Raw genomic sequence first — 57,671 nt, forward strand, 5'->3', positions numbered from 1 at the left:
CACGACTCTATGCAGGGAAAGGCAAGATTGAGATTCAAGCTCAAGGAGATGGTGCTGATCTGATTGCAAGAAAGGGTGTGCAGATTATTTCGACGGAGGCAAATGTCGACATCACGAGTGCGAAAGAAATCGTACTGACCGCAGGCGGTTCACAGCTAAAAATAAATGCTTCAGGGGTATTTCCTACGACTGCAAGTAAGTTTGAGGTTAAGGCAGGGCAGCATCAGTTTGTGAATGGAAAGAATGTATCAGCAAAATTTCCAGCTTTACCTACCTTTAAATTATTACCTAATAAAGTGGAATTAAAATACATTTATGATGACTTAAAACCTGTTGCACAAGCTCCATTTAAACTGATTTTTGCTGATGGTTCTGCCCAAGAAGGTGTATTAGATGCCGAAGGTTATGCCAAAATCACTATTCCTAGTGATAAAACTCAACCTAAAGTCTACTATGGCTTTAGTAGTGTTGAGGCGAAACCAGATAGAGAAAAAATTGATAATCCTTTTAAAGATCAAAAAGTGATGAGTGTTAGTGAAGCTGAACAACTTATTGAGCAATACAACCAACAAGAATTAGATGCATTATTAGATGAATATTTCCCTGATGAAATTGAAGACATGCTCATGTCGAATAATATCGAATACGATGATCATGTAAGCGATTATGAAGAACAATTAATACCACAACAAAATAATGTAGATGATGCAATAGCAGATGATTTAGAAGAAATTTTACTTACAGATGATTCTACTTCTAGATTAGACCTAGGAGATAAACAATGAATACTGCCGTAGCCAAGGGTTCAACGCAAGCTGTAAGAGTAACAGCTAAAGGGGAAGAATTGGCGGCTCAATGGATTAAAGGTGTACTTGATGGTAGTGGCTCCAGTCCCGCTCAAATTATTGTTGCAGTTGTGATAGGTTGTATACCCTTTGTTGGTCAAGGCGTTGATGTCGGGAATGTGATTGTCTCAGTCGTTAAAATATCAGAAAAGCCAGATAATAAAGAGAATTGGTTTGATTTGGTATTTAATCTTGTTGCATTTGTTCCAATTGCTGGTGATGGATTAAAAATTGTTTTTAAACAATTGCGTTCAGGTAAAGCTATGGGAGCTATTTTGGATGCAATACCAAGCAAAACATTACGTGGTGATGTAGATAAATGGTTTAGAACCTTAAATTGGAATACATACACAAGAGAGCTGCAAACAACTAGTAATAAAATTATTGATAGTTTAATTGGCGTTTTTGATAGTTGGATGACACGAGCTGTTCTCGGCAATGCTAAGTTAAAAACATTAGTAACTCAGCTTCAGCAAATGAAGAAAGTTGCCAATCAAAAAATTGATATGGTTATGAAAGAAATGCAAGCAGCCCATAAAAAGGCACTAGCAACTCCTTATCCTAACACTACAGCTAGAGCTCCAATTACGACTCGAACACCGACAACAACCAGTAGACCAAATCAAAATCCAGCCCCACGAACTCAGCAAAATGGCAATGTTCCAAGAAATACTGGTGGTAATAATGCAAGTCCAGGGCGTCAAAATACGTCAACTAAACGACAACAATTAAAACGTAAGCGAAGATCGAATCAAGAACTTGGTGCAGGTGGTGAGCACATTACGGATTATTACTATGTAAAACGCATGAAAAGTCGCTCTAAAATTAATAATAATGGCGTGCTGTACGAATATCACGATACGGGTCATAACGGACTTGATCATGTTTGGCATAGTACTCGACTAGCGCATAAGTATCGTATTACAGACAGTAAAGCGACCAATGCTCTGAGTCATCGAACACTCATGACGCCTAAAGCAGCCATGATGGCATTGAAAATGGGTCTCGATGTTTATATGGCATCAGACCAAGATGATAAGGTTAAGCGTTCAGTGGGGACGACTGTGAGTGATGGTGTGCAGATGTCGCATTTATGGATTGCTAATAAGATAAAAAGCTCAAAAATTATTGAGTTACATGAAGAAAAATTGATTTTACAAATAGAAGCATGGCGACGTGTTAACTTTAAACCAAGTACAGAAAGAAAAATTGGAAAAACCGTTGCAATACGTTGTCCTTATGATAGAAGCCTAGTTACGATTACAGGCGATAAATTTGACCATCATGAAAAATGTAAAGGTTTAAATAAACCCAAGTGCACACGGACAGTGACTGCGCATGGGATTAAATTAGAATTTGTTTTACCCAATGAGATGTTGGAGAGATAAAAGAATGTCGATACAAGTAAATGATAAAGATATAGATTGGCACAGTTGGTTAAATTTAGAAGTAAAAGATTCAAAAAAATATAGAGATAACTTTCTTGAATCAAAAATGTATCATAAACGATTTGACATTTTAGTGAATGGTATATATTCCGTCACAGACGGTTTCAATAAGTATAAAAATGATTCTAAATTTGGCGGATATATCGCAGCTGGTCATCAACGCTTACAAGATGCTTTAAACTTAATATCTTTACAATATTCCGCGGGTGGAGATTTAAATTTTTTAACGGAACTTTACCCATATATTCTTCATTGGACAGAAGAGTATGCTGAAACGAGTCATCTTTATAATTTAAGCCCAGATGCAGGTGGACGTTATGTCTGGCATATTTCTTTAGGAACTGAAGATTATTGGTATATTGCTTTACGACTGATATGCTTTGGTTTACTGACAGGGTATGCAGATCAAATGAGTCGAATTATGACGATTATCGACTACACAGAAGCAACACCTGAAGGACAAGAAAAAGATGGCTTAATCGAGCGATTGATTGCTCCATTTGTAACAGATCGAGGCATACCACCGAACGATGCACGTCGTCATTTGCCTTATCGTAAGCTCATTAAAGTTTTTGATGCTGATGCAGAAAAGCGTCCAGCAATGATGTTGCAATACTTAGAAGATTGGTATGAAGCCAGTCGTCGTGAACCTTATCATGATCAACATCCACAACCTGATATTAGATCAGGCATCAGTTATTTTGGTTATTGGTCATGGGAAGCGGCAGCTGTTACATGGTTGTTAGATATTGATGACACCATTTATCGAGAGCATCAATTTTATCCAAAAGATTTAGTCGATTTTGCTAAAGCACAATCAGAAAAAGTACAAACACAAGATTCAGTAGAAAAAATTAAAATCAAAGGTGGGGATAAATGTCCAAAAACAGGTTATTGGACGACTCCAGCCCAACCAAATGAACGTCAATATTTTGATAGAGGTGACATTTTACCAATGCTTTCAGAACAAGACTGGGGTGAAGTATATTGGTATTTTGATGGTGAAAAATAAACTTAGAATATCGCAAGATTTAGCCATCCTTATAGGGTGGCTTATTTTTTTATGATAAAGCCTAGTCATAATTACAGGCGATAAATTTGATCATCATGAAAAATGTAAAAGGTTTAAATAAACCCAAATGCACACGAACAGTGACTGCACATGGAATAAAATTAGAATTTGTTTTACCGAATGATATTTTACCAGAGTAAGAAGATTGAATAGTCAAGTAAATGATATAGATATTAATTGGGAAGAGTGGTTTAAGCAAAAAATACTGATTAATAAAAATTACAGAGATAATTTATTACAACATGAAATGTATAGCCGAAGGTTTGATACGTTTCTTAATGGTATTTATTCAGTAACTGATGGTTTTCAAAAATATAAAACAGGTAGTAAAGCTAGTAAAAAAATGGCGGCAGGTCATCAAAGGTTACTAGATGTTTTAAATTTAATATCTTTACAATATTCTGCAGGTGGTGGTATACGCTTTATTCAAGAACTATATCCATACATTTTAAACTGGATGGAAGAATATGCAGATATTCATGCTCAGTACCATCAAAGTACAGAAGCAGAAGGACGTTATGTCTGGCATATTTCTTTAGGAACAGAAGATTATTGGGATATTGCTTTACGATTGATATGCTTTGGTTTACTGACAGGCTATGCAGATCAAATGAATCGGATTATGCAGATTATCGACTACACAGAAGCAACGCCTGAAGGACAAGAAAAAGATGGTTTAATCGAGCGATTGATTGCTCCATTTGTAACAGATCGAGGCACACCACCGAATGATGCACGTCGTCATTTGCCCTATCGTAAGCTCATTAAAGTTTTTGATGCTGATGCAGCAAAGCGTCCAGCCATGATGTTGCAATACTTAGAAGATTGGTATGAAGCCAGTCGTCGTGAACCATACCATGACCAGCACCCTCGGGCTGATATTGATGACGGTTTCCTTTATTATGGTTATTGGTCATGGGAAGCCGCAGCTGTGACATGGCTATTAGATATTGATGACACCATTTATCGAGAGCATCAATTTTATCCGAAAGATTTAGTCGATTTTGCTAAAGCACAATCAGAAAAAGTACAAGCACAAGATTCAGTAGAAAAAATTAAAATCAAAGGCGGTGAAAAATGTTCTAAAACTGGTTTTTGGACGACACCTGCTCAGCCAAATCAACGTCTGCACTTTAATAAAGGTGACATTTTACCAATGCTTTCAGAACAAGACTGGGGTCAAGTATATTGGTATTTTGATGGTGAAGAATAAAACTATATCGCTCAAGGGGAAACTTTCGTATTTATCGAAGTTTAATAAAAAACCCGCTTACGCGGGTTTTTTGATCTCAAACGAGATTACATATTCGGATAGTTCGGACCACCCGCACCCTCAGGTACAACCCAAGTAATGTTTTGTGACGGATCTTTAATATCACAAGTCTTACAGTGAACACAGTTCGCAGCATTAATTTGGAAACGCTTAGAACCATCATCATTTTCCATGATTTCGTATACGCCAGCAGGACAGTAGCGCTGAGCAGGCTCATCCCATTGAGGAAGGTTAACGTTTACTGGAATTGATGGATCAGTTAATTTTAAATGCGCTGGCTGGTTTTCTTCGTGTACTGTATTTGAAACAAACACTGAAGATAAACGGTCAAATGTAAGCTTACCATCTGGTTTTGGATAGTTTGGTTTGAAGTTCACTGCATCAACAGTTTTTAAAGCACTGTAGTCAGGTGTCAAATCACGTAAAGTGAACGGAACTTTAAATACATTTTGATCGATAAAGTTGAATGCACCACCGAAGAATGTACCAAACTTATGCATTGCAGGGCCAAAGTTACGAGCATTATATAACTCTTCTTTTAACCAACTGTTGTTAAATTTCTCTGTATATGACGTTAACTCTTTAGCAAAGAAATCTTCGCCTTCTGTCACACGAGCAATTGCAAGGTCGCCGCCTTTTTCTACACCAGCTTTAATTGCTTCAAATACAGCTTCACCACATAACATGCCTGATTTCATAGCAGTGTGTGAACCTTTAATTTTTGCAAAGTTCAAGAAGCCAGCATCATCACCAATTAAGCTTCCACCTGGGAAGGTGAATTTAGGAAGAGAGTTAAAACCACCTTTAACCACTGCACGTGCACCGTAAGAAATACGTTTACCGCCTTCCAATACATCTTTAATTAATGGATGTGTTTTCCAACGTTGCATTTCCATGAATGGATACATATGAGGGTTTTGGTAAGATAAGTCGACAATCATACCCAATGATACTTGGTTATTTTCAGCGTGATATAACCACCAACCACCAGATGAACCAGTTTCAGTTAAAGGCCAACCCGCACCGTGCATGACTTTACCTGGTTTGTGCTTCGCTGGATCGATTTCCCAAAGTTCTTTAATACCGATACCGTAATGTTGAGGATCAGCGTCTTTATCTAAGCCGAATTGAGCGATTAGGCGTTTACCTAAATGACCACGGCAGCCTTCAGCGAATAACGTGTATTTCGCATGGAGCTCATAGCCTGGGGTAAAGTTATGTGTTGGCTCACCATCTTTACCAATACCCATATCACCTGTTTGGATACCTTTTACAGTACCATCAGCATGATATAGAATTTCCGCTGCTGCGAAGCCCGGGAAAATGGATACTTCAAGCTCTTCAGCTTTTTGTCCTAACCAGCGTACGACATTACCAAGAGAGATGACATAGTTACCGTCGTTGTGCATTGTTTTAGGCACAAAAGCATGAGGCATTTTTTGAGATTTTTGATCTGAAAGAAGGAAGTACGTTTCATCTTCTGTAACAGGTACGTTTAAAGGCGCACCTTCTTCTTTCCAATTTGGGAACAATTCATTAATAGCGCGTGGTTCAAGCACAGCACCAGAAAGAATATGCGCACCTACTTCAGAGCCTTTTTCAACGACACATACAGATAAATCGTTGAGGTTGTTTTCAATTGCAAGTTGACGGATTTTGATCGCAGCTGAAAGACCCGCAGGGCCCGCTCCAACGATTACAACGTCAAACTCCATCGATTCACGTTCGATGTGTTCCATAAAGGACTCCTCATAAAGTAAAGGGTGGCAACCGATAATTCCGACGGTGCTGCCATGAGTGTTCTTAGTTGCAGGTACAATTTTGCTCTCGTACCTTTTATATATTTTGCGCTAGTATAGGTTCAAACCTTGATCAAGCCAATTGGCTGAGTCGCTTTATTTTCCGTCAGCAGGGCATAAACCATGGTAAAACAAAATGATTCTATAACAGCACAGCCTGATTCACTTGTACCTGATGATAAAAACTTAATCAATATCGTACAATATCTAAAAGATGCACAGTCAAGTCACAAAAGGTCAATCCCACCTCTTGAACAATGGAACCCAAAGCATTGTGGCTCAATGGATTTGAAAGTAAAAGCGAATGGTGAATGGTGGCACGAAGGTCAATTGATTAAAAGACAAAGCCTCATTGACCTATTCTCGACAGTACTGTGGAAAGAAGACAACAAATTTTACTTAAAAACACCCGTTGAGCAAATCGAAATTGAAGTCGAAGATGAACCTTTATTGGTCAATCAGGTAGATCAAGTCGAGATTCAAGGGCTTTCTTATCTACAGCTAACAACGACCACTCAAGATCTCATTATTGTGGATCAAGATCATCCAATCTTTATGCGTGATTTTCAAGGAGAGATGCGTCCTTACGTGCATGTGCGTTTCGGCATCAACGCATTGATACAACGATCAACTTTTTTTCATTTAGTTGAAATGGGGGAGTTGAGCGAAAATGAGCAAGGTGAATCAGTTTTGAATTTAAAAAGTGGTAATCTGCTATTGCAATTAGGGACTTGAGGTTTAAGCTTAGCCCATTCATTTAAGCATTATAAAAGTAGTCGTTGAGATGTCTGCAATTTTACCCCAACCGAGCTCTAATGAGCCTATGCCTCATGCACTTGAACATGCCCCTATTGGGATTTTCGACTCGGGGATTGGTGGTTTATCAGTTGCATTGGAAATAGCAAAATATTTACCCAATGAGCATATCCTTTACTATGCAGATACAGCTCATGTCCCTTATGGTCCGCGCGAAGATCAAGATATTCGTCAGCTCACAGCACATGCAATTGAGTGGTTGTATCGTCAAGGATGTAAAGTTGCGGTTGTTGCGTGTAATACGGCATCAGCTTTTAGTCTGGATTACTTAAGGACACATTATGGTGAGCGATTTCCGATCATTGGGTTGGTTCCTGCGTTAAAACCTGCAGTGTTACAGACACAGTCTAAAGTTGTGGCTGTATTGGCGACTCCAGCGACTTTTAGAGGCCAGTTAATCAAGGATGTAATGCAGAATTTTGCAGATCCTTTAGGTGTTAAAGTTCATCAAGTCACCAGTTTGGATTTGGTTCCTTTCGTGGAAGCAGGGCAACAAAATTCGCAAGCCTGTATTGCAACATTACAACGGATACTTGATCCCGTCATGCAAGATCAAGCCGATTATTTGGTGTTGGGTTGTACGCATTATCCATTTTTAAAATCAGCAATTGAGCATCTTTATACAGAGCGACTGACTTTGGTTGATTCAGGATTTGCTGTTGCACGCCAAACAGCAAGAGTCCTTATCAAAAATAAATTCAATGCTACTCAACCATATGACAAATCAGTGCAGTTGCGTTGTGTCGTCAGTGGCGGAAATGCGCTTGAACTTCAGCCTGTACTTCAAAATATGATCGGGCATGAAATACTATGGTCAATTGAAAATTTAACTGATACATTCGAAGAAGAATGATCAATATCAAGCTATATATTTTAAGCCTTATGAGTAAGGCATTTTTACCTAGATGCAGGATTGGATTAAGGCATGCTAGATAAGCGTTACCAAGTGTTTATTACAACTTCTGGTAAAGAGATGCAGCCAGAACGTATGGTTGTGTCTCAAACGCTGATCGGTATGGGTTTTTTTTCATGGGGTTTAGAACAAAGAACACCTGTAACAACCGCTTTTGCACGCCGTCAAATTGATGATTGTGATTATGTACTTCTGCTTTTAGGAAGCCAGTATGGTGAGCAATCTGTCTCTGGCATTAGTTACATGCACTTGGAATATATCTATGCAGTGACTAAGCAAAAGCCCATCATTGTATTTATGCATGAACAGCCAGAATCGCGTGCGGAGCATTTACGAGAGCATGAAGCGGATCTTCAACAGCGCTTTCAAAATTTCCGTCAACAGATCGTGAAAGAAGTTGATCAGGTCGTATGTTTTAAAAGTGCTCGTGAATTAGAGCTTGCACTCAGGTCTCATATGCCTCAAATGCTTGAGCGTTACCCTGTTTTGGGTTGGGTAAGACCACAAAGCATTCAAGCAAAACAAGATGAGATTGATCGATTAAGAGCTCAGCTGGCACAAGCAAAAATGGAACAAGCCAAATCTGAAGTCGATCCTTTTCTATCTTTGCCTAGAATAGAGTGGGATGATCAATTCAGTTTTGATTATCGTATGCATGCCTATGTTGATAGTCATTTTAAAGAAATTATTTGTATACGTTCCATGCGATGGCATGAAATTTATACTGTTCTTGAGTCTCAATTTTCCCAAGCAACACCAGAAGATTTTTATTCTAAAGTGTTGAATCAGTATTTGACTGATACGGGGCTGGTCGATGCTCAATTGCAACTTCCTAAGGCACATATGGTATCTAGAGCACAGATTAATGTACGTGCATTGCATACCATCAAGCAACAAATGCGTAATAATGAATGGATCGTTCCTGTAGGACGAGATGATCGTCAGCGGATGTTATGGAAATGCATGAATAAATAGATCAAGTTCATATGATAGTTTTTCTCTTTCATTCACATTTTAAAAAGCAATCATAAAATCACGCCGAATTTACTTAGACTCTGATAAAGTATTTCTTAATTAAACAGTGAATTGATGTGGATCAGATGTCTGAGTTAAAGCCGAAAATCACCGTAATTATTGCCAACTTGGGAACACCAGATGCCCCTACAGTGCCTGCGGTACGAACTTTTCTAAAACAGTTTTTATCTGATCAGCGTGTGATTGAGATTCCATCGTTTTTGTGGAAAATTATCTTACATTGTTTTGTTTTACCATTTCGACCAAAGCATGTTTCTGAAGCATATGCGCAGGTGTGGAATGGAGATTCACCTATGCGTGAAATTCTGTTGAAGCAAACAGATTTAATCCGTCAAAAAGTTATACAAGATTATCCAGATTTTGATGTTCAGGTCGTTCCTGCAATGACTTATGGTCATCCTAGTATTCATGAGGTTCTAAAGAAACTTTCTCAGACACCGCAAGATCACGTCATTTTATTTCCACTTTTTCCTCAATATTCAGCGACCTCTACAGCACCTTTGTATGATGCATTGGCGAAATGGGTTTTAACGCAGAGAAATTTACCTGGCTTAAGTTTAATACGCGATTATTATCAACATCCAAAATTTATTCAGGCTTTGGCAAAGAGTGTTGAGGTTTTTCAGGCTCAACACGGTAAAGCGGAAAAATTATTAATGTCTTTCCATGGGATTCCTCAGCCTTATGCAGATAAAGGTGATCCATATGCCGACCGTTGTAGAGTTACAGCGAAAAAAGTCGCAGAGGCTCTGGGATTACGTGACGATGAATGGGCTATCAGTTTCCAATCACGATTCGGTAAACAAGAGTGGGTCAAGCCATATACAGATGCGTTGCTGACTGAGTGGGGACAACAAGGAGTTCAATCTGTCCATGTTCTCAGCCCTGCTTTTTCAGCAGATTGCTTAGAGACTTTAGAAGAGTTGGCTGTGGAAAATGCCGAAACCTTTAAAACAGCGGGCGGGAAAGACTATGCTTATATTCCAGCGTTAAACACTGATGCAGCACATATTGATTTGTTGGTCGATTTAGTAGAAGCTCAACTGGATGCACTCAAGATTACCCTCCAACATTCTGCGTAAATTTAAAGGTTCCTATGCTTCAAGTTAAAATTATTCCTGTGACAGCATTTCAGCAAAATTGTTCATTGGTTTGGGATCAAGAGACCAAAGAAGCTGTGTTAATTGATGCAGGTGGTGAGCCTGAAAAAATTATGCAAGTTGTGCAAGAGTTAGACTTAACAGTGAAGGAGCTATGGTTAACTCATGGTCATCTTGATCATGCTGGTGCGGTCGGAGCATTGGCGAGAGAGTGGGGTATTCCAGTAATTGGTCCTCATAAAGAAGATGCATTTTGGTTAGATATGATTCAGGAAGTTTCAGCACGATATGGGTTTCCGATACCTGAACCTGTTGTGGTTGATCAGTGGCTTGAAGGTGGTGAAACTTTAAAATTAGGGGATGAATCCTTTGAGGTTCGATTCGCTCCCGGTCATACGCCTGGCCACGTCATGTTCTATAATGCTAACTATGGCTTGTTATGGACTGGCGATGTTCTTTTCAAGGGTTCAATTGGTCGAACAGATTTTCCCAAGGGAAATCATCAACAGTTGCTAGATTCCATTGAGAGAGAATGTTTTAGTTTGCCAGATGAAACACAGTTTATTTCAGGGCATGGTCCAATCAGTACCATTGGCTATGAGAAAAAGTTTAACCCGTTTGTGGCAGGTAAAGCTGGTTAATTAAAAACGAAAAAAGTGATCTCGATTGATGTCATTCAATTCCCAAAAGAGAAGGGCAGCGGCTAACACAAATAGTGCAGAGATTAAAATCAAGACGAAATCATGTTGATAAATGCCTAGACCTGCAAAAAGGAGGCCTAGGCAAGTTAAAATTATACTGAGTGTGAATGTGAATTTATAAAGTCTCATGTATTTATGAAAGTAGAATTGTTGTTTTAATGTGATTGTTATCACAATATCACAACACAAACTTAAATAAAATCACATTTATTGAGTTTTCTTAAAAAAGCTAATTTTTTGTTTGTGTAAATATAATTGAATTATTCTTTTAATATTGAGCAAAGTTGGCATTATTCATGATATTCCCCTTGATCAGCTTGAGGAGAATCCTGTGTCGGAAGGCGATATTCATCATTTGCCCAAGCCCCTAAATCGATAAGTTTGCATCGTTCAGAACAAAATGGACGAAATTCATTGCCAGTCCATTGACTAGGCTGTCCACAGCGTGGGCACGGAAATGTTTTTGGCATAAATCAATCCTAGTAAAATAAAACAGCTAAAATAGGCAAAAGCATCTAGAGTTGCTAGACTTGTCGCGTTTTCATAAGTTTGATCTGATTATGCCGATTCGTCAATTTCAAGCACAGCGTATGCATGCGCCACGCGACTTTCAACCGATTCTAGCTGAACCACTATGTGTTGAGATTGGGGCGGGTAAAGGTAAACATGCTTTATTGTTTGCGCAACAAAATCCGCAAAGACAACTAATCGCGATTGAACGAACTAGAGAAAAATTTCTAGCGATGCAAAAACAGCATCAACTAGAGGGACAAACCAATTTGCGACCTGTACATGCAGATGCAATCCCTTGGATCGTACATGCGCTATTTCCACAGCAAGTTGAAGATTTTTTTATTTTATATCCGAATCCTGAACCTCATAATCCAGCGCAACGTTGGTTGAATATGCCTTTTTTTGAATTTTTACTGTCTCGATTGCAACCGAATGGTACGATCACTTTAGCCAGCAATATTCCTGAATATATTGACGAGGCAGAGCAACAACTGCTTAATGTTTGGAACCTTTCTTATGTTAAAGAACGAATCTCTTCAACTTCGGCAAGAACGCATTTTGAAGTAAAGTATCTAGAGCGTGGTGAATTATGCCAGCAGTTGATTATTCAAAAACCTGAAGCGTACCAAACTCGCTTCGATCACTTTATGCCTCTGCAAGGGCAAATGCCGATCTCTTCTGAAAATCAACAAACGAATAATCTATGAATTTGGAATATTCAAAGCGAATCGCAATCGTAGGCGCAGGTCCAGCAGGTTTAATGGCTGCTGAAGTTTTATCTGCCCATCCTGCATTTGAAGTTCATATTTTTGAACAAAAGCCTTCAGCTGCACGTAAATTTTTGATGGCAGGTAAAACAGGTTTAAATATTTCTCATGCCGAACCTATCGATCAATTTATTGGTCGTTATGATCATGCCGAATGGCTTGCACCTTGGGTAAAAAAATGGGATGCGCGTTGGATTCGAAATTGGATGAAAAACCTAGGGATTGAATCCTATGTTGGAAGCTCTGGTCGTATATTTCCCAATGAAATGAAAGCAGCTCCATTACTGCGTGCTTGGTTAAAAAGTTTAGTAGATACCAAGGTCAATTTTCATTATCGGCATCAAATTACCGCGCTTAATCAAAATGAACTGACAGTTTTTGATACTCAATCCAATTCAATACGAACTGAGCAATTTGATGCGATTGTATTGGCGTGTGGCGCTGTGTCATGGGCGCAGTTGGGTAGTGATGGGGCTTGGCAGTCATGGTTGGCTAAAGAAGAGTTAAAAGCCTTTTCCCCGAGTAATGCTGGTGTAGTCAGAGCTTGGTCTTCGTATATGGAACCTATATTTGGCTCGCCACTCAAACGAGTTGAAGCTTGGGTGGATCATCAGCCCAAAGCTAAGGGGGATATCGTGATCACCCATTATGGTTTGGAGAGTGGGTTGGTCTATAAGCATGGTCGGGCACTTCGAACACAATTGCAATATCAAGATTCCATGGTTTTAAATTTAGATTTACTGCCAGAATTATCTGAGCATGAAATCATCTCTAAACTTAAGAATGCTAAGAAGCAAAGTATTAATAATATTTGGCGAAAATTGGGATTAGACACTGCAAAGTCAAATTTATTACGTGAATTGACCCCAAAGCATGATTGGGCGATTGCAGAGAAAATGGCTCAGCATATTAAACATTTATCTATCAAACTAGATGGTTTTAGACCCATTGAAGAAGCCATTAGCTGCGCAGGTGGTGTACGGGAAATTGCCTTGACTAAACAGTTACAGTTGAAAAGTAATCCAATTGTTTTCTGCTGTGGAGAGATGTTGGATTGGGATGCCCCGACAGGTGGTTATTTACTTACAGCATGTTTTGCAACAGGTCGAGCAGCAGGATTAGGTGTAATTGAATACCTAAATAAAACTGTTGAAAAAGACTAGCCAAGCGCTAGTCTTTATTTATGATTATTTCGCAGTGAGTGCATTTCCTTCAAATTTAATGCCATCCCATCCATGAATCATGAATTGACGGATATTTTGATGATCTGATGCTTCAGGTGTCGCCAGAACAGAAGCGTAGTGTTCTGCAAAAAGCTGTAATGTTTGTTCTTGAGAAAGACCATTTAATTTGGCAAAGGAAAAAACTTTAGCACTCCCTTGATTTTCATTACTGGCATTATATTGTTGACCATTACTAAATGCGGTTGGCGTATGTGTATAACCTGCTTCAATAAATGAAATTACGTCGGCAAATTTTGCTTCGCCATTTTTTAATTGTTCCAATAATGCTTGAGCCATAATTGAGTCCTTACACGTTTAAATTTGCTACATCTTAACGAAAAAACGCGTGAATCCAAGACAATAATTCGTTACTTTTTAAGGTAAAAATATGATCAATACACGAGAACGGACATAATATGAGTTGGTTATGGGTAGCATGTGGTGGAGCGATTGGTGCAACACTTCGATATATGACCAGTATGTGGTTCATGCAAAATGCAGATCAATTTCCATGGGCAACTTGGATTGTGAATATCTTGGGCTGTGTTCTAGCAGGGGGATTTTTTGCATTCAGTTTACAATATCCTGTATTACAACATGAGGCTCGCCTATTTTTTATGGTTGGCATATTAGGTGGTTTTACCACATTCTCAAGTTTTGGCTTGGAAACTTTTCAATTGATAAAATCTGGGCAATACAATTTGGCACTGATGTATGTTGTGAGTAGTATCATGATTGGACTCTTGGGATTGGTTTTGAGTTTTTTCTTTACTCAATTTTATTTAACCAATAAATAACGATAAGAATAAAAAAAAGCCTAAATTGGAGGAGTAAATTTAGGCTTTAAAATAGTGAGAGTCGAAAATTTTTTTATTTACGTTTAAAGCGACCGAAACGCTTATTGAAACTTGCCACACGACCTTCATTATTGGCCTGACGGACCTCACCAGTATAGAAAGGGTGCGAAGCACTTGAAATATCTAGCGTGACATAGGGGTAAGTTTTCCCTTGATATTCTTTGGTTTGCTTTGACTGAATCGTACTACCGATGATGAAATACTGATCTGCGTTGGTATCATGAAACAGTACTTCATGGTATTCAGGATGAATATTGGGACGCATGAAAACACTCCGAATTATTTATATAATGTTATAATATAACATAACAATAATGAGGATTGTAAGGTCTTGTTAGTTTTTTCAAATCGGAACGAGCGTTTCAAACAAATCATTGAGATTGTCATCGACCTTTAAGTTAATCAGATTCCAATAGTGTCCAGAAATCGTACGATTGACCATTAATGTGTCTGGAGAGGGCTTAAATGTATCCCAATACTTAAGTGATTTTTTCACTAAAATGACGCCATCATGATGAGATGAGTTTTCAGCAAAATTGTATTGAGTGGTAAGGGGTCTGAGCAACACTTCTAACCATTGTTTGTAAAGTTCCTCAGGGAATTTTCCTGTTTCAGCAAGAGCATCCAACGCGAATAGATGTTGTTCAATCTCTTGGATATTTTCAGCACGACCAGCGCGAACTAATTTTTTAAATCGATCCACCAGTTCAGCAGATAAGGTTTTAACACCACCAAAATCATAGATGATGACACTACCATCTGAGCGGAAAGCAAAATTGCCAGGATGCGGATCACAATGAAAGCGTTTTAGATAGAAAATCTGATAGCCAAGAGCCTGAATTAGTCGACGACCAATTTCGTTACGTGTTTCAAGCGGCCAAGTGCTTGCGGTTTCAATATTGTCACCTGCTTCTAAGCTCAATGTAAGAACTCGTCTGCTGGAATAATCTTTGAACACTTGTGGGATAATAATTTTAGAATCCAATGCTTGATGGAAGGTTCTAAATACCTCTAAATTTTGCGCTTCAATTTCATAGTTGAGCTCTTCGTGTAAGCTGTCTTGAATTTCTGCAAATAATCGATCTTGTAATTTTTTATCGACTTTTAATACACCCATCAAACGTAAAGCCAAGCGGACTTGTTTTAAATCGCTTTCGCATGCTTCATCTACGCCTGGGTACTGTACTTTTACAACGACTTCTTGGCCATTTTTTAAGGTTGCTTTATGAACTTGCCCAATCGAAGCTGCTGCAAAAGGTTGTTCATCAAATGTTTTAAAAACATCTAACAGTGGCTGACCAAGTTCTTTTTCAACTTGTTGCTTGATTTGCTGGAAGGGCATCGCAGGGGCTTGACGTTGTAATTTAGCAATAGCCTTTGCGACTTCAGGCGGGAAAATATCTTTGTATTGTGATGCAATTTGACCAACTTTCATTACAGCACCTTTCATTTCCCCAAGGGTGTCTGCAATTTGAACACCAATGTCTTGAAAGAGCTTACTGCGTGCTTCGTTTTTTTTATCATCATCTGCATTAAAGGTGCGGATAGAGTTGGACACGGTTTTAGTAGCAATACTTGCAGTCATACCTGCGAGTTTCATGAAACGACGGCCGGGAGAGCTCGCTTTGTTTGCCATGAGTTGAGAACCTCGATTCATTATTTTCATCTTCTGATTTGATCATAGGCGACAAATCAAAAGATGCATATTTGAAATTGTTAATGAGTTGTAAGTAAATGATTGGCATAAAAAAATAAATCCCGAGCATTCGGGATTTATTGTTCATGATGATTGACTACGCTCAAGTCGCTGATTATTCATATATAAACGTCCGAGTAAGAGTACACAGGCAATACTTAACCCCACGATCAATCCAATCCATACACCCGCAGGACCAATGTTGGTAAATCTAGAGAGATATACGCCTACAGGGAATGCAATCACCCAATAGGCAAGCATAGTAATCCACATAGGACCCTTCGTATCTTGCATGCCTCTTAGACATCCTGCAGCACTGATTTGCCAAGCGTCCATCAGTTGGTAAGCAACAGCGAATAGAACCAAGTAAACCGCAATTTGAGTCACCAATACATCAGAGGTATATAACGCGACAATTTGATGGCGGAAGACCCACAATAAAACCATGGTCATTACTGCCAGTACAGTACTTGTTGCTAAACCCAACCATTGGACTTTACGCATAGATTGGTAATCCTTTTCACCATAATACGTTCCCACTCGGATGGTAAGTGCGATCGCGAGAGACATCGGGATCATAAATAATTGTGACGTAATGGAGATGGCGATCTGATGCGCTGCTACCGTAATTTCACCCAATGGACTCAATACAATTGCTGCAGTACTGAAAATACTGACTTCAAAGAAGATAGCCAATCCAATTGGGAAACCTAAAGCAAGGATGCGTTTTAACCAGTAGCGATCAATTTTTTCAAAATGACTAAAGGGTTGGGTTTTTTGATATGCCTGATTATTCAAGATATACAATGCCAACGTGATCAGCATCAGCCACTGTAGAATTGCCGTTGCAAATCCACATCCAGCACTTCCCAATGCAGGAATTGGACCTAGACCATACATAAACACAAAATTAAGCGGAATAAGTACGACTAAGGCCATTAAACTGATCACAGTCACTGGGCGTGGATTACCAATCGCCTCAGAGTATCCTCGTAGTGCAGCAAACATGGTGACCGCTGGCATACCGAATCCAATCGCATGTAAAAATAGGCCAGCTTTATGGTGAAGTGACTCTGGAACGCCAAGAAGAGGAAGCGTATAGGGGAGAATCTGTAAGACTAGACCAGCAATAATCCCGAGAACTAAAGCAACCCATAACGCTTGTCGTGTAATAGTGGCAATTTTCTCTGGAGTCCTCGCACCGTTTGCTTCAGCAACCAACGGCGTTGTTGCAATCATAATACCGCTAAATAGCAACATGACAGGAATCCAAAGACCTACCCCGACAGCAATTGCCGCTAAGTCTAATGCAGATAAATGTCCTGCCATAATAGTATCAATCAGTCCTAATCCTGCTTGCGAAAATTGCGTAATCAAGATTGGGATCATGAGATGAAATAGTTTTTTTAATTCATAACTGATGTTGGAAGTTGCAGTCACATTAGACACAAAAATTACTCATCGTTTTTATGTGCTTAGAATGAAGGTTTAGCGTTGTAAAGTGAGAAGCACACCTATAAAAATCACCACGCCACCCAAAATGCGCTGCCAATTAATGGCAATTTTTTCTGTACCTAAAATTCCAAAATGGTCGACTATCATGGACATAACAATCTGTCCAAAAATAATTAATGCCGATAAGGTTAAGAAACCTAATTTAGGTGCGGAATAAATACTAATACTGATGGCATAAACCCCTAAAAAACCGCCAAGCCAAAGATGCCAAGGAATTTGTAAAATTTCGCTCAGTTGTGGTTTTTCAGTCTGTTGAAAAAAAACCAGTATTGCGAGAACTATTGTACCAATCAAAAATGATAAAAGTGCAGCTTGTAATGGAGAATATAAATATTCACGTAATTGTGTGTTAATCGCAGTTTGGAAGGTCATTGCGATTCCGATCCCCAGCGCTAAAGGGAGAAAGAATAAAAATTGGCTCGAGACTTTAAACATAAATGCACCCACGTCCTTGTTTTATATTGAGTGTAAAGTAAAAACTGAATCAGTTCTGAGCGTTATGGTGTAGTCATGTTAAAATAAGTTTTTTAAGTTTTTGAGCTGTACGTTTGGCTACTTTGAATCCACAAGATATTCCATTGTCACTTTATATTCATATGCCGTGGTGTGTGCGTAAATGTCCATATTGCGACTTTAATTCGCATGCAGTACCCAATGGGGCATTGTCCATGGCGTTGGAGAAAGAATATTTACAAGCATTGGTTGAGGATTTCAAAACACAGATAAATTTTGCTCAGGGTCGTCAAATTCATAGCGTGTTCATAGGTGGAGGTACTCCTTCTCTCATTTCTGCTCAAGGGTATCAATGGCTATTTGCTCAGCTAAGCGCTTTGATTCCGTTTGAGGATGATTGTGAAATTACCTTAGAAGCCAACCCGGGAACGGTAGAACATGATCCATTTGCAGATTATTTAAAGGCGGGGATTAATCGGTTGTCTTTAGGTGTCCAAAGCTTTAACTCTAATCATCTTCAAAAACTGGGGCGTATTCATTCCAACCAAGATGCAATTTCAGCAATTGGTTTGGCGAAAGATGCAGGCTTTAAGCGAATTAATGTCGATTTAATGCACGGCTTACCTGAACAAACGCTTGAACAAGCATTACTTGACTTAAAACTTGCCGTGGAGCACGGTGCTACACATATCTCGTGGTATCAGTTAACCATTGAGCCCAATACCGTATTTTTTCGAACTCAACCTATATTGCCTGTCGATGATGTATTGGAAGAAATTCAGGTACAGGGTGAGGCCTATTTAATCGAAAATGATTTTACTAACTACGAAGTGTCGGCTTGGCGTAAAGAAAAACCCTCAGCACATAATTTAAATTATTGGCAATTTGGCGATTACTTAGCGATTGGTGCTGGTGCGCATGCTAAAGTGACGCTAAGTGATGGTGTATATCGTTACCAAAAAACACGATTACCGAAAGATTATCTAGCGAAAGTCCCTGCAGAGCATTTGCAGTTTAAGAAAATTGAAGCTGATGAAATGCCATTCGAATTTATGATGAATGCACTTCGACTTAATCAAGGTGTACCAACTTCACATTATGAAGCTCGTACAGGTTTATCTTTGCAATCAATCCAAGATCAAGTTCAATCATTGATTGACAGAAAATTAATGTTAGATGATCCAAACCGTTTGTCATGCACTGCTCAAGGACATTTATATTTGAACTCATTGCTTGAGGAGTTTCTGTAAGTTCTATAGTTAAACTCCAATGTAATTTTTAACAGCGAAACTGTTAAATCCACATTTATTTCGCTTTTTTACTGTGAAAATAATGATGAGTTTTTTAATGGTTTTCATCAAGATAGGTAATAAAAATGAAATTAGTTCTAGTGGCTTCAATCTTGGGATTGGCATTCGTTGGTTGTGCTGATAAAAAACAAAAATAGTGAGCAAATGTCAGAACAAGAGAGACCAGCGCATTTAAATGCTGAAGCTTCAGCGCCTGTTGATCAAGTTGCTCGTGCTGAAGGTGAACAGGTGATCCATTTTACTGGACCAATGGATTTAACATTAGAGCTAAAAACAAAAGACAATTTTCAGACGGCAGAACTCAGGGATAACTCGGATGCGGTTTATCACTTGAAGAGCGCGGTTGCTGCAAGTGGTGTAAAACTTGCAAATAGAGATGGTGTTTCAATTCATTTTAAAAATTTCAATGGTTTGAATGAGGGAACAGTTGAACTCGTGAAAGATAAGCCAATAGAGATTAAAGAGTACCGTGAGCATTAAAATATATGCATTAATTTACAACACCTGATTGGTTGTTCAATCAGGTGTTTTTTAATCCCTTAATTTGAGCGTTGATCTTCAACATATTTTTTTAAATGATTGGCCATTTCCCACTGAGAACCAATAAAACGATACAGGGCTTCAACTTCTTGTTTTGTCGCGTCTTGAATAAATTTATCGTCTAAAGTTACTTCAATAGTTCGTTCAAATTCTGTGCTATTGGCGTTGATACGATCAAATTCATAGGTAATTTTTGAATGGATTGGGACTTGAGCAAATTGTTCTATGGTTGCGATAACAAACTTCTTATCTTTCTCAAACTCAATCACATGCCATTCATTACTCCAATCTTTTATGCCTGGAATAGGGCTGCTAATAAATTCTTTGAAAGTCGTACCTTTTTGAACACGAATATTCTTAGGCTCAATGGCTTGAGTTGCACCCACATTAATTTTTGGCCAAAGATTCACATTGGTTAAAATATTGAAGACTTCACTCACAGGGCGATGAATAATGACCTCAGCAGATCCACTCGTCGAGTAATTCAAATTCTTTGTTGAATACGTCGTGGTTTTTTGGTGATTTTTAATATCCGATTCAGCGAAGCTATTTGTAGCGAGAAAGACTGCACTGAGTAAAGAGAAGGAGATCAATGTCTTATGCATATTATTTTCCTTTTTGTATATTGATAAAAGCTCATTTGGAATATTTATATCGCTTGATCAAGATACCACTGTTGTATTCTTGCTCTAAATGTAATTTCGTATTCTTAAAGTACAATGGTTTATTGAATTAATAAAAAAAGACCGCCTTGGCGGTCTTTTTTCTATGAAATCTTAGTAATCAAAACTGAAGTGTTCAGCTTCTAAAGACATTAAAGTTTTCGAAGGGTTAACCATAGATTCAGCATGACCTTGGGCACGTGGAAGTAAACGCTCAAAGTAGAAATCTGCAACTTTGATTTTCGCTTTATAAAACTCAGGAGTTTCTTGACCATCACCTGATGCTAACTTCGCTGATGCCACTGCTGCTTGTTGAGCCCAGTAATATGCCATCATTGCATAACCAGAGAACATTAAGTAATCCACAGAAGCACTTGAAACGATGTCGCGATCTTTGCGTGCAGCAAGCATAATACGTACAGTTAATGCATTCCATTGTGCACAAATCTTAGTTAAGTCCCAAGCAAAACGGCGCATGTATTTATTGCGTGCGTGCTGGCCACAGAATTTTAAGATTTCAGCTGTATAGTCACGAACGACTTTACCTTTAGAAGATAACAGTACTTTACGACCGATTAAGTCTAGTGCTTGAACACCAGTTGTACCTTCGTAAAGCGTTGAAATACGCGCGTCACGAACGATCTGCTCCATACCATGTTCTTTGATATAGCCATGGCCACCAAAGACTTGCATACCGTGGTTTGCTGCTTCTAAGCCTAACTCTGTTAAGAAGCCTTTCAAAATTGGGGTATAGAAACCTAATTTATCATCGTAATCATCAAACTTCGCTTGATCACCTTGAGCTAAAGCATCAGTCATTTTGTCAGCAAGCTGTGCAGCATGATAGATCATTGCACGGCCACCTTCAGCAATCGCTTTTTGAGTCAAAAGCATACGACGAACATCAGCATGATGGATAATTGAGTCAGCAACTTTTTCAGGCTCTTTTTTACCTGAGAGTGCGCGCATTGACATACGTTCTTTTGCATAAGGTAATGCACCTTGGAATGCAAGTTCTGCATGTGCTAAACCTTGAACAGCAGTTCCGATACGCGCCGTATTCATGAAGGTAAACATTGCGTGTAAGCCTTTGTTGACTTCACCAATCAGATAACCCGTTGCAGCATCAAAGTTCAGTACGGCAGTAGCAGATGCTCTGATCCCCATTTTGTGTTCAATAGAACCGCAAGTCACAGGATTGCGTTCGCCTACACCACCATCAGCAGTTGGGATGAATTTTGGAACGATGAATAATGAAATACCACGCGTACCAGCTGGAGAGTCTGGAAGACGTGCCAACACAATATGAATGATATTTTCAGTTAAATCGTGTTCACCCGCAGAAATAAAGATTTTAGTACCTGTGATAGCATAAGTACCGTCACCTTTAGGCTCAGCTTTAGTTTTAACTTGACCCAAGTCTGTACCACATTGTGGTTCAGTTAAACACATTGTGCCTGACCATGTACCAGCAGTGAGGTGAGGCATGTAGGTGTTTTTCTGTTCTTCAGTACCAAATTGCATGATGGTATTCATACAACCCATACTTAAGCCCGGATACATCGTGAAAGACCAGTTTGCTGTACCCATCATTTCTGATTTGATCAGGTTCAGCGACATAGGCAGTGCTTGACCACCAAACTCTTCAGGATAAGAAAGACCTTGCCAGCCACCTTGTACAAACTGCTCGTAAGCTTCTTTGAAACCTTTAGGCGTTTTGACTTCGCCATCTTTAAAATGACAGCCTTCTTCATCTCCAGACTGATTAAGTGGAGATAATACATTTTCACAGAAATCTGCAGCACCTTCGATAATCATATCGACAGTATCAGAGTCAGCAGCTTCGCCGTTGCTTAGAGTTTTATAGTGCGCAGGATAATCAAAAACTTCGTTCATTAAGAAACGAATATCACGTACGGGCGCTTTATATGCAGGCATTGAACTTTTCCTAATTTGAATAGAGAAAATACTTGTTAGATGATCCGATTATTGACCTACAACACTAAAAAAACATTGATGTAAGTCACGGAAATAAATGTCAGAATTGCGAATTAGTGTTTAGGCTCTTGAATGAATATAAACTGAATTCATTTGTTGTAGTAGGAGTTTATTAGAAAAAATAATATTATTAATACATAAGCTTAGGTTGGTTTTGTTGTGTGGATGATCATATGTTTAATTTGAATTTATTCAATTTGAATATGCACTAAAAATATGTCACTAAAATCAATTCGAATAGATTTAATCGATATTATAGAGAGAAAAAAGTGCAATTTAAAAAATTGCACTATTCACAAGGCACTAAACGTGTGCAAAAACTAAATAAAATCTTTTAATTCTGGACGCACACCATTCCAAATCGCGAAAGATTCAATCGCTTGTCCAACGAGCATTCCAAATCCTTCTGCAGTCGGAATTCCACGCTGTTTCGCTTGATCAAGGAAAGTGGAAGGTTTGCCATAGGCCATTTCATAGGCATATTTGAATTTTAACTGTTGAGGTAGATTGATTGCATCGCCAGATAAGCTTGCCGAGGTAGCATTAATAACAATATCAAATTCACCAGCTATGTGATCAAGACCACAAGCGTTTAGCTCTAGATCTGGGACAGCAGGTTGTAAGTCCTGAATCAATTGCTCTGCGCGAGCAACCGTTCGATTAGCAATCATGATTTTATTTACACCAGCTTTATGCAGTGGATAAATCACGCCACGTGTTGCACCACCTGCGCCTAAAATAAGCACGCTTGCTTGCTCAAGAGGCCAATTTAAATATTGAATGGCTGCAACAAGTCCTTGGCCATCGGTATTGTCGCCATGCAATACACCATCTTTCATCCATAGTGTATTTACTGCTTTTGCAATTTTGGCACGTTCAGTGAGTACATCACATTGTGCAAAAGCTTGTTCTTTAAACGGCACCGTGACATTCAGACCAATACCACCAGCCTTAAAAAATTCATTGATACTCTGTGTAAAACCATCGAGAGGAGCAAGGCGTTTGCTATATTCAAGGATCACCCCAGTCTTTTGTGCGAACGCATGATGAAGCTCTGGAGATCGAGATTGTTCAATGGGATTTCCAATTACGGCAAATTGTTTGCGCATTGCTCTAATTCCTGATGAAGAAGTGGCAAACAATATACGTCAAATGCAGAAAGTTCCCAATATGAACATATTTAATGAAGTGTATTAATGACTTGGGTTACAAATTTCAAATAGGGTATGAAGTAAAATATGCGCAATGTTGAGCAGTAGACCAACAGCTGCAAACACCATCAAGCTAAAACCAAAGCTATCATTGAGTAGTGTTTCTGAAAATATAGTGGTACTGATTGCACTCAAAAGAGCAATAACCAGTGTCCAAAATACGACAACACGTGCGCGAATAGAGTTGTGTTGCATATCGATTCCTTATGCAGAAGTAAAAACTTCCATGAGTAATACAAGTAAAAATTGATTGTACAGTACTTTGCTTAAATTAAACTTAAGAGCTGTGTCAGAAGTGTGACAAAATTTAATCAATTTTATCTATTGTGCCTTTTTTTCTAAGAGAATGTAATGGAATTATTCAATTTCGTTAGACAATGGGATGAATATATTCCTCAACAAAAAAGCCCTGTTTTAACAGGGCGAGTGATTTACATTTAATGCAGTTCAGCGAGCCAATCTCTCGGTTTTAAATAGTAGTCGGTTAATTTTTTTTCAGCAGAGCCTTCATCCCATTCAGGTCTGTATTTCCAACCCGTTAATGGAGGAAGACTTACTAAAATAGACTCAATTCGACCGCCAGTTTGTAATCCAAATAATGTCCCTCGATCGTAAACTAAGTTATATTCCACATAGCGCCCACGACGATACAATTGGAAATCGCGTTGAGCTTCACTATAGGGTTTATCTTGATTACGTTGGAAGATTGGTAGAATCGCTTTGAGATATCCATTGCCTACAGCTTGCATGTATTTAAAACAAGTTTCGAAATCCCACTGATTTAAGTCATCAAAAAATAACCCACCGACACCACGTTGTTCATCACGATGCTTCAAATAAAAATAATCATCACACCATTTTTTATGATCTTGGTAGACATGATCGCCAAAAGGTGCACAAAGATCGTGCGCAGTTTGATGCCATGATTTAACATCTTCATCATTCGGATAAAATGGCGTTAAATCAAAACCGCCGCCAAACCACCAAATAGGATCTTGTCCTTCTTTTTCTGCGACAAATAGTCTTACGTTGGCATGTGAGGTCGGCACATTTGGATTTCTAGGATGGATCACTAAAGAAACCCCCATGGCTTGTGCTTGTGCGCCAGCTATATGTGGGTGCCGTTCGGTAGCAGATGCTGGTAACTTTGAGATATTGATGTGCGAGAACATCACACCACCTTTTTCGATCACTGTACCATCTTGCAATACGCGTGATCTGCCACCACCACCTTCGGGACGTTCCCAATCATCGATTTCAAATTGGGCATTACCGCCACCTTGTTGTTCTTGTTGTTCAAGCGCAGCACAAATTCGAGTTTGTAAGTCGAGTAAAAATTCACGAACACGTTGAATATCTGCAGAAGTCGGGTGTGACATACCAAGCCTCTTGGGCAATGAAAAACTAGTTACATCAAAACATAAATTGTATGAAAGATTAAGGTGATTTTATCGATATAGCAGATCGAGATTTAAGTTTAGTCAGGGTAAACGTACTTTGTGATTTGAATTTGCTTATGAATCCTGACCAAGATACTAGGTTGAATTAAAAGAATAAGCTCCTCAAAATAGGACGACTGAAAGCAGTTAAGCTTTTAATATGTGGTGATTTTAAAGGTGGGGATATGTTCGAAAACGTTGTTTCACTGGTGCAAAAATATAATGTTCCAGGTCCTCGATATACGAGCTATCCCACAGTTCCGTATTGGGAGCAGTCGACTTTTGATCGAGTACTATGGCAGCAAAAACTAAAAATACGTTTTGATAAATCGAATAGCCAACATGGTATTAGCCTTTACATTCACTTACCTTTTTGCGAGTCCTTATGTACTTTTTGTGGATGTCATAAAAAAATCACTAAAAAACATGAAATGGAACAGCCCTATATTTTGGCTTTGTTAAAAGAATGGAAATTGTATTGTGAGTTATTTGTAGAGCGTCCTTTGATTAAAGAGATACATCTAGGGGGGGGGACACCTACATTTTTTTCTCCTCAGCATCTTAAACAGTTGATTGATGGGCTTTTAGCGCTATCACAAGTAGCTGAAGATCATCAATTTAGTTTTGAAGGACATCCTAATAATACTTCTTACGATCATTTAAAGACGCTGTTTGAATTGGGTTTTAGACGCGTTAGCTTTGGCGTGCAGGATTATAATGAAACCGTGCAGAAAGCGATCCACCGAATTCAACCTTTTGAACACGTAAAGCAGGTTACAGAATGGGCGCGTGAAATTGGTTATACCTCTATTTCGCATGATTTGGTCTACGGGCTGCCCTTTCAATATTTAGATGATGTTTTAAACACAATTGATCAAACCATTCAAATTAAGCCAGATCGTTTAGCCTTTTACAGTTATGCGCATGTACCATGGATCAAAGGCAATGGGCAACGTGGTTTTAAAGACCATGATGTTCCGCGCGATGAAGAGAAAAGACAGTGTTATGAGCAAGGAAAACAAAAATTATTGTCTGCTGGATATCATGAAATAGGAATGGATCATTTTGCGCTTGAGCATGATGATATGTATCAGGTATTTCAAGCCCAACAGTTACATCGTAATTTTATGGGATATACCGTTTCAAAATCAGAAGTGATGATTGGCTTAGGGATGTCAGCTATTGGCGATTGTTGGCAAGGTTTTGCCCAAAATGAAAAGACGCTTGAAAATTATTATGCTCGATTAGAACAAAATGAAATTCCAGTTTTTAAAGGTCATCTTTTAACAGAAGAAGATTTGAAAATCAGAAAACACATTTTAAATCTCATGTGCCACTTTGAGACGAATTGGCAAGGTGACATGGATTTTGCACAGCGACCACAAGTTTTAGAAGATTTAGCTGAAATGCAAAATGACCAACTTGTGAAGATGAGTGAATATGGATTGAAGGTAACGGAAGCTGGAAAACCATTTGTACGAAATATCTGTATGGCTTTCGATTTAAGGTTAAAAAGAAACAAACCTGAAAATCGGATATTTTCTATGACGATATAGTCATCTTCACAAATTAGATTGAGTCTAAGTGAAAAAATACCCCTAAGCATCGGGGTATTTTTTACAACGATTAAATTATGCTGTAGTTAAAAATCATCCTTTTGATACATATGTGACATGCGCTCATGTTTGGTTTTTAAGTATTCTTCATTGAATTTATTCAAACCGACCGTTAACGGGACACGATCAACCACATCAATTCCTAAATCAGTTAAAGCTTTAATTTTGAGAGGATTATTCGTAACCAGTTTGACTTTTTTCACTTGTAAGTGATCCAGCATGATACTGCACATATCGTATTTACGCGCATCAGCGGGTAAGTTGAGCATCAGGTTGGCATCCACTGTGTCATGTCCTTGATCTTGCAAGGCATAAGCACGAATTTTATTGGTTAAACCAATACCACGACCTTCTTGACGTAAATATAAAATTACGCCTTGTCCTGCTTCGTTAATCAGTTTTTGAGTTGCTTGAAGTTGTGGGCCACAATCACATTTTAATGAAGCAAAAGCATCACCTGTTAAACATTCGGAATGGATTCGTACCAAGACAGGAGAGGTGGGTGCTGTATCTAATCCTTTTGACAATGCTACGTGTTCTTCACCTGTTTTAGGATCTTGAAAAACAGTGATTTTAAAATCACCAAAGGCAGTGGGTAATTTAGATGTGGCAACAAACTCTATAGGCACAGCGACTTCCATTACATGTTCATAATTTGGCTAAAGTATAGCTGAATGATCAGACCATAGTTGAGTATCATTGTGCAAATTTACACAGAAGATTTCCTTTTTTTTGCAAAGCACAAGATAATAGTTGATAAGTAGCATCGATATTCAGGATAATCTAGCTACCTAACAACGCCCGTTTAGCGAAAGCTCAACACTGGACCAATATAAATGTGGTTGATTTAAGGTGTTTTTTTTCGATTTCTCGATCAATAAGAAGAATCGAGCTAACCCATTTACCTAGCTTAGGATTTGCCAGGCTTTAGAAGGCATTGCCACATATGTTGTATACCGAAATACCTAGTCAACGTCCTGTTACGCCTTTGTTGGATGCGATTGATCATCCAATGCAATTGCGTCAACTAGCCAAAGAACAATTGAGTCAAGTGTCGGACGAGCTACGTCAATTTATTTTGTATGCTGCTGGACAAAGTGGTGGGCATTTCGGTGCCAATCTGGGTGTAATCGAATTAACTGTTGCTTTGCATTATTGTTTCAATACACCACATGATCGTCTTATTTGGGATGTGGGTCATCAAGCATATCCACATAAAGCTTTGACTGGACGTCGTGAGCAACTAACAACAATTCGTGCAAAAAATGGCTTAGCGGCGTTCCCCGCTCGTGAAGAGTCTGAGTTTGATACTTTTGGTGTGGGCCACTCATCAACTGCTATTTCAGCGGGTTTGGGAATGGCTTTAGCTCGTCGTTATCAAAAAGATCCTTGTGAAGTGGTTGCAATTATCGGTGATGGTGCAATGACAGCAGGGATGGCATTCGAAGCCATGAATGATGCTGTTGCACATAATGCTGATCTCATGGTGGTACTGAACGATAATGATATGTCGATTTCATGTAGCACGGGTGGTTTTGCAAAACATTTGGCTGCTATTTGGGAAAAAGGGCAATCTGTACACATTGATGAGCAGGGTAATCCATTTATTCGGGATTATCCTGAGTGGGACTACACTTCACGCTTACATTGTGCTGCTACAGAGGCTGCAGATAACTTATTTAAAGCGATTGGATTTGACTATTTTGGTCCATTCGATGGTCATAATGTCGATGAACTTGTTAATGTATTTAGTGCCTTAAAAAAACGTAAGGGGCCGCGCTTAATTCATATCTATACCAAGAAAGGTAAGGGCTTCGCACCTGCTGAAGTAGATCAAATAAAATATCACGCAATTGCTAAATTAAATGCTGCATCAGCTTCAACAAAAGCACCCAAATATTCTGATGTTTTTGGGCAATGGTTGTGTGATGAAGCCCAGTTGGATGATAAGTTGTTAGCCATTACACCTGCCATGTGTGAAGGTTCAGGTATGGTGCAATTCGCCAAACAATATCCTGATCGTTACTTTGATGTGGCAATTGCAGAACAACATGCAGTGACCTTAGCTGCTGGTATGGCATGTGAAGGTTTAAAACCAGTAGTGGCAATTTATTCAACCTTCTTACAGCGTGGTTATGATCAGCTCATTCATGATGTGGCATTACAAAACCTTGATGTCACATTTGGTATCGATCGTGCAGGTTTAGTAGGTGAGGATGGACCAACTCATGCTGGTGCATATGATTACGCATTTATGCGTACAGTTCCGAATATCGTGATTATGGCACCAAAAGATGAAAATGAATGCCGTCAAATGCTACATACCGCTTATTTGCACCCGGGTCCTGCTGCAGTACGTTATCCACGCGGAAATGGTTTAGGTGTTGAAATTCAAAAAGAACTGACAGCGCTTGAAATTGGTAAAGCTGAGTTAACTTTGGAGCTGAATGTAAAAGCCGAAGAAGTGATTACTATTTTAGCTTTCGGTAGCCGCGTGAGTGTTGCAGAAAATGCTGCTCAGCTTTTAGTTGATCAATTGGATGTTGCAGTACGCGTTTTGAATATGCGTTTTGTTAAACCCCTAGATGGTCAAATCATTCGACAATATGCAGATCAAACCCAACTTTTTGTAACGGTTGAAGAGCATGCAGTCATGGGTGGTGCTGGAAGTGCTGTGAATGAATTTATAATGGCCGAACACATTCTCAAGCCAGTTTTGAACATAGGCTTACCTGATCAATTCTTAGCACAAGCCAGTCATGGTGAGATGCTTAAAGATTGTGGATTGGATGCAGAAGGTATCCAATCTTCAATTCAACAAGCTTGGTTAAAGCTTGTACAGGTGGTTTAAATACAAGTCATAAAATTTTAGAAACATTTTTTACCTAAAAGCGCCGATATTTGATAAAATGTCGGCGCTTTTATGCATTATTCTTTATCAGTATCTTCAAATTTGTAGTGGGTGTTCAATGGAACCTATGGTGGTGATGGCTGCGCGTGCGGCTCAAACAGTTGGTCAAGAGCTTTTAAAAGCGCATCAGAATCGTCATAAACTTGATCTGCAAGTTGAAGAAAAAGGTATCGAAGGTCCTGTGACTCGCGTTGATCGCTATGTTGAAGAATTGACTATCGATATCTTGCGCAAAAGCTATAAAAATCACAGCTTCCTTGGTGAAGAGTTTGGTATGCAAGAAGGTAAAGGTCACGATGCTGATTGGTGTTGGGTGATCGATCCTTTAGATGGTACTTTAAACTTCATTAACGGTGTCCCACACTTCTGTATTTCTATTGCAGTTCAACACAAAGGCGTGACTCAACACGGTGTTGTGTATGACCCAATCAAAGATGAATTGTTCTCTGCGAGTCGCGGTCGCGGTGCAATGATGAACCAACGTCGTATTCGTGTGAATGTAAAAGATAGTTTAGATCGTACATTCTTGGCTGTTGGTCATGCATATCGTGCTAAACGCGATGGCGAAGTAGTTTCTTATGCAAAAAATCACTTCGATTCTTTGTTGGCAGTATCTGAGCAAGGTGCTCAATTCCGCCGTTTAGGTTCAGCAGCACTCGACTTAGCTTATGTTGCTGCTGGTCGTTACGATGGTTATTTCGAACTTGGTTTGAAACCATGGGATATTGCAGCGGGTGAACTAATTGTAAAAGAAGCTGGTGGTACAGTAGTTGATGCGCGCGGTGGTTCAAATTCAATGGAAAATGGTCAAGTCTTGGCTTGTTCTATGAAATTATTGAAACCATTGATGCAAGCAGTTGTCCCAGCTTGGGGTGCTGCTGCTAAATAAGCAGATCAAATTTATGAAAGCTCCCTAACTGGGAGCTTTTTTATGTCCAAAACATGATAAATCTGAATATTTGTACTTGAATGCACCAAAAAGCAATTAAACTTAATGACATTATAAAAAAATCTGTTATACTCCGCGCACGCACTAAATTTCGTTCATTACCTGAACATTTCTCTTCTATATTGTGTATGCGCGTCCGGTCCAAAGAGAGGACATTATTTCGCGCCCCACCCAATCGCTAAAAGCGATTCCTTCAGGTTCAGGCTGTAATCATGTGTGCGTTATACGCATCGTCGTTCTCGGATCGCCGCTGATTCTATATTTTCAGCGATTATTGCTGTACCGCTTTTTGCCGATGTCCATCAGACTTTATTTAATGGAGCACCCAATTTTCGGGTGAAAAACTCTATGAGCAAAACTTTTGCTGATTTTCCACTACACGAATCACTTCAACAAGCATTACAAGCATTAGGCTTTACATCGCCTACTCCTGTTCAGGAACAATCAATTCCTGCTGCTTTAGATGGTAAAGATCTTTTAGTATCAAGCCAAACAGGTTCTGGTAAAACTGCTGCATTCTTATTACCTACACTTCACGCTTTAGCGGGTAGTGAAGATACGTTGCTTTCTTTCAAAGAGCGTATGCGTGCTGTAACTGCACCTACAATTTTAGTACTTTGCCCAACACGTGAATTGGCTCAACAGGTGAGCCAAGATGCGATTGCATTTGTACGTCACATGAAAGGTGTTCGTATTGCTGCGATTATGGGTGGTATGCCTTTTGGTAAACAAATCCAACAATTAAAAGGTGCACAAGTTGTTGTGGCGACTCCAGGTCGTTTACTTGATCTAGTAAACCGTCGTCAAATCAAATTGGACAAAGTTAAATCATTAATCGTAGATGAAGCAGACCGTATGCTTGATCTTGGTTTCTCTGAAGATTTAGAGGCGATCAGTGATTTAGCGGGTAACCGTGATCAAACATTAATGTTCTCTGCGACTTTCGCACCACGTATTATTACGTTGGCAGAACGTATGATGAATGAACCAGAACGTATTGCGATTGAAACTGGTCACACGACGAATACTGACATCACTCAGACTTTACATTGGACTGATGGTTTTGAGCACAAGAAAAAGCTTTTAACACATTGGTTAAATGAAGAAGATCTTGATCAAGCTGTTGTATTTGCTTCTACGCAAGAAGATACAGATATGCTTGCAGAAGAACTGTCTGAAGCTGGTCTTTCAGTGGTAGCACTTCATGGTGCAATGCCACAGACTGTACGTAACCGTCGTTTGCGCAGCATCCGTGAAGGTCGCGCAAAAATTTTAGTTGCAACTGATGTTGCAGCACGTGGTCTAGATGTACCAACAATTTCACACGTGATTAACTTTGGTCTTCCAATGAAGAACGAAGATTATGTACACCGTATTGGTCGTACAGGTCGCGCAGGTCGTACTGGTAAAGCAATCACATTAGCGACTTACCGTGAACGTGGTAAAATTCGTGCTTTAGAAGACTACTTAGATGCACGTCTAGAAGTTTCTGAAATTGAAGGTCTTGAGCCATCTCCACCTCCAGCACGCGGTAGTCGTGATGGCGCTGGTCGCGGTCGTGGCCGTGGTGGTGAAGGCCGTGGCCGTGGTGGTTTCGGTGGTGGTCGTCGTTTTGAAGGTGAATCAAACTTCAAACGTCGCGAAGGTAACCGTGATGGCGAACGCCGTTCGTTTGGTGAAGATCGTCCACGTCGTGAATTCAATGGTGAGGATCGTCCACGTCGCGAGTTTAACAACGACCGTCCACGTCGTGAGTTTAATGGCGAAGATCGTCCGCGTCGCGAGTTCAACAACGATCGTCCACGTCGTGAATTCAATGGTGAAGATCGTCCACGTCGCGAGTTTAACAACGACCGTCCACGTCGTGAGTTTAATGGCGAAGATCGTCCACGTCGCGATTTCGGTGACCGTCCGCAACGTTCATTTGATGATCGTCCAAAGCGTGATTTCGGTGATCGCCCTCGTTCTAACGATGACAATCGTGGTAACCGTGTAGATTATAAACCTCGTGAAAACAGTTTTGGTGACCGTCCAAAACGTGATTTCGGTGACCGTCCAGCACGTCGTGAAGGTGGTTTTGATCGTCCAAAACGTACATTTGGTGATGACCGCCCAAAGCGTGAATTCAATAGCGATCGCCCACGTCGTAAATTTAACGACTAATCGGTATAGCTAAAAAAACCAGCCTTCGGGCTGGTTTTTTATTGCTCATATCAAAAAATCTGTTAGAATAAAAGTGAATAATTTCACATTATTTATGGTAAATGTAAAATATGAATAATAAGATTATAATGATTGAGACGAAGCAAATGAATGTTGGTGCAATCATGATGTACGTGTTCTTTTTATTGGTATTACTTAATCTTGCCTATTACTTTTTTAGTATCACATTATAAATTTATAAAAAAGAATAATTTCAAATCATTGTTTCATAAATAAAACACATCTTTCTATAAGCAAAATTAATAAAAATGATCAATAATGCTACAATATCCGCTTAACCTTGTATTTTATAAATAACATTTAAATTCAGTTATTTCAGAGTATAGTATGCAAGCTGAAAAATTGTAGGAACACGCTCAGCTATGAATAATCAAATACAAATCGATGAGCAAGCGTTGATCGAAGTAAAAAATTTAAGCTTTAATCGTGGTGATCGTGTTATTTACGACCAAGTCAATTTAAAGATTCGTAAGGGTCAAATTACTGCCATTATGGGGCCTTCAGGGACGGGGAAAACCACGCTTCTTAGACTCATTGGGGGGCAACTTGTACCTGATGCAGGCGAGGTCTTGTTGGATGGTAAAAATATTAGCCAAATGAGTCGTCAGGAATTGTTTAAAGCACGTGCTCGTATGGGGATGCTCTTTCAGAGTGGTGCGCTTTTCACTGATATGACTGTCTATGAAAATGTAGCTTTCCCTATCCGCGCCCATACTCAATTGCCTGAACATTTGATTGCAGAATTGGTCGCTTTAAAACTCGAATCTGTAGGATTACGTGGCGCTGAGCAAATGATGCCTTCTGAGCTTTCAGGGGGGATGAATCGCCGTGTGGCGTTAGCTCGTGCAATTGCACTAGATCCAGATTTGATTATGTACGATGAACCATTTGCTGGTCAGGATCCCATCGTAATGGGGGTTTTAACCCGATTGATTCGTTCTTTACGAGAAGCGTTAGACCTAACGACCATTATCGTGTCTCACGATGTTGCTGAAACATTATCGATCGCAGATTACATTTATGTGGTTGCGGAAGGTAAAGTACAAGGCGAGGGCACACCTGATCAGTTAAAGAATCATAGTTCGCCTTTCGTCCGTCAATTCTTAACAGGTTCGGTCGAAGGTCCTGTGGATTATCAATTTAGTCATCAAGCATATTTAAGTGATGAGGTGCGTACATGAATGCGATAGCCTCACTAGGTAGACGCGTTATAGAACGTGTTCAAGGTATTGGCGTTGCAGCCATTATGCTAGTTCAAATTTTATTTTCGATGCCGACTTGGATTGGAGTCAAACTCTTTATCTATCAAATGTATCGTGTTGGCGTATTATCATTGCTTATCATTGTGGTGTCAGGGCTGTTTATAGGTGCAGTCTTGGGTTTACAGATGTATAGCATTTTGGTCACTTTCGGCAGTGAAGCGATGCTTGGAGCAGCAGTTTCGTTGACCTTGTTGCGTGAACTTGCGCCAGTGGTTGCTGCACTTCTTTTTGCGGGGCGTGCAGGATCTGCTTTAACCGCCGAAATTGGTTTGATGAAAGCGACTGAGCAATTGTCTAGTATGGAAATGATCGGTGTTGATCCACTTAAACGCATTATTTCACCACGTTTATGGGCGGGTATATTTAGTTTGCCTATGCTTGCCGTAATTTTTGCTGCTGTGGGGATCATGGGCGGAAAAATGGTCGGTGTGGATTTTTTAGGTGCTGATGAAGGTTCGTATTGGAGTGGTATGGAAAGTGCCGTTCAATTTTATAAAGATGTCTTTAATGGCACGATCATCAAAAGCTTTGTATTTGCTTTAATCTGTACGTGGATTGCCGTATATCAGGGGTATTCATGCGAGCCCACATCAGAAGGCATTGCGACAGCAACAACAAGAACGGTAGTGTATTCATCACTATGTGTTTTAGGATTTGATTTTGTTTTGACTGCGGTCATGTTTGGAGGTGTGTAATGAAATCACGTACGAGTGAGCTCGCAGTTGGAATATTCGTGATTCTATTTGGTTGTGCATTATTTTTCTTGGCAATGAAAGTAAGTGGCTTAGCTGGGACAAATTTAAAAGATAGTTATAGCATGACGGCAACTTTTGATAACGTGAATGGTATTAAACCACGTGCTAAAGTTGCACTAAGCGGCGTAAAAGTAGGTGAAGTTGAGTCAATCACATTAGATCCGTTAACACGTCTTGCAACAGTGAAAATTAATTTAGATGGTGAGCTGACATCTTTCAATGATGAACAACTTAAAACTGTGCAAGAAGGTGCTTTAGAAGAGTTGCGTTATAGCAGTGACTATGAAGCTGCGACGCCATCGCAACAAAAAGAAATGGAAAAGCAACTGATCGCTAACATGAACTCCATCACCAATATTGATGAAGATGCTTACATTATGGTAGCGACAAATGGCTTACTGGGCGAGAAGTATCTCAAAATTGTTCCAGGTGGTGGTTTAAATTATTTAAAACGTGGTGATCAAATTGGCAACACACAAAGCACAATGGAAATTGAAGACTTAGTGTCTAAATTTGTGACTGGTGGTGCTGGTGATTCAGCTGCGAAAAAAGATTCAAATGGTTCATCAGATGCAGAAACTGTAGAATTCACAGATGAAACTGCTTCTTTTGTTGAATGATTAAATAGAGGAAAAATAAATGAATACGTTCGTAAAGCAAACACTGACTGTTAGCGTTTTATCGACGATGATTGCGAGTACAGCATTTGCTGCACCTACGGAGACTCCTCCTGCATTTATCAAAAAAGTAGCTGATGGCTTAATTTCACGTTTAAAAGCAGACCAAGCTAAGTTACAAAATAACCCTGCTGCGGTACGCGCAATTGTTCGTCAAAATTTAGATCCATATATTGATTCGCAATCATTTACTCGTATCGTGATGGGAACTTATGCGACGAATCAATATAGTAATGCTGCTCAACGCGCACAGTTTGAGAAGAACTTCCGTGAAACATTGATTGAAAACTATGGCAGTGCTTTCTCTAAGTTTTCTAATCAGACATATACAATTCGTCCGTATAAAGCATCTAACACTAAAAACCCTGTTGTAACGATTGATTTTATTAACAAGGGTGAGAAGATCCCTGTATCGTTCCAATTGGCTGATAAAGGTGATCAGTGGAAGATTCGCAATATCAACGTTTCTGGAATTGACTTAGGTTTGCAATTCCGTAATCAGTTTGCTGCTACTGTGAAGCGTAATGGTGGCGATATCAATAAAGCAATTGCAAACTTCAAGCCTGATGCTGAAGCTGCAGTTGAGAAAAAATAACAGAGAACAATTGTGATTTCACTCAAAGATCAAGAAATTATGGTTTCTGGAAAAATTAGTTTCGACAATGCTGAACAGTATTATCAACAAGGTTTAATGTTGATTCAGCAGGTAAAGCAGTTTCCACTTACTGTAAATTTATCAGGTCTTGAACATGGTAGTACTCTGGCGCTAGCTGTTTTAGTGCGTTTATTGCGTCAAGCACCTGGAACATCGAGTTTACAGTTTAAATCTGTGCCAGAAAAAATGATGAAAATCATTCAATCTTGCCATTTAGAAAATGATTTAAAATTGATTTGATTGAAAAATAAAAAAGCACCTTAGGGTGCTTTTTTATCGCTTTAAAATAGTAATTTACTCAACAGAAGGTACTTCATACGTTGTTTAAAAAACGCGACATCAAAGCGCTCAAATCCATTTTTTCCATCTAAAATAAATGAGTGGTCCAAATAGAAACACTAGGATAATCAGACTGACAACAACAAAGCTCGTCGTTCCTTGAGCAAAGGGCAGTACATCAGTATTCATACCATAAATACTGGCCACCAACATCGGGGGAGCAAGCATACTAGGTAAAATCGAGAATCGTCGAATCGTATCATTCTGTTCAGTATTAATGAAACCTGAAGTGGTATCCAATAGGAATCGAACCTTTTGGAACAAGAATGCATCATGTTCTACTAATGAGCGGACATCCTCACTGAGTTCTCGAATATCAGCATCATAAATATGACTGCCTAATGCACGGGGTCTGGCTAAGAACGTTAGGACGCGGCGTAAGTCAATCAAACAGAGTTGTGCTTTACCCAACATATCTTCTTTTTGAGCAAGACGGGTAATCATATCATCGAGATCAAGAATTTGTTCACGGTGGCGAACATTCAATACTTCTGTAGAGTAGAGTTCTAAATCCTTGTGGATATCTTCTAAGATATCCGCAAGCTCATCGAGTTTAGCTTCGAGTAAACCCAAAAGTATCCAAGTCGGATCTTTATAGTCAATGTCGTAATCATTACGGCGAGCACGTGCTCGAAAGGCACGGAAAGCAACGAGCTTTTCACCACGTAAAGTAAATAGTCGATCTTTATGTAAAATAAATGCAACAGTTTGAACCGTTCCTAGCATATTGGATGACTCTTCAGGGTCACCATCGACTTGGTAGTTTTTATTTTTCGTTAAAAAATACGTACTGATATGTAAAATGCCATCATCATCACGGTAGAATCGCGCAGATGATGAAATATCTTCTAATGATTTTAGTGTTGGAAGATTTTGTTTATAGGCATCTAAAACCCATTCTTGCTCATCTTGAGAGGGTGCAATTAAATCGATCCAAACCAATTCAGGGTGTAAATCAAACCCACCATTGATCGTTGCATCTTCTAGACTACCGCGCTCTGTGGCATAAAAGGCTTCAAGCATTTTATCTTTTCTCCCTTGCGCAGTTTGTGTGTGAACGATGGGTGTATTTTAGACAAGGATGCCATGAAAAAAAACTGATTCCATCATTAATTAGGTTAAAAAACACAGAACATATCATTTTAATTGTTGTTATAAAAACTTAAGGCTAATTTTAAATGAATTCTATTGCAATATTTTGTGGTTCAACATTAGGTTCCGATCCTGTTTATGCTGATGCAGCAAAGAAAACAGGGAAATATTTAGCGCAACAAGGCAAGAACTTGGTGTATGGTGGCGGTCGTTCAGGATTAATGGGGATTGTTGCGGATAGTGCATTAGAGGCTGGTGGAAAGGTCATTGGCGTGATTCCACAAGGATTGGTGGATCGTGAATTAGCACATCCAAATTTGACTGAACTTCACGTTGTTACCAGTATGCATGAGCGTAAAACGCTGATGGCAGATTTGTCGGATGGTTTTATTGCCTTACCGGGTGGTGCAGGAACAATTGAAGAAATTTTTGAACAATGGACATGGGCGCAACTCGGTATTCATCTTAAACCTTGCGCATTTTTAAACATTAACGGGTTTTATGATGTTCTATTACAATTCATTCAACATACGACAGATCAAGAGTTTACTCGAGCTCGCTTTACCAATGCATTAATCAATTCAACTTCAATCGAGGATATTGTGTCAAAATTCGAGTCTTATCAGGCACCACAACCGAAATGGGGTGTCCAAGATCGAGAAGACTTGGTGCAACTAGATACATGAGCAAAATTATTACTGTCGCAGCAGCGATTATTTCCAATGAGGATCAGCAGTTGTTGTTGGTTCGAAAAAAGAATACCCAGTTTTTCATGCAGGTTGGTGGGAAGTTAGAGGAGAATGAGCCTTCTGAAGACACGATTCTGCGAGAAATTAAAGAAGAAATTGGCGCTGAGGCAGTAATAGATCAATATATAGGTCGTTTTGAAACCAAAGCTGCAAATGAAGCGGATCATCAGTTGATTAGTTATCTCTATCGAGTTCAGCTTAAACAAGAGCCTCACATTCATGCAGAAATTGCTGAAATGAAATGGATCGATTTAGATGATGATGCTACGCCTTTAGCACCGTTAACTCGAGAAATCGTGATTCCTTGGTGTAGGCAGCATTTTAATGCCGATTAAAACTTAAAGTGACTGTGTCAATATTCTGCAGCTGCAATGCATGCGATCTGAATGTTCTGACAGCCGAGCTTTTCTAGTGCATTGGCCAACGCATTGACTGAACTCCCTGTGGTCACGACATCGTCAATAATCAGGATATTTCTAAACTTTCCTTTTTCTGAACGTATTGGTTTGAATTGAGATTGAATATCCTCGATTCTTTCTACACGTGTTAAGCCTTTCTGTGAGTGTTGTGCTGAACGTTCAATTGGCTGCCAAATGGGTATTTGCAGTTTTTTGGAAAGAATTTTTCCGATGACCATCATTTGATTATAACCACGCTCTTTCAAGCGCTCGTTTGAAATAGGCATAGGTACAATCGCTTGAAAACGTTTCAGTTTAAGTTCTAGCAATGTGTGTGCTAGAAAAGTTTGATAATGAAGTTGTTGTTCATATTTGAATAAGTGAATAATGCGATCTATAGGAAAGCTATAGTCGAAACAAGCATAAATATTTCTTTCATGTCGATGAATGAGTGAAGGGCTTTTCCATGGAAGCATTGTCCAACAGTCATCACATAGTCTGTGGGTTTGAGTTGGAGAGAATCCGCATAATTGGCAAGCGCGTCGTGATAATAATGTGTGATAGAGGTTATGAATAGGGCTCAGCATCATGGCTCAAGTTATTTTTATTGTGAGTACCTATGATTATAACTGAGCTCGTTGATTAAGGAACATATTAAACATACGCATATCTAGGCGCTTCTGGTAACCATCGTTTAAGAAGAGCATCCGCTTGATGTGGGTAATCTTTTAAAATTTGAGTCGCGACATAGTGCGCTTGAGTTAACAGATGGTCATCCCGTTCCAATTTAGCCACGCGAAAGCCCATGTCTCCAGTCTGTTTCGTTCCTAACAGTTCGCCTGGGCCGCGGATTTCCAAATCTTTTTCTGCTATTAAAAAGCCATCATTGGTTTCACGCATAATGCGTAAACGCTCTTGTCCATTCTGCGATAAAGGACTTTTATATAATAATGCGCAAAAACTTGCTTTAGCACCTCGACCCACACGCCCCCTTAATTGATGTAGTTGAGATAGACCCAGTCGCTCCGCATTTTCAATGACCATGATGGATGCATTTGGTACATCCACTCCAACTTCGATCACAGTTGTTGCGATCAGCAGTTGTAATTGATTGTCTTTGAACTGTTGCATGACAGCTTGTTTTTCATCAGCTTTCATTTTGCCATGAACCAAACCAATATTGAGGTGCGGAAAGCGTTCTTTAATCTCCTGATAAGTCGCTTCAGCAGCTTGGGCATCTAACGTCTCTGATTGTTCCACTAATGTACAGACCCAATAAGCCTGCTTACCTTCAGCGCAGTTTGTCGCAATACGCTGCAGGACCTCTTCACGACGATCGAGTGGAATAGTGACTGTTTGGATTGGGGTACGCCCTGGGGGTAACTCATCAATCACAGAAGTATCTAAATCGCCGTACGCTGACATTGCTAACGTACGTGGGATAGGCGTGGCGGTCATTACCAACTGATGTGGTGTCGTATCCTGTGCCCCTTTATTTCGTAATGCTAGACGCTGGTCAACTCCAAATCGATGCTGTTCATCAATGATGACAAGACCCAATTTATGAAACTGGACGTTATCCTGAAATAGTGCATGAGTGCCGACGACCAATTGGGCAGAGCCTTCTCTAATCTGCTGTTCTGCAGCAGCGCGTGCTTTCCCTTTTTGTTTGCCTGATAACCAAGAAACTTGGATGCCGAGTGGTTCGAACCATTTTTTAAAATTTAAATAATGTTGTTCTGCGAGGATTTCAGTCGGTGCCATAAGAGCAACTTGCCATCCCTCTTCGAGTGGATGACATGCCGCAATGCCTGCCACTAAGGTTTTGCCTGCACCTACATCACCTTGCACTAGTCTGAGCATCGGTTTGTTTTGTTTAAGATCTTTCACAATTTCATTTGAAACACGTTTTTGAGCATTCGTCATTTCAAAGGGAAGTATGGAGAGAAGTTGTTTGGCAAATGTTCGACTGGCTGAAAATGCAGGTGCGGAGATCTGTTGAATGTATGCACGACGAGTCAACAAACTAATTTGATGACTGACTAATTCTTCAAAGATGAGACGTTGCTGCGCAGGATGCTGCCCTTCAGCCAGTTGCAACATATTGGCATCGGTGGGAGGGTGATGAATATATTCTAGTGCTTCTTTTAAAGCATACCCATTGGTAAATTTTGCAGGAATCAGTTCTGGTAAATCATGGGCATGTTGTGCTAAAGCTTGTTTAATATATTCGCGCAGTTTAGGTTGAGTGAGTCCTTCCGTTGATGGGTAAATTGCGGTTAGCTGCGTTTTTGGAAGTGGGGTATGCTCCGTAATCAATTGAATTTCTGGGTGATACATTTCTAGGCCACGAGCGCCTACTCGGACTTCACCAAACACTCTTAAACGATTTCCAGGCTTTGCGCGATCCATCAATGCTTTATAAATATGATAAAAACGTAAGGTGACTTTTCCAAAATCATCTTGTAATAATATTGCCATGGATTTGCGTTTACCGGGCGGCATATCCATTGATGCGACAGTGCCTTCAAGTAAATAGCTTCGACCTACTTGAAGGTGATCCATGGGCACAATAGTACTGCGATCTTCATAATCTCGAGGCAGATGAAACAAAAGATCATCCGTATTCCAGATATTTAATTTTTCGAGTAAAGCGGCAGCGGCGTTTCCTACACCTTGCAACTGATGGACTGCAGTCATGTCCCCTCAACTTTGCTTAAATTGAATTTATAACACTAGAGAATAGGTCTTACATGCATATTCTATTTATCGGTTATGGTAAAACATCGCAACATGTTGCTAAACAATTATTTCAACAAGGACATCAAATTACCACAGTCAGTTTAAGCAGGAAAGATCAAGCAGGTGCTATGCATCTTCAACAAGATATACACCAACTTGATTTATCGACATTGTCGCCTATTGATGCAGTATACGTGTTGATTGCACCTAAAGACCCATCACTAAACGGGTATAAAGCAGCTTTCATAGATGCGATTCCACATATGAGAAATCAGCTGGCTCTGCATCCTATCCAAAAGATTATTGTTGTCTCGTCGACACGCGTTTACGGACAAGATCAAGGGGAGGAGATTGATGATCAAACAGAGATCAATCCGCAAGATGAGAAAGCATTAGTGTTAGCCACAATGGAGAAGCTTTGGCAAGAAGCCTTTCCACAGCAATGTATCATTGTGAGACCCACTGGTATTTATGGCGTATCCGTGAAGAGAATGATGCAGCTTGCTCAAAATACAATAGACTATCCCAATGTGCATTGGTCGAATCGAATTCATATCGAAGATTTAGCGGGTTTTCTTGTCCATTTACTTCACGTGGAACATCCAGAAAAAACTTATATTTGTAGTAATAATCAACCCATTCCATTACATGAAATTATTCTGTGGTTCCAAAAGCAGTTAAACATCCCTCCATTAAAATTATTGAATGAGGCACAGCGTGGAAAGAAAATTTATGCCTCTCGAATGTTAAGCACTGGTTTTAAATTGAAACATGCTCAATTTTTTAAGGATTATCGAGAACTCATTTAGGCATAAAAAAACCCTCGCTGGGGAGGGTTTTAGATACTATTTTTTCTTGCGTTTTAAGCGTTTTTTGGCTTGTTGATCAGCAACTGCATCCAAAGCTTCTTTCAGCTCTTCATCGTTAAATGAAGTGATATGTTGCAACATTTGTAAGGTTACATCATCTAGTACCAAGTTGGCATATTGAGCAACCTCTTTGAATTGTGCATCAAAGACTATTGCGCCTTCTTCGTTATTACTGATATAGCCTTGTTGAGTCAGAACTTTGATAAAACTTTGGAAGAGCGCTTTATCAAAGAATTCAGGTGAGTTGAACTCATAAAGTACAGATAAACGCTGACCTAATAGATGGCTTAAATCTTCGACCTGCTTGGTCGTAATATTTCCAGAGCCACGTTGAGTAATTAGGGCAAGTGTCATGTAGTAGCGTTCAATACTTTGCTTCACTGGAGCAGCAAGCACGACTAACTGATTGTGTTGTTCAGAGTTAGGTGCAGGGCTACATAAATTTCCATGTTCATCAATCGTAATCAACTGTGCTTCCACCAGACCTTGAACATAGTTACAGATCTGTTCTTTAAGCTCATCCGTATTCCACTTAAGGAAAAGTTCAGCTTTCAAGAATGGATAAAGTGTACGAATGACATTAATCAAATCGCCCTGTGAAATTTTACCATTGTGCTCGACCATCGCAGCAATCAGTGATGGCAAGACATAAGCATGCAAAATATTATTGCGGAAATATGTCAGTAATACTGCTTGACCATCTTCAATCGCAATGATATCGCCAAGGACATGTTTTACACGCTTAATCAACTTGAGTTTTAAACCATAAGCAATGATTTCTTTACCAGACAGTGGTGTGATTTCAACTCGATGATCATAAGGTAAAGCTGTTAGAAGATTGCGATAGGTATCTAACTGTTTAATACAAATCTCTTCATCAAGCGTGTGCTTGGAAGTCGATAAAAGAATAAGTGACAATAACGAAACTGGGTTGATAACAGCAGCACGGTTAATATTTTCAAGAATTGCATTTGCTGAGGTGTTAACTGCATCAGAAACTTCTTGAGGAATCGGGTCATCATTCTTCTCAATTTTGATATGTTCAGCACCATGCTGTTTCAAAATCTCATCAAGGAAGACGGGTTCACCAAAGTTTACGTGTACTTTACCGAAGATGCGTTCAATCTTTCTTAAGGTTTGTAAAATACCAAAGATAGATTCGGCCTCTTTAGGCTTACCATTCATTTCACCGACGTAAGTTGCACCTTCCATCAGGCGTTCATAACCAAAATAGGTCGGGACAAATACAATAGGTTTAGCACGACCACGCAAATGACTATGCACAGTCATTGCCAACATACCTGTTTTCGGCGGTAATAAACGTCCAGTACGTGAACGTCCACCTTCAATAAAGTATTCTAATGGCGTGTTGCGCGATAGGATACTGTATAGATATTCTTTGAATACAGTGGTGTATAACGCATTTCCACGGAAGGTTCGACGTATAAAAAATGCACCGCCACCACGTAAAAGCTGACCAACGAATGGCATATTCAGGTTATCACCTGCAGCAATGTACGGTACCATCATCCCACGCTTATAAATCACATAAGAGAGTAATAGGTAGTCAATATGGCTACGGTGACAAGGTGTATAAATAATTTCGTAGTCTTTCGCTAATTCACGAACTGTATTGAAATTATGTACTTCTACGCCGTCATAGAGTTGAGTCCAAAGACGCGTCAGGGCTTGTTCTGCAAAACGTACGGTTGCATGAGAATAGTCTGATGCAATTTCATTCACGTAGCCGATCGCACGGCGCTCAGCTTCAATCAAACTGATTTTAGAGCGGATACTTTCTTTGCGAATTCCGTCCTGAACATCTTGAGATTTAATCAATGATTGCATCACGTTTCGACGATCTGACAAATCTGGACCTAATACAACTTCACGCTGACGATCTAGATAATCATTGAGTTGATTGACGATATATGTTGCAGGAGACAAGTTTGGATGTGTTACACGTGCGTAATCTACCAATTCGCGCAGTGATTTTGGTTCATGGAATTCAAGAAAAGATTGGCGACCATGTAAACCAATATTCATCAGTTGTTTAACAGTACTTGGTGTTGCCCAAGTGTCCGTAAATAGCAATTTAAATAATGAATCTTCTTTGTCCGGTGAGCGGCCCCACAATACAGTCACTGGTACAAGTTCAATGTCAGTATCTGGGTGCTTATCCAATATCTCGATCAATCTGAGGAGACGAGGTGGAAATGCATGGGGTGGCGGATTAAGTAAGTTTGTTTCATCTTGATGTTGTAAAAATAATACAGCAGCTTTCTCTTTATGGTCCCCGATCATGAGTGGGTCAAGTGCTGGCGCGAGATTTAATCGACGAGTTTCGCCGTCAACCACTAACGCATTACTACGCGAGTAATTTTGTAATACATAGCACACCACTTTTTTGTGAGTCGTGTTATTTTCAGTGGGTGGTGTTGAAGGTTGGGTTTCAGTAGGAACCTCTCCAAGAACATGCGGTGTTACTACGAGGTCAAGCAACTTACTGGAAAGTCGACGATACATTTGACCAAAGCCATTCTTGGACATACATACTCCTAGCCAAAGACGAATTTCGCATGACGCGAATGAAGGCAATTATTTTCTTAAATCTGTGATCAAAACAATATGTCATTTTCTAACAAAATGCACAGAATTTGGATGAATTTTCGTTAATAATCGTATTTTTAGCCAAAATATCAAATTTGTTTTATGACAATATAGTCAAGCAAAGTTTAGTTGTTTACTCGGAAATTATGGCAAGATAGAGATTGAGTCATTAAATTGGAAAATCTGTTTAAATTCAAGAGGACCAATTTAATGTCGTAGCAATGAAATATATAGGTCCGATATGAATCAGCTCACGCAAGAACTCGTAGATTTACTCACGCTAGAACGACTTGAAGAAAACATTTTTAGAGGCAAAAGCCAAAATTTGGTTGGCAAACGCGTCTTTGGTGGACAAGTTCTAGGTCAAGCTTTACGTGCTGCTTCATATACAACTGATCGCCCTGCACATTCATTGCATGCATATTTCTTATTTGGTGGAGATGTTAATGCACCCATTATTTATGAAGTAGATCGAATCCGAGATGGGCGTAGTTTCGTGAGTCGCCAAGTTCGTGCGATTCAACATGGCAAGACGATATTCATGTGTATGGTATCTTTTGCAGACCAAGAAGAGGGTCTCAATTATCAAGTTGCTGAACCAGAATACCCGCCAGTAGATGGGCTAAAATCTGAAGCTGAACTCAAGAAAATGATTGTCGATTTCGTACCAGAGAATGTGCGTGCCAGCTTTATGCGTGATCGTCATGTTGAAATTAAGCCTGTAATGCCAGTCAATCCATTCCAACCACAACCTGAAGCGCCGTCTTACGCGCACTATATTCGTACACACGATCGTTTGGCTGATGATGTAGATGAAAATGCATTACATCAGGCGATCGCTGCTTTTTATTCAGACTTTACTTTGATGACAACTGCACTACGACCACACGGACTCAGTTATATTTCACCGAGTTTACAATGTGCCAGCATTGATCATACCATGTACTTTCATAAACCATTTCGTGTAGATGATTGGATGCTCTATGACATGGAGGCAACGATTAGTGCAAGTTCTAGAGGATTGAACTTTGGACGAATGTGGCAAAATGGACAATTGGTCTGTAGTACAGTGCAAGAAGGTCTAATTCGAATTCGTGAAATTGAAACGCAATAAGATAATTGATCCATGCTTCAAGCCAAATCTTCAGATTTGGCTTTTTACTTCATATTTGTATTTATAAATTATTCGTTTCGGTTGCAAAGCTAACAAGAAAAAATGATCGATTCTTGAGGGCGCTCATGGCATAGTGCGACTAATAAATCAAAATGAAAAGCACATGACATGAGTCTAAATACGCAAATTTTAATTGCTGCAATTTTAGGTGTGGCTTTTGGCTTCTTGTTAAATGTATTCCCTGATACAGCATTTTTTAACGGAAGTTTATATGCCTTAGGGATTGCCAGTAGTATCTTTATCGGCCTACTGAAACTATTACTGATTCCTCTCATTTTTAGTTCTATTGTTGTCGGAGTTTCCAATCTACAGACTGGTGGCCAACTTGGTAGAACTTGGAAAATTACCCTCGCTTGTTGTGTCACAACCACAACTTTGGCACTGATTTTGGGGCTTGCTTGTGCGCATCTTTTCGAGGTCGGGAAGGGTGTAGACATCACCATTTTTCAAGAGACCATGAATCAGCATCAGACGCCTGATACTTTGACGCCCTCGAGTTTTTTTACCAACTTTATCCAAAATACACTAATAAACCCGTTTAAAGCATTTGCTGAAGGTAATGTGTTAGCCGTTGTCGTTTTTGCACTTTTAATTGGGGTGGCTCTCGTTAAAGGTGGTGAAAAATTTAAAACAGTGAAAGCGTTGAGTCAGCAATTTTTTGAAATCATGATGTTGATGATTGGTTGGGTGATGAAGCTCGCACCAATAGGGATTTTTGCGTTACTGGCAAAGTTAATCGCGACGGAGGACTTATCCGTTCTGAGTCGATTAGCAGAATTTGCAGCAGTAGTCACGGGAACGACCATCTTTCATGGCCTTGTTGTTTTGCCTTTGTTGCTCTGGATTTTCGGGAGAATGAATCCAATTACATTTTTTAAGGGAACACGAGCAGCCTTGATTACGGCGTTTGCTACCAGCTCAAGTTCCGCAACTATGCCGCTATCAATGAAGTGTGCTCAGGAAAATTTAGGAGTAAGACCCCAAACTGCAGGATTTGTGATCCCTCTCGGGACACAGTTGAATATGGATGGGACGGCATTGTATGAGGCTGCGGCGGCGCTGTTTATTGCGAATTTAATGGGGCTTGATTTAACGTTAGGACAACAATTGATTGTGTGTGCGACAGCAATGATTGCATCTTTAGGGGCACCAGGTATACCTAGCGCAGGTATGGTTACCATGATTATGGTTTTACAATCAGTTGGACTCCCAGCAGAAGCAATCGCAATATTATTGCCGATTGACCGTTTGTTAGATACTGTCAGAACAGTGGTAAATGTGCAGGGAGATATGATGATTAGTGTTGTTGTAGATCGTTACACGAATCCTGATCATGAACCTATTGAAAAAAATACAGCTTAAAAGATTAGATCAGATATAAAAAAGCAGGGATCCCCCTGCTTTTTTATTAAATACATTATGCAACTTTCAGTGCTGCACGTTCTGCTGCTGGTGATTGATTTAGATAGTTAATCGCATCTTCAGTTTTTGCTTCATGAACAGGGTCATACCAAGGCATTAAATAGCCGAGTTGTTGAGAAACAAGCCACAATGGGTGAGGGAGTAAACCATTGTCTTTTTGGGCAATTCGTGCCCATTCACGCCAAATCCAAGGTTTGTAAACAGCTGGTTTAATTGATTTAAAGCGAGGGTCTTGACCCATAATATGAGCAGCACCATCAACCCATAAACCTAATACAGCAGCAATCACAACTACACTTTGATAATAGCGAGAAATATAACCACCGCCAAGATGACGATATAAGTCAAATGCAACGGTACGGTGTTCAATTTCCTCAGCACCATGCCATTTTACGAGATCGAGCATATTGGCATCAGCACCCAATTCTCCCCATTTTTTGTTGTACAAGGCATATTTGCCGAGGACACAAGTCATATGTTCAACAGTAGCAATAATACCTAATCTGAATAAATCCCACTGATGATCTAAGGCTTTTGGGACGTTTAGACCTAAAGGTTTATCTGCTAAAAGTTTTCCAAAAAGAAAGTCCATAATATCGAGATTACGTTGAATATCGATATGACGTGCGCTGAGATATTCTTTATTCGCTGAATTATGTGCTTGAGCGTGCATCGCTTCTTGGCGAATAAAAGCTTTCACATCTTCTGCAAGTTTTTCATCAGTAATTTTGGGCAAAACTTTGTTGTACAGACGACAAAACCAAAATTCGCCTGCTGGTAAGATGTTATTAATTTCATTGATAAAATAACTAACGAAAGGCTGATTTGGAACCCAATCTACTGGTGTATCCGCCCACTCAAATTTAACTTTACGAGGTTTGATGTGATACTCAATAGAAGATCCAATCTTACTATTTCTTAATCGAGACAATAATTTCATCACACTTTCCTGAATTTTTGTTGTGATTATCATTTTTCAGTATAAAAAAATGCCCTCAAATAACCTTAGCATTTGAGGACATTGATGTATCAATTAGTGAATGTAATGATTTAACCATTCGGTAGGGTAGATACTATTCGGCTTTGTTGGATTCTAGTTCGGTTGTTTCGCTTGGTGATTCATCATCTTCTTGAATAACATGATCAAAATCTTCATCGATGTCTGATTCACTTACTTCAGGAATTGCACTTAGATCAAATCCGTTAGGTTGCTCAAGCGTAAAATTTAAACGACCAGCAATAACGCTTGCGAGTTCTTCAAGACCTTGCTTATTGAGGGATGAGAACAATTGGATGGAGAAGTTAAGCTTCATTTTCTTTAATTGAGCTTTGACTTCTTGCAATGCTTTGGAAGCTGGACCACGATTTAACTTATCTGATTTTGTTAATAAAACATGGACAAATAATTTGCGTGAATAAGCCCATTCTAACATCATGACATCGAAATGTTGTAATGGGTGTCGTATGTCCATTAGCAGTACTAGCCCTTGTAAACTTTCACGATGAATGAGGTAGTTTTCAAGCTCTTTTTGCCAAATGATTTTCATGCTTTCAGGTACAGCAGCATAGCCATATCCAGGAAGGTCAACTAATCTTTGTTCGGCATTGCCCATGCTAAAAAAGTTAATCATTTGTGTGCGACCAGGTTTTTTAGACGCACGTGCAAGTTGTTTTTGATTGGTTAATGCATTAATCGCACTCGATTTACCAGCATTCGAACGACCTGCAAAAGCAATCTCATAACCTGTGTCATCGACACATAAATTCAGTTTTGGTGCACTCATTAAGAATTCGGCTTTGCGCAACCAGTTGAGCGCTTGAACCGAATATTCAGTAATCGCTGGATCGGCTTTTTTCTCATAGCTGATCTTTTGCTTTGGGGCATTTGACGCCTTACTGTTTTTCGACTTTCCTCTGCTGTGATGCATAGCTCAACTTCAATAACTCAATTTACAATCAGCTATTATAAAGGAAGTCGCGCATGCAAGCGAATACTCAATCGAATTGAGTCAATCTATGGTGTAACTTGAATGAAAGGAATGAGTGAATCTGAATTGAATTTTGTAACTGAGGTGGGTATAACATCCTTCAGTTTAAATTGATCTAAATGCTGATAAAACTGTTTGACTGCATGATCTAAAATGCCTTTTAAGCCACAGTCACTTCTTAATACGCATGGTGGGTTATGACACTCTACAATTTGCTGATCGCCTTGAAGTGTTCTCACTAAAGTCCCTAATGAGATATTCAGAGTTTGAGGGGCTAGACGTATACCGCCACCTTTGCCTCGAGTGGTCATTAGCCAATTTTGTTTTGCCATAAAGTGAACGATTTTCATGGCGTGGTTTTCTGAGACCTGCAATTGGTTTGCCAGTTCTGCAATGGTATAAGGCAAGTCACGAGGTTGTGCGACATACATCAATATACGCAGGGCATAGTCGGTAAATTTATTCAGTTGCATAGATCGTCATAAAAGATAGCTTATTTCTATCTTAACATTGAAAGCCCCGTGAACGGAGCTTTCAATGATCTCTTAAAATCTTATTTCGGTTAAAGATTTAGATGAATTAATTTTTTAGTGGTGCAGACACCTCAACCACATCACCTACTTGATAGTGGTTTAATAAGATATTTGCCACAGAATATTCAGTTGCTTCATCTACCGCTTTTACTGTGATTTGATACTGGTCAGCTTGTGCAGCATCAAAGCTAAATTGTTGTGGTTGGCGCATCTCTTGCCCCGGTACTTGGACTCGTACCGAAATATATTCACCTGCTTCAGCCGTCGCAATGGTTTGACCGTCCTTGGCAGCTAAAGTTAAGGTTTTGGTGTTAGCTTCAGCTTCAATCGCTGTAATTTTAAATTCACGCCAGCCAGCCCAACCGCCATTTTGTGCAGTCAAAGCTTCATATTTTGATTTTTCGACACCAATTAAAATGTCTGCCAATTGCATATACGCGGCTTTCCAAGCAGCAATCAGATCAGAGTCCATTGGCACATCTAATACTTCGCTGATTGAATGCAGAAGGTTTTCACCCACAATCGAGTATTGATCCGCTTGAATGTCTAAACTTACGTGTTTAGTGGTAATTCGCTCAATCGCTTTTGCCAAAACTGTAGGATTTTCAATATTTTCAGCATATGCCAAAACAGCAGCAGCTAAAGCACGTGGCTGACGACCAGTACTTTGATGATCCATGTTAAATGTATTTTTTAACTCGGGGTTGTTGTTCAGCATGCGATTATAGAAATAGGTTGTAAGGGCAACACCATTCTCACGCAGGACGGGAACAGTCGCTTTTACAAGTTCAATATGTTGTGGCGTCATGAGCTTCAACTTTAGTTTTATTAAAAGATATATTTAAAATACATCTTTTAGGGTCGAGCTGCAATATGACTTGCATAGAAAACCTTAAAATAATTATGGGATATTAAAATATCCCATAATGAAGTTAAAAATGATGGGTAAAGGGAGGGCTATTTTTTTCCAAATAATGAGCCCAGTAGACCGCGTACGATTTTTTGCCCAGTGCTTCCGCCGAGGCTTCGTGCAGCACTTTTAGCAAACGTACCGACAATATCTTGGGTGAGTTTTTCGCGTTGTTTGGCTGCACGTTCTGCTTCTTTTTGTTGTTCACGGGCAAGGCGTTCTTGTTCTTTGGCTTGCTGTTTTGCGAAAGCTTCTTGCTCTTTAGCAATTTGCTTCGCGTAGGCCTCTTGTTCCTTAGCTTGTTGTTTTGCTAACGCTTCTTGTTCGGATTGTTGTTGACGCTGAACTACTTTGTTTTGCAGCATTTCAAAAGCACTTTCTCGATCAAGTACTTGCTCATAAACACCTGCAACCACACTGTTTGTCATGAGCGTCTTACGCTCTTCAAGCGTGATAGGTGTAAAAGATGAATATGGGGGCATAACCCAACCGCGTTCAACTATTTGTGGCGTACCTTGCTCATCTAGACAGCTAATCAGCGCTTCACCAACTGCCAGCTCCGTAATAGCATCTTGTACTTTGAATGCAGGATTTGCTCTAAAAGTATCAGCTGCAGTTTTTACTGCTTTTTGATCTTTTGGTGTGAAGGCACGAAGTGCATGCTGAACACGGTTGCCCAGTTGTCCTAAAACACTTTCAGGTAAATCCAGAGGATTTTGGGTGACAAAATAAATACCTACTCCCTTAGAGCGGATTAAGCGTACCACTTGTTCGATCTTTTCTTGCAAAGCAGGGCTGGCATTGTCAAACAGTAAATGAGCTTCATCGAAGAAAAATACCAATTTCGGTTTATCCATATCACCGACTTCAGGTAATTGTTCAAAGAGTTCGGAAAGCATCCACAGTAAGAAAGTCGCATAAAGCTTTGGGGTATTCATTAATTTATCGGCAGCGAGCAAATTAATATTGCCGTGACCTTGTGCATCGGTTTGGATAAAATCCATGAGGTCTAATGCAGGCTCACCAAAAAATTGATCACCGCCTTGATCGGACAGTGCTAGCAAATTACGTTGGATTGCACCCAGGCTGGCAGGGGAAAGATTGCCGTATTCTGCTTTAAAGTCAGCTGCATGCTCAGTCACATAAGTGATCATCGCTTTGAGGTCTTTAAAGTCGATCAGTAATAAACCTTGATCATCCGCGATGCGGAAAATCGCAGAAAGCACACCTTCTTGGGTGTCATTCAAATTCAGCATTCGGGCTAAAAGCAATGGACCAATTTCTGATACTGTAGTCCGAATCGGGTGACCTTGTTCGCCAAATAAATCCCAAAAAACCACAGGTGATGCGCTAAATGGGATTGATTCAATATTGAGGCTCTTGATGCGTTCATCAAATTTTGAATTGCTTTCACCTGCTTTGGCAAGGCTAGAGACATCACCTTTTGCATCGGCTAAAAATACCGGCACACCAATACGAGAAAAGTTTTCTGCCAAGACCTTTAAAGTGACTGTTTTGCCTGTTCCTGTTGCGCCGGCAATCAAGCCATGTCGGTTTGCCAGTTGCGAATGTAAAACAATCTCTTGGGATGTATCTGAGGTTTTTTTTGCGATGACAATTGGTGTGCCCATAATTATTCCTTTTTATTCGATCTTTTGTTGTTGCATTATTTTGAGTGCTTGTTGAATATCTTCTATCAAATCGTGAGGATGTTCCAGTCCTATACAAAAACGAACCAATATTCCTTCTTGTAAATGTGGATGTGCAAGCTCACGCATTTGATCAATTTGATAGAGCATTACTAAACTCACTGGGCCACCCCAGCTAAAACCTAATTTAAACAGGTTAAGCGCATCACAAAAATTGCGTATATCTTGAAGATTATATTTTTTATCAAACATTACACTGATCAAACCTGCGCTTAATTCTGATAGGCAAACTTCTTTCCAAAAAGTATGACCTGCAGATTTTGGATTGGCAGGGTGTAACACTTGTGCAAACTCATTTTGCTGTTGAAGCCAGCTTAATAAAGTTAGCGCTGATTTAGATTGGTGCGTATAACGGAGTTCCATTGAAGATAGGCTGCGCTGAATCTGTGCGGTGTCATCGCCTGATATAGAAATTCCTTGAATTGCATGCATGCGAAATAGCTTGTGGTATAAATCCTTGTTTTTTGTTACGACACTCCCCATGAGAATGTCACCACCACCGCTTGGATATTTGGTGAGAGCATGGACGGTGATATCGACTGCTAAGTGTTCTGTACCAAAATCAAAAGCATTAAAAGCCAGACCCGCTCCCCAAGTATTATCAAGTGCGGTAAGTATCTTATGCGTTTGAGCTTTTTTGACCAGATTCGTTAAATCTGGAAATTCGAGTGTTACAGATCCTGCAGCTTCTAACCAAATTAACTTAGCTTTACCACTTGGTTTAAAGGTCTCAACATCAATTGGGTTATAGACCTTAACGGCAATACCATAACGTGATTCTAGGTTTCGCAAATGCTCCATATTTGGACCGTAAATATTGTCCGCGACCCAAACTTCATCACCATGTGCTAAAAAACAAGAATTCACCAAGTTGATTGCAGAGAGTCCGCTTGGTGCAAGTAGGCAGTATTCTCCGCCTTCTAATTGTGCAATATTGTCGCCTAGCGTAAACGTAGTGGGGGTGCCATGCGTTCCGTAACTATAGTCATAAGCGTCGGTCCAATGGCGATTGAAAAGAGCATCGGTATTTTCAAAAATGATCGTTGATGCACGATAAATAGGGGGTTGAATACTATTTAAAAGTTGAGGTGCTTTTCTAGGGCTATGTATGAGTTGAGTTTGCGTATTTATTTTCACAATTTACCTGTATAAACCGTCATTTTATAACTAACAAAACATACTACTAAAAAACTGCATAGCTGTGCTTTGTTTAAAATTATTTAACAACCTATAGGTTGGCTTCATTTTTGCAACTGCTAGTGCAATATAAGAAAAGTTCGGGTTGGAAAATGAAGCCATTAAAAGTGCATTACTTTCAGCATATTGCTGGTGAAGGGTTAGGAAGTTGTTATGAATATTTAAAATCAATTGGGGCACAAATTAGTGCTACGGAGTTTTTTGCATTACCTGTTGAGATGGCATTAGAAATCGAGGCGTTACCAGCAATTGAAGATATTGATTTACTCATCATCATGGGTGGAGCAATGAGTGTAAATGATGAGGCAAATTATCCATGGCTAAAAATAGAAAAAAGATGGATCCGTCGATATTTATCACTAGGCAAGCCTGCAATTGGTTTGTGTCTCGGAGGTCAGCTTATAGCCAATGCTTTGGGAGCAAGTGTACGTTTAAATGAACAACAAGAGTTAGGTTGGACTAAAGTCTTCAGAACTCAACATGGTTTATCAGATTACTTTGAAATACCTAAAGAATTGGAAATAATGCAATGGCACAGTGAGACTTTTGAGATTCCTAAAGGAGGCGTCAGACTGGCTGAAAATAATGTGTGTGCAAACCAAATGTACCAAATTGGAAAGAATGTGCTGGGTTTTCAGTTTCATCCAGAAATAACGCCGAAAGTTTTACAAATGTATATTGAGAATGAAGAGCATGAGAAGGTATTTTCTGGCACTTATGTACAATCATTAGATACCTTAAAACAAACAAAAAAAACGAGGTTTCAAAAAGGGAATGAATTGCTGATCGATGCAATTAATTATGTATTGGGGTTCGGGCAGGGTGTACAAAAGAAAGCCGCCAACGCTTAACCGTAAATTGAGAAAAAATGATAAATAGGTTTGCTTAACAGTTAAACAATCGTTATAATGGGCGACCCTTTGATATTAAGGGCTAAACAACGTTGATTGTTGTTTAGATCGTTACAGTCGTGGCATCGATCACGACCTTAGTGATTTTCACTGCCTCTGACACTTGCCTTGTTTTCGGACAGGGGGAGATGCGTCATGGGTGATTCTTTATATATTTGGCTTGGAGTTTACTGGTATGTCTAACCAGAGAATCCGTATCCGTTTGAAGTCTTTTGATCACCGTTTAATTGATCAATCTTCTCAAGAGATCGTAGAAACAGCAAAACGTACTGGCGCACAAGTTTGTGGTCCAATCCCGATGCCAACTCGCATCGAGCGTTTTAACGTTCTAACTTCACCGCACGTTAACAAAGACGCGCGTGATCAGTATGAAATCCGCACTTACAAGCGTTTGATCGACATCGTTCAACCTACAGACAAAACTGTAGATGCATTGATGAAATTAGATCTTGCAGCTGGTGTAGACGTTCAGATCGCATTGGGTTAAGGCTTTCGGTTAATTAACACTCTAAGTTAATTAAGCCGCTTTTTTAGAGGTTTATGCACATGGCTATTGGTTTAGTCGGTCGCAAGTGCGGTATGACACGTATCTTTACAGATGCTGGTGTTTCTGTACCTGTTACAGTGATTGAGGTTGATCCTAACCGCATCACTCAAATCAAAACGCTTGAAACTGATGGTTATCAAGCGATTCAAATCACTACTGGTGAACGTCGCGAATCTCGCGTTACTAATGCTCAGAAAGGTCACTTCGCTAAAGCGGGTGTTGCTGCTGGTCGTTTAGTTCAAGAGTTCCGTGTTACAGAAGCTGATCTTGAAGGTCGTGAAGTTGGCGGAACTATCGGTGTAGATTTGTTCACAGTGGGTCAAATCGTTGACGTAACTGGTCAGTCTAAAGGTAAAGGTTTCCAAGGTGGTGTTAAGCGTTGGAACTTCCGTACTCAAGACGCTACTCACGGTAACTCTGTTTCTCACCGTGTTCTAGGTTCTACAGGTCAAAACCAGACTCCTGGTCGCGTATTCAAAGGCAAAAAAATGGCTGGCCATTTAGGTGCTGAACGCGTAACTACACAGGGTCTTGAAATCGTTGCTATCGATACAGAGCGTTCAGTTCTTGTAGTTAAAGGCGCGGTTCCTGGTGCTACCGGTGGTGACGTAACTGTTCGTCCTACTATCAAGGCTTGAGGGGAAATAACGTGAATTTAAATACTGTTTCCGGCTCTGCTGTTGAATTATCAGAAGTTGCGTTCGGTCGTGAATTCAATGAAGCTCTTGTACACCAAGTTGTTACAGCTTATTTAGCTGGTGGTCGTCAAGGTTCAAAAGCTCAGAAATCACGTGCAGACGTTTCTGGCGGTGGTAAAAAACCATTCCGTCAAAAAGGTACTGGTCGCGCTCGTGCTGGTTCTATTCGTAGCCCAATCTGGGTTGGCGGTGGTAAAACTTTTGCTGCTCGTCCACAAGACTGGTCTCAAAAAGTAAACCGTAAAATGTATCGCGGTGCTATGCAATGCATCCTAGCTGAACTTGTTCGTCAAGATCGCTTGGTTTTAGTTGAAGAGTTTGCTGTAGCTGCTCCAAAAACTAAAGAATTGCTTGCAAAACTTAACGACTTGAATGCTACTCGTGCATTAATCGTTACTGATGCTGTTGATGAGAACTTGTATCTAGCTGCTCGTAACCTTCCACACGTTGATGTGGTTGATGCTGCTGCTATCGATCCTGTTAGCTTGATCGCGTTCGATAAAGTTGTTATGTCTGTAGCTGCTGCTAAGAAAATTGAGGTAGAACTCGGATGAACAACGAACGTATCTATCAAGTCCTAAAAGGACCTGTATTCTCAGAAAAAGCACAAGTTTTAGGTGAAACTGCTGGTGTTCAAGTGTTTAAAGTTGCTATCGATGCAAACAAACTTGAAATCAAAAAAGCAGTTGAACAATTATTTGGTGTAGAAGTTGTTAAAGTTAACACGACTATCACTAAAGGTAAGACTAAACGCTTTGGTAAAACTATCGGACGTCGTTCTGATGTTAAAAAAGCATACGTCACCCTGAAAGCTGGCCAAGATGTAGAAATGGCTGACTTGGGCGATACCGCTGAAAGCACAGCGGAATAAGGACGAGAATTATGCCTATTCAAAAATGTAAGCCAACGTCTCCAGGACGTCGCTTTGTAGAGAAAGTCGTTCACGACCATCTTCACAAAGGTGCGCCTTATGCTCCGTTGGTAGAAGCTAAAAAACGTACTGGTGGTCGTAATAACAACGGTCACATTACTACACGTCACGTTGGTGGTGGTCACAAGCAACATTACCGTATTGTTGACTTTAAACGTAACAAAGATGGCATTCCTGCGACTGTAGAGCGTATCGAATACGATCCTAACCGTACTGCACACATTGCATTAGTTTTGTATGCTGACGGTGAGCGTCGTTATATCATTGCGCCTAAAGGTCTACGTGCTGGTGATAAAGTTCAATCTGGTAACGATGCTCCAATTCGTCCAGGTAACTGCTTACCACTTCGTAACATGCCTATCGGTTCTACTCTTCACAATATCGAGCTTAAAATCGGTAAAGGCGCTCAATTAGTGCGTTCTGCTGGTGCTTCTGCTCAGTTATTGGGTCGTGACGGTTCTTACGCAATTATTCGTCTACGTTCTGGCGAAATGCGTAAAGTACACGTTGAATGTCGCGCAGTTCTTGGTGAAGTTTCTAACCAAGAAAGCAACTTACGTTCACTAGGTAAAGCTGGTGCTTCACGCTGGCGTGGTGTTCGTCCTACCGTTCGTGGTA

The 57,671-nt window shown here is 39.8% G+C and carries 57 protein-coding genes and 1 pseudogene (1 of these 58 running past the window's edge); 35 read left to right on the forward strand and 23 right to left on the reverse strand.

Translation table 11 applies throughout. The annotated features are described in order from the left end of the window. The 5 genes and pseudogenes from AC1M9H_RS12065 to AC1M9H_RS12085 form a co-directional block, all read left to right on the forward strand. The coding region (locus AC1M9H_RS12065; protein ID WP_481613493.1) for a DUF2345 domain-containing protein at window positions 1–785 on the forward strand (785 nt) is incomplete at its 5' end. Further along, complete coding sequence (locus AC1M9H_RS12070; protein ID WP_481613494.1) at window positions 782–2,233, forward strand: hypothetical protein; 1,452 nt, start codon at window positions 782–784, stop codon at window positions 2,231–2,233. The genes AC1M9H_RS12065 and AC1M9H_RS12070, both read left to right, overlap by 4 nt. A gap of 4 nt (window positions 2,234–2,237) precedes the next feature. Next, the gene (locus tag AC1M9H_RS12075; RefSeq protein ID WP_481613495.1) at window positions 2,238–3,305 is read left to right on the forward strand and encodes a PoNe immunity protein domain-containing protein; all 1,068 of its coding nucleotides are present in this window, start codon (window positions 2,238–2,240) and stop codon (window positions 3,303–3,305) included. A 58-nt stretch (window positions 3,306–3,363) separates the two neighbouring features. After that, window positions 3,364–3,505, forward strand: a pseudogene (locus AC1M9H_RS12080) (hypothetical protein); the annotation flags it as partial. A gap of 5 nt (window positions 3,506–3,510) precedes the next feature. Next, the gene (locus AC1M9H_RS12085; protein ID WP_481613496.1) at window positions 3,511–4,578 is read left to right on the forward strand and encodes a PoNe immunity protein domain-containing protein; all 1,068 of its coding nucleotides are present in this window, start codon (window positions 3,511–3,513) and stop codon (window positions 4,576–4,578) included. An 86-nt stretch (window positions 4,579–4,664) separates the two neighbouring features. Here AC1M9H_RS12085 and AC1M9H_RS12090 read toward each other — a convergent pair whose 3' ends face one another. After that, window positions 4,665–6,377 (reverse strand): electron transfer flavoprotein-ubiquinone oxidoreductase, encoded by a 1,713-nt coding sequence (locus AC1M9H_RS12090; RefSeq protein WP_481592064.1) that lies wholly within the window; start codon window positions 6,375–6,377, stop codon window positions 4,665–4,667. 183 nt (window positions 6,378–6,560) lie between these two features. Between AC1M9H_RS12090 and AC1M9H_RS12095 the strand changes: the two genes are divergently transcribed. From AC1M9H_RS12095 to AC1M9H_RS12115, 5 genes are all read left to right on the forward strand, one after another. Next, window positions 6,561–7,172, forward strand: a complete 612-nt coding sequence (locus tag AC1M9H_RS12095; protein ID WP_035264966.1) for a DUF1285 domain-containing protein — start codon at window positions 6,561–6,563, stop codon at window positions 7,170–7,172. Between the two features lie 49 nt (window positions 7,173–7,221). Continuing rightward, window positions 7,222–8,106, forward strand: a complete 885-nt coding sequence (gene murI, locus AC1M9H_RS12100; RefSeq protein ID WP_481592062.1) for a glutamate racemase — start codon at window positions 7,222–7,224, stop codon at window positions 8,104–8,106. 72 nt (window positions 8,107–8,178) lie between these two features. Further along, entirely contained in the window at window positions 8,179–9,141 is a 963-nt protein-coding gene (locus AC1M9H_RS12105) for a DUF4062 domain-containing protein (protein ID WP_481613497.1), read from the forward strand. A gap of 125 nt (window positions 9,142–9,266) precedes the next feature. Beyond that, window positions 9,267–10,283, forward strand: coding sequence for a ferrochelatase (hemH, locus tag AC1M9H_RS12110; protein ID WP_481613498.1), 1,017 nt, complete (start codon window positions 9,267–9,269; stop codon window positions 10,281–10,283). 14 nt (window positions 10,284–10,297) lie between these two features. Further along, complete coding sequence (locus AC1M9H_RS12115) at window positions 10,298–10,942, forward strand: MBL fold metallo-hydrolase (RefSeq protein ID WP_092768141.1); 645 nt, start codon at window positions 10,298–10,300, stop codon at window positions 10,940–10,942. 350 nt (window positions 10,943–11,292) lie between these two features. On the opposite strand, the gene AC1M9H_RS12120 is transcribed toward AC1M9H_RS12115, so the two are convergent. Further along, window positions 11,293–11,472 (reverse strand): DNA gyrase inhibitor YacG, encoded by a 180-nt coding sequence (locus AC1M9H_RS12120; RefSeq protein ID WP_035264978.1) that lies wholly within the window; start codon window positions 11,470–11,472, stop codon window positions 11,293–11,295. An 84-nt stretch (window positions 11,473–11,556) separates the two neighbouring features. Here AC1M9H_RS12120 and AC1M9H_RS12125 point away from each other — a divergent pair, with 84 nt between their 5' ends. Both AC1M9H_RS12125 and AC1M9H_RS12130 read left to right on the forward strand, forming a co-directional pair. Then, complete coding sequence (locus tag AC1M9H_RS12125) at window positions 11,557–12,222, forward strand: class I SAM-dependent methyltransferase (protein WP_171260725.1); 666 nt, start codon at window positions 11,557–11,559, stop codon at window positions 12,220–12,222. Next, entirely contained in the window at window positions 12,219–13,445 is a 1,227-nt protein-coding gene (locus AC1M9H_RS12130) for a TIGR03862 family flavoprotein (RefSeq protein ID WP_481596526.1), read from the forward strand. Before AC1M9H_RS12125 ends, AC1M9H_RS12130 begins: the two co-directional genes overlap by 4 nt. Before the next feature lie 24 nt (window positions 13,446–13,469). Here AC1M9H_RS12130 and AC1M9H_RS12135 read toward each other — a convergent pair whose 3' ends face one another. Further along, window positions 13,470–13,802 carry a HopJ type III effector protein gene (locus AC1M9H_RS12135; RefSeq protein WP_035264987.1) on the reverse strand — a complete coding sequence of 111 codons (333 nt, stop codon included), beginning with the start codon at window positions 13,800–13,802 and terminating at the stop codon, window positions 13,470–13,472. A gap of 119 nt (window positions 13,803–13,921) precedes the next feature. Here AC1M9H_RS12135 and crcB point away from each other — a divergent pair, with 119 nt between their 5' ends. Further along, window positions 13,922–14,302, forward strand: a complete 381-nt coding sequence (gene crcB, locus AC1M9H_RS12140) for a fluoride efflux transporter CrcB (RefSeq protein ID WP_481608150.1) — start codon at window positions 13,922–13,924, stop codon at window positions 14,300–14,302. A 73-nt stretch (window positions 14,303–14,375) separates the two neighbouring features. Here the strand turns inward: crcB and AC1M9H_RS12145 are convergent, their stop codons facing one another. From AC1M9H_RS12145 to AC1M9H_RS12160, 4 genes are all read right to left on the reverse strand, one after another. Next, entirely contained in the window at window positions 14,376–14,627 is a 252-nt protein-coding gene (locus AC1M9H_RS12145) for a type B 50S ribosomal protein L31 (protein WP_035264993.1), read from the reverse strand. Between the two features lie 78 nt (window positions 14,628–14,705). Beyond that, window positions 14,706–15,998 (reverse strand): ABC1 kinase family protein, encoded by a 1,293-nt coding sequence (locus tag AC1M9H_RS12150; protein ID WP_481613529.1) that lies wholly within the window; start codon window positions 15,996–15,998, stop codon window positions 14,706–14,708. Between the two features lie 144 nt (window positions 15,999–16,142). Beyond that, on the reverse strand, window positions 16,143–17,447 hold the full coding sequence (locus AC1M9H_RS12155) for an MATE family efflux transporter (protein ID WP_481610329.1): 1,305 nt from the start codon (window positions 17,445–17,447) through the stop codon (window positions 16,143–16,145). 99 nt (window positions 17,448–17,546) lie between these two features. Continuing rightward, window positions 17,547–18,008 carry a DMT family transporter gene (locus tag AC1M9H_RS12160; protein ID WP_481613499.1) on the reverse strand — a complete coding sequence of 154 codons (462 nt, stop codon included), beginning with the start codon at window positions 18,006–18,008 and terminating at the stop codon, window positions 17,547–17,549. 113 nt (window positions 18,009–18,121) lie between these two features. Between AC1M9H_RS12160 and hemW the strand changes: the two genes are divergently transcribed. Then, the gene (gene hemW / locus AC1M9H_RS12165; RefSeq protein ID WP_481613500.1) at window positions 18,122–19,276 is read left to right on the forward strand and encodes a radical SAM family heme chaperone HemW; all 1,155 of its coding nucleotides are present in this window, start codon (window positions 18,122–18,124) and stop codon (window positions 19,274–19,276) included. A 204-nt stretch (window positions 19,277–19,480) separates the two neighbouring features. After that, window positions 19,481–19,816, forward strand: a complete 336-nt coding sequence (locus tag AC1M9H_RS12170) for a hypothetical protein (RefSeq protein ID WP_481596521.1) — start codon at window positions 19,481–19,483, stop codon at window positions 19,814–19,816. Window positions 19,817–19,875: 59 nt separating this feature from the next. Here AC1M9H_RS12170 and AC1M9H_RS12175 read toward each other — a convergent pair whose 3' ends face one another. The 5 genes from AC1M9H_RS12175 to hemF all read right to left on the reverse strand — a co-directional run bounded on the left by AC1M9H_RS12175 (window position 19,876) and on the right by hemF (window position 25,126). After that, entirely contained in the window at window positions 19,876–20,481 is a 606-nt protein-coding gene (locus tag AC1M9H_RS12175) for an SRPBCC family protein (RefSeq protein ID WP_481613501.1), read from the reverse strand. A 171-nt stretch (window positions 20,482–20,652) separates the two neighbouring features. Next, window positions 20,653–22,476, reverse strand: coding sequence for an acyl-CoA dehydrogenase C-terminal domain-containing protein (locus AC1M9H_RS12180; RefSeq protein WP_481596519.1), 1,824 nt, complete (start codon window positions 22,474–22,476; stop codon window positions 20,653–20,655). Window positions 22,477–22,856: 380 nt separating this feature from the next. Then, window positions 22,857–23,645 carry a shikimate dehydrogenase gene (gene aroE / locus AC1M9H_RS12185; protein ID WP_481613502.1) on the reverse strand — a complete coding sequence of 263 codons (789 nt, stop codon included), beginning with the start codon at window positions 23,643–23,645 and terminating at the stop codon, window positions 22,857–22,859. Window positions 23,646–23,729: 84 nt separating this feature from the next. After that, window positions 23,730–23,942: a hypothetical protein gene (locus tag AC1M9H_RS12190; protein ID WP_035265018.1), complete on the reverse strand. Its 213-nt coding sequence runs from the start codon at window positions 23,940–23,942 to the stop codon at window positions 23,730–23,732. Between the two features lie 242 nt (window positions 23,943–24,184). After that, on the reverse strand, window positions 24,185–25,126 hold the full coding sequence (hemF, locus tag AC1M9H_RS12195) for an oxygen-dependent coproporphyrinogen oxidase (protein WP_481613503.1): 942 nt from the start codon (window positions 25,124–25,126) through the stop codon (window positions 24,185–24,187). A gap of 245 nt (window positions 25,127–25,371) precedes the next feature. On the opposite strand from hemF, the gene hemN reads away from it, so the two are divergent. After that, on the forward strand, window positions 25,372–26,742 hold the full coding sequence (hemN, locus tag AC1M9H_RS12200) for an oxygen-independent coproporphyrinogen III oxidase (protein ID WP_481613504.1): 1,371 nt from the start codon (window positions 25,372–25,374) through the stop codon (window positions 26,740–26,742). An 86-nt stretch (window positions 26,743–26,828) separates the two neighbouring features. Here the strand turns inward: hemN and ribA are convergent, their stop codons facing one another. Beyond that, window positions 26,829–27,431, reverse strand: a complete 603-nt coding sequence (gene ribA / locus AC1M9H_RS12205) for a GTP cyclohydrolase II (RefSeq protein ID WP_180028265.1) — start codon at window positions 27,429–27,431, stop codon at window positions 26,829–26,831. A 317-nt stretch (window positions 27,432–27,748) separates the two neighbouring features. Here ribA and dxs point away from each other — a divergent pair, with 317 nt between their 5' ends. The 8 genes from dxs to AC1M9H_RS12245 all read left to right on the forward strand — a co-directional run bounded on the left by dxs (window position 27,749) and on the right by AC1M9H_RS12245 (window position 36,474). Further along, window positions 27,749–29,653 carry a 1-deoxy-D-xylulose-5-phosphate synthase gene (gene dxs, locus AC1M9H_RS12210; protein WP_481592053.1) on the forward strand — a complete coding sequence of 635 codons (1,905 nt, stop codon included), beginning with the start codon at window positions 27,749–27,751 and terminating at the stop codon, window positions 29,651–29,653. A 118-nt stretch (window positions 29,654–29,771) separates the two neighbouring features. Continuing rightward, entirely contained in the window at window positions 29,772–30,602 is an 831-nt protein-coding gene (locus tag AC1M9H_RS12215) for an inositol monophosphatase family protein (RefSeq protein ID WP_035265030.1), read from the forward strand. Window positions 30,603–31,010: 408 nt separating this feature from the next. Then, complete coding sequence (locus AC1M9H_RS12220; protein WP_180028266.1) at window positions 31,011–32,825, forward strand: DEAD/DEAH box helicase; 1,815 nt, start codon at window positions 31,011–31,013, stop codon at window positions 32,823–32,825. Window positions 32,826–33,247: 422 nt separating this feature from the next. Continuing rightward, the gene (locus tag AC1M9H_RS12225; RefSeq protein WP_035265033.1) at window positions 33,248–34,066 is read left to right on the forward strand and encodes an ABC transporter ATP-binding protein; all 819 of its coding nucleotides are present in this window, start codon (window positions 33,248–33,250) and stop codon (window positions 34,064–34,066) included. Then, entirely contained in the window at window positions 34,063–34,842 is a 780-nt protein-coding gene (mlaE, locus tag AC1M9H_RS12230) for a lipid asymmetry maintenance ABC transporter permease subunit MlaE (RefSeq protein WP_035265034.1), read from the forward strand. The genes AC1M9H_RS12225 and mlaE overlap by 4 nt, the downstream gene beginning before the upstream one ends. After that, the gene (gene mlaD / locus AC1M9H_RS12235; RefSeq protein ID WP_180028249.1) at window positions 34,842–35,522 is read left to right on the forward strand and encodes an outer membrane lipid asymmetry maintenance protein MlaD; all 681 of its coding nucleotides are present in this window, start codon (window positions 34,842–34,844) and stop codon (window positions 35,520–35,522) included. The genes mlaE and mlaD overlap by 1 nt, the downstream gene beginning before the upstream one ends. 19 nt (window positions 35,523–35,541) lie before the next feature. Next, window positions 35,542–36,174 (forward strand): MlaC/ttg2D family ABC transporter substrate-binding protein, encoded by a 633-nt coding sequence (locus AC1M9H_RS12240; RefSeq protein ID WP_035265038.1) that lies wholly within the window; start codon window positions 35,542–35,544, stop codon window positions 36,172–36,174. A gap of 12 nt (window positions 36,175–36,186) precedes the next feature. Next, on the forward strand, window positions 36,187–36,474 hold the full coding sequence (locus tag AC1M9H_RS12245) for an STAS domain-containing protein (RefSeq protein ID WP_481597855.1): 288 nt from the start codon (window positions 36,187–36,189) through the stop codon (window positions 36,472–36,474). A 108-nt stretch (window positions 36,475–36,582) separates the two neighbouring features. Here AC1M9H_RS12245 and AC1M9H_RS12250 read toward each other — a convergent pair whose 3' ends face one another. Next, entirely contained in the window at window positions 36,583–37,596 is a 1,014-nt protein-coding gene (locus AC1M9H_RS12250; protein WP_035265042.1) for a CorA family divalent cation transporter, read from the reverse strand. A gap of 155 nt (window positions 37,597–37,751) precedes the next feature. Between AC1M9H_RS12250 and AC1M9H_RS12255 the strand changes: the two genes are divergently transcribed. Together AC1M9H_RS12255 and AC1M9H_RS12260 are read left to right on the forward strand one after the other, a co-directional pair. Further along, window positions 37,752–38,351, forward strand: a complete 600-nt coding sequence (locus tag AC1M9H_RS12255; RefSeq protein ID WP_481613505.1) for an LOG family protein — start codon at window positions 37,752–37,754, stop codon at window positions 38,349–38,351. Beyond that, entirely contained in the window at window positions 38,348–38,749 is a 402-nt protein-coding gene (locus AC1M9H_RS12260) for an NUDIX hydrolase (protein WP_481589441.1), read from the forward strand. Before AC1M9H_RS12255 ends, AC1M9H_RS12260 begins: the two co-directional genes overlap by 4 nt. A 17-nt stretch (window positions 38,750–38,766) precedes the next feature. Here the strand turns inward: AC1M9H_RS12260 and AC1M9H_RS12265 are convergent, their stop codons facing one another. Beyond that, on the reverse strand, window positions 38,767–39,399 hold the full coding sequence (locus tag AC1M9H_RS12265; protein ID WP_092768104.1) for a ComF family protein: 633 nt from the start codon (window positions 39,397–39,399) through the stop codon (window positions 38,767–38,769). A 67-nt stretch (window positions 39,400–39,466) separates the two neighbouring features. Next, window positions 39,467–41,512 (reverse strand): ATP-dependent DNA helicase RecG, encoded by a 2,046-nt coding sequence (gene recG, locus AC1M9H_RS12270; protein ID WP_481597853.1) that lies wholly within the window; start codon window positions 41,510–41,512, stop codon window positions 39,467–39,469. 53 nt (window positions 41,513–41,565) lie between these two features. Between recG and AC1M9H_RS12275 the strand changes: the two genes are divergently transcribed. Further along, entirely contained in the window at window positions 41,566–42,363 is a 798-nt protein-coding gene (locus AC1M9H_RS12275; protein WP_481613506.1) for an NAD-dependent epimerase/dehydratase family protein, read from the forward strand. Window positions 42,364–42,399: 36 nt separating this feature from the next. Here AC1M9H_RS12275 and plsB read toward each other — a convergent pair whose 3' ends face one another. Next, window positions 42,400–44,973 carry a glycerol-3-phosphate 1-O-acyltransferase PlsB gene (gene plsB, locus AC1M9H_RS12280; protein WP_481613507.1) on the reverse strand — a complete coding sequence of 858 codons (2,574 nt, stop codon included), beginning with the start codon at window positions 44,971–44,973 and terminating at the stop codon, window positions 42,400–42,402. Window positions 44,974–45,274: 301 nt separating this feature from the next. Between plsB and AC1M9H_RS12285 the strand changes: the two genes are divergently transcribed. Then, the gene (locus tag AC1M9H_RS12285) at window positions 45,275–46,147 is read left to right on the forward strand and encodes an acyl-CoA thioesterase (protein WP_035265059.1); all 873 of its coding nucleotides are present in this window, start codon (window positions 45,275–45,277) and stop codon (window positions 46,145–46,147) included. 168 nt (window positions 46,148–46,315) lie between these two features. Further along, complete coding sequence (locus AC1M9H_RS12290) at window positions 46,316–47,569, forward strand: dicarboxylate/amino acid:cation symporter (RefSeq protein WP_481610313.1); 1,254 nt, start codon at window positions 46,316–46,318, stop codon at window positions 47,567–47,569. A gap of 55 nt (window positions 47,570–47,624) precedes the next feature. On the opposite strand, the gene AC1M9H_RS12295 is transcribed toward AC1M9H_RS12290, so the two are convergent. From AC1M9H_RS12295 to AC1M9H_RS12320, 6 genes are all read right to left on the reverse strand, one after another. Continuing rightward, the gene (locus AC1M9H_RS12295) at window positions 47,625–48,569 is read right to left on the reverse strand and encodes a metal-dependent hydrolase (RefSeq protein WP_481596508.1); all 945 of its coding nucleotides are present in this window, start codon (window positions 48,567–48,569) and stop codon (window positions 47,625–47,627) included. Window positions 48,570–48,702: 133 nt separating this feature from the next. Further along, window positions 48,703–49,557 carry a ribosome biogenesis GTP-binding protein YihA/YsxC gene (gene yihA / locus AC1M9H_RS12300; protein ID WP_481596507.1) on the reverse strand — a complete coding sequence of 285 codons (855 nt, stop codon included), beginning with the start codon at window positions 49,555–49,557 and terminating at the stop codon, window positions 48,703–48,705. An 86-nt stretch (window positions 49,558–49,643) separates the two neighbouring features. Beyond that, window positions 49,644–50,090 (reverse strand): RrF2 family transcriptional regulator, encoded by a 447-nt coding sequence (locus AC1M9H_RS12305; RefSeq protein WP_481596506.1) that lies wholly within the window; start codon window positions 50,088–50,090, stop codon window positions 49,644–49,646. Window positions 50,091–50,196: 106 nt separating this feature from the next. Further along, window positions 50,197–50,958, reverse strand: coding sequence for a globin domain-containing protein (locus AC1M9H_RS12310; protein ID WP_481596505.1), 762 nt, complete (start codon window positions 50,956–50,958; stop codon window positions 50,197–50,199). Window positions 50,959–51,107: 149 nt separating this feature from the next. Continuing rightward, on the reverse strand, window positions 51,108–52,691 hold the full coding sequence (locus tag AC1M9H_RS12315; protein WP_481596504.1) for a helicase HerA-like domain-containing protein: 1,584 nt from the start codon (window positions 52,689–52,691) through the stop codon (window positions 51,108–51,110). A gap of 12 nt (window positions 52,692–52,703) precedes the next feature. After that, a complete protein-coding gene (locus AC1M9H_RS12320; protein WP_481613508.1) occupies window positions 52,704–53,906 on the reverse strand; it encodes a PLP-dependent transferase in 1,203 nt (400 codons plus the stop codon). A 152-nt stretch (window positions 53,907–54,058) separates the two neighbouring features. Here AC1M9H_RS12320 and AC1M9H_RS12325 point away from each other — a divergent pair, with 152 nt between their 5' ends. From AC1M9H_RS12325 to rplB, 6 genes are all read left to right on the forward strand, one after another. Then, window positions 54,059–54,817, forward strand: coding sequence for a type 1 glutamine amidotransferase (locus tag AC1M9H_RS12325; protein ID WP_481613509.1), 759 nt, complete (start codon window positions 54,059–54,061; stop codon window positions 54,815–54,817). A gap of 235 nt (window positions 54,818–55,052) precedes the next feature. Then, a complete protein-coding gene (rpsJ, locus tag AC1M9H_RS12330) occupies window positions 55,053–55,364 on the forward strand; it encodes a 30S ribosomal protein S10 (RefSeq protein WP_004725677.1) in 312 nt (103 codons plus the stop codon). Between the two features lie 59 nt (window positions 55,365–55,423). Next, complete coding sequence (rplC, locus tag AC1M9H_RS12335; protein WP_035265091.1) at window positions 55,424–56,062, forward strand: 50S ribosomal protein L3; 639 nt, start codon at window positions 55,424–55,426, stop codon at window positions 56,060–56,062. Window positions 56,063–56,073: 11 nt separating this feature from the next. Continuing rightward, window positions 56,074–56,676, forward strand: a complete 603-nt coding sequence (rplD, locus tag AC1M9H_RS12340) for a 50S ribosomal protein L4 (protein WP_035265093.1) — start codon at window positions 56,074–56,076, stop codon at window positions 56,674–56,676. Further along, window positions 56,673–56,993 carry a 50S ribosomal protein L23 gene (gene rplW / locus AC1M9H_RS12345; RefSeq protein WP_035265097.1) on the forward strand — a complete coding sequence of 107 codons (321 nt, stop codon included), beginning with the start codon at window positions 56,673–56,675 and terminating at the stop codon, window positions 56,991–56,993. The genes rplD and rplW overlap by 4 nt, the downstream gene beginning before the upstream one ends. 11 nt (window positions 56,994–57,004) lie before the next feature. Further along, a protein-coding gene (gene rplB / locus AC1M9H_RS12350; protein WP_035265099.1) for a 50S ribosomal protein L2 crosses the window boundary here: on the forward strand, window positions 57,005–57,671 show its 5' portion. It continues 158 nt past the right edge of the window; 667 of the gene's 825 nt are visible here — the first part of the coding sequence; the start codon lies at window positions 57,005–57,007; the stop codon falls past the right edge of the window.

The organism is Acinetobacter sp. ANC_7512, assembly GCF_056779935.1.

Excerpts from the sequence above, each read along its gene's own strand:
- AC1M9H_RS12255 (WP_481613505.1), top strand. The coding sequence starts at position 37,752 with ATGAATTCTATTGCAATATTTTGTGGTTCAACATTAGGTTCCGATCCT.
- AC1M9H_RS12155 (WP_481610329.1), bottom strand. The coding sequence starts at position 17,447 with ATGATCCCAATCTTGATTACGCAATTTTCGCAAGCAGGATTAGGACTG.
- dxs (WP_481592053.1), top strand. The coding sequence starts at position 27,749 with ATGTTGTATACCGAAATACCTAGTCAACGTCCTGTTACGCCTTTGTTG.
- AC1M9H_RS12285 (WP_035265059.1), top strand. The coding sequence starts at position 45,275 with ATGAATCAGCTCACGCAAGAACTCGTAGATTTACTCACGCTAGAACGA.
- murI (WP_481592062.1), top strand. The coding sequence starts at position 7,222 with ATGTCTGCAATTTTACCCCAACCGAGCTCTAATGAGCCTATGCCTCAT.
- AC1M9H_RS12315 (WP_481596504.1), bottom strand. The coding sequence starts at position 52,691 with ATGGGCACACCAATTGTCATCGCAAAAAAAACCTCAGATACATCCCAA.
- AC1M9H_RS12310 (WP_481596505.1), bottom strand. The coding sequence starts at position 50,958 with ATGACGCCACAACATATTGAACTTGTAAAAGCGACTGTTCCCGTCCTG.
- AC1M9H_RS12180 (WP_481596519.1), bottom strand. The coding sequence starts at position 22,476 with ATGCCTGCATATAAAGCGCCCGTACGTGATATTCGTTTCTTAATGAAC.
- AC1M9H_RS12260 (WP_481589441.1), top strand. The coding sequence starts at position 38,348 with ATGAGCAAAATTATTACTGTCGCAGCAGCGATTATTTCCAATGAGGAT.
- rplW (WP_035265097.1), top strand. The coding sequence starts at position 56,673 with ATGAACAACGAACGTATCTATCAAGTCCTAAAAGGACCTGTATTCTCA.
- AC1M9H_RS12120 (WP_035264978.1), bottom strand. The coding sequence starts at position 11,472 with ATGCCAAAAACATTTCCGTGCCCACGCTGTGGACAGCCTAGTCAATGG.
- AC1M9H_RS12290 (WP_481610313.1), top strand. The coding sequence starts at position 46,316 with ATGAGTCTAAATACGCAAATTTTAATTGCTGCAATTTTAGGTGTGGCT.
- AC1M9H_RS12220 (WP_180028266.1), top strand. The coding sequence starts at position 31,011 with ATGAGCAAAACTTTTGCTGATTTTCCACTACACGAATCACTTCAACAA.
- AC1M9H_RS12175 (WP_481613501.1), bottom strand. The coding sequence starts at position 20,481 with ATGCATAAGACATTGATCTCCTTCTCTTTACTCAGTGCAGTCTTTCTC.
- AC1M9H_RS12095 (WP_035264966.1), top strand. The coding sequence starts at position 6,561 with ATGGTAAAACAAAATGATTCTATAACAGCACAGCCTGATTCACTTGTA.
- AC1M9H_RS12325 (WP_481613509.1), top strand. The coding sequence starts at position 54,059 with ATGAAGCCATTAAAAGTGCATTACTTTCAGCATATTGCTGGTGAAGGG.
- aroE (WP_481613502.1), bottom strand. The coding sequence starts at position 23,645 with ATGCGCAAACAATTTGCCGTAATTGGAAATCCCATTGAACAATCTCGA.
- AC1M9H_RS12115 (WP_092768141.1), top strand. The coding sequence starts at position 10,298 with ATGCTTCAAGTTAAAATTATTCCTGTGACAGCATTTCAGCAAAATTGT.
- hemH (WP_481613498.1), top strand. The coding sequence starts at position 9,267 with ATGTCTGAGTTAAAGCCGAAAATCACCGTAATTATTGCCAACTTGGGA.
- crcB (WP_481608150.1), top strand. The coding sequence starts at position 13,922 with ATGAGTTGGTTATGGGTAGCATGTGGTGGAGCGATTGGTGCAACACTT.
- AC1M9H_RS12215 (WP_035265030.1), top strand. The coding sequence starts at position 29,772 with ATGGAACCTATGGTGGTGATGGCTGCGCGTGCGGCTCAAACAGTTGGT.
- AC1M9H_RS12135 (WP_035264987.1), bottom strand. The coding sequence starts at position 13,802 with ATGGCTCAAGCATTATTGGAACAATTAAAAAATGGCGAAGCAAAATTT.
- AC1M9H_RS12070 (WP_481613494.1), top strand. The coding sequence starts at position 782 with ATGAATACTGCCGTAGCCAAGGGTTCAACGCAAGCTGTAAGAGTAACA.
- AC1M9H_RS12225 (WP_035265033.1), top strand. The coding sequence starts at position 33,248 with ATGAATAATCAAATACAAATCGATGAGCAAGCGTTGATCGAAGTAAAA.
- AC1M9H_RS12305 (WP_481596506.1), bottom strand. The coding sequence starts at position 50,090 with ATGCAACTGAATAAATTTACCGACTATGCCCTGCGTATATTGATGTAT.
- rpsJ (WP_004725677.1), top strand. The coding sequence starts at position 55,053 with ATGTCTAACCAGAGAATCCGTATCCGTTTGAAGTCTTTTGATCACCGT.
- AC1M9H_RS12265 (WP_092768104.1), bottom strand. The coding sequence starts at position 39,399 with ATGCTGAGCCCTATTCATAACCTCTATCACACATTATTATCACGACGC.
- AC1M9H_RS12250 (WP_035265042.1), bottom strand. The coding sequence starts at position 37,596 with ATGCTTGAAGCCTTTTATGCCACAGAGCGCGGTAGTCTAGAAGATGCA.
- recG (WP_481597853.1), bottom strand. The coding sequence starts at position 41,512 with ATGACTGCAGTCCATCAGTTGCAAGGTGTAGGAAACGCCGCTGCCGCT.
- AC1M9H_RS12275 (WP_481613506.1), top strand. The coding sequence starts at position 41,566 with ATGCATATTCTATTTATCGGTTATGGTAAAACATCGCAACATGTTGCT.
- mlaD (WP_180028249.1), top strand. The coding sequence starts at position 34,842 with ATGAAATCACGTACGAGTGAGCTCGCAGTTGGAATATTCGTGATTCTA.
- mlaE (WP_035265034.1), top strand. The coding sequence starts at position 34,063 with ATGAATGCGATAGCCTCACTAGGTAGACGCGTTATAGAACGTGTTCAA.
- AC1M9H_RS12130 (WP_481596526.1), top strand. The coding sequence starts at position 12,219 with ATGAATTTGGAATATTCAAAGCGAATCGCAATCGTAGGCGCAGGTCCA.
- AC1M9H_RS12295 (WP_481596508.1), bottom strand. The coding sequence starts at position 48,569 with ATGAAATTATTGTCTCGATTAAGAAATAGTAAGATTGGATCTTCTATT.
- yihA (WP_481596507.1), bottom strand. The coding sequence starts at position 49,557 with ATGCATCACAGCAGAGGAAAGTCGAAAAACAGTAAGGCGTCAAATGCC.
- AC1M9H_RS12150 (WP_481613529.1), bottom strand. The coding sequence starts at position 15,998 with ATGGCAAACAAAGCGAGCTCTCCCGGCCGTCGTTTCATGAAACTCGCA.
- hemN (WP_481613504.1), top strand. The coding sequence starts at position 25,372 with ATGTTCGAAAACGTTGTTTCACTGGTGCAAAAATATAATGTTCCAGGT.
- AC1M9H_RS12075 (WP_481613495.1), top strand. The coding sequence starts at position 2,238 with ATGTCGATACAAGTAAATGATAAAGATATAGATTGGCACAGTTGGTTA.
- AC1M9H_RS12145 (WP_035264993.1), bottom strand. The coding sequence starts at position 14,627 with ATGCGTCCCAATATTCATCCTGAATACCATGAAGTACTGTTTCATGAT.
- hemF (WP_481613503.1), bottom strand. The coding sequence starts at position 25,126 with ATGTCACACCCGACTTCTGCAGATATTCAACGTGTTCGTGAATTTTTA.
- AC1M9H_RS12105 (WP_481613497.1), top strand. The coding sequence starts at position 8,179 with ATGCTAGATAAGCGTTACCAAGTGTTTATTACAACTTCTGGTAAAGAG.
- AC1M9H_RS12190 (WP_035265018.1), bottom strand. The coding sequence starts at position 23,942 with ATGCAACACAACTCTATTCGCGCACGTGTTGTCGTATTTTGGACACTG.
- AC1M9H_RS12090 (WP_481592064.1), bottom strand. The coding sequence starts at position 6,377 with ATGGAACACATCGAACGTGAATCGATGGAGTTTGACGTTGTAATCGTT.
- AC1M9H_RS12160 (WP_481613499.1), bottom strand. The coding sequence starts at position 18,008 with ATGTTTAAAGTCTCGAGCCAATTTTTATTCTTTCTCCCTTTAGCGCTG.
- AC1M9H_RS12170 (WP_481596521.1), top strand. The coding sequence starts at position 19,481 with ATGTCAGAACAAGAGAGACCAGCGCATTTAAATGCTGAAGCTTCAGCG.
- rplC (WP_035265091.1), top strand. The coding sequence starts at position 55,424 with ATGGCTATTGGTTTAGTCGGTCGCAAGTGCGGTATGACACGTATCTTT.
- AC1M9H_RS12240 (WP_035265038.1), top strand. The coding sequence starts at position 35,542 with ATGAATACGTTCGTAAAGCAAACACTGACTGTTAGCGTTTTATCGACG.
- plsB (WP_481613507.1), bottom strand. The coding sequence starts at position 44,973 with ATGTCCAAGAATGGCTTTGGTCAAATGTATCGTCGACTTTCCAGTAAG.